Source organism: Streptantibioticus rubrisoli (assembly GCF_024436055.1).
Taxonomy (GTDB): domain Bacteria; phylum Actinomycetota; class Actinomycetes; order Streptomycetales; family Streptomycetaceae; genus Streptantibioticus_A; species Streptantibioticus_A rubrisoli.
The window spans coordinates 1-57,097 of record NZ_JANFNH010000031.1 but is presented as its reverse complement, the minus strand read 5'-3'; the positions used below and the strand labels follow the sequence as shown (position 1 = coordinate 57,097).

Annotated in this window: 46 protein-coding genes and 8 pseudogenes; 27 read left to right on the top strand and 27 right to left on the bottom strand. The window is 68.6% G+C overall.

The features are described from left to right. Window positions 1–394: 394 nt before the first annotated feature. Window positions 395–1,135 (bottom strand): dienelactone hydrolase family protein, encoded by a 741-nt coding sequence (locus tag NON19_RS22705; RefSeq protein WP_255930745.1) that lies wholly within the window; start codon window positions 1,133–1,135, stop codon window positions 395–397. 518 nt (window positions 1,136–1,653) lie between these two features. Then, window positions 1,654–2,115 (bottom strand): DUF2399 domain-containing protein, encoded by a 462-nt coding sequence (locus tag NON19_RS22700; protein WP_255930744.1) that lies wholly within the window; start codon window positions 2,113–2,115, stop codon window positions 1,654–1,656. Between the two features lie 654 nt (window positions 2,116–2,769). Here NON19_RS22700 and NON19_RS22695 point away from each other — a divergent pair. Further along, window positions 2,770–3,993 carry an FAD-dependent oxidoreductase gene (locus tag NON19_RS22695; protein ID WP_255930743.1) on the top strand — a complete coding sequence of 408 codons (1,224 nt, stop codon included), beginning with the start codon at window positions 2,770–2,772 and terminating at the stop codon, window positions 3,991–3,993. Between the two features lie 245 nt (window positions 3,994–4,238). Then, a complete protein-coding gene (locus NON19_RS22690; RefSeq protein ID WP_255930742.1) occupies window positions 4,239–5,462 on the top strand; it encodes an FAD-dependent oxidoreductase in 1,224 nt (407 codons plus the stop codon). A gap of 853 nt (window positions 5,463–6,315) precedes the next feature. Here NON19_RS22690 and NON19_RS22685 read toward each other — a convergent pair. Beyond that, complete coding sequence (locus NON19_RS22685) at window positions 6,316–7,092, bottom strand: SDR family NAD(P)-dependent oxidoreductase (RefSeq protein ID WP_255930741.1); 777 nt, start codon at window positions 7,090–7,092, stop codon at window positions 6,316–6,318. A gap of 242 nt (window positions 7,093–7,334) precedes the next feature. Between NON19_RS22685 and NON19_RS22680 the strand changes: the two genes are divergently transcribed. Next, window positions 7,335–8,030, top strand: coding sequence for a TetR/AcrR family transcriptional regulator (locus tag NON19_RS22680; RefSeq protein WP_255930739.1), 696 nt, complete (start codon window positions 7,335–7,337; stop codon window positions 8,028–8,030). 215 nt (window positions 8,031–8,245) lie between these two features. Further along, window positions 8,246–9,442 (top strand): DUF1266 domain-containing protein, encoded by a 1,197-nt coding sequence (locus tag NON19_RS22675; protein WP_255930738.1) that lies wholly within the window; start codon window positions 8,246–8,248, stop codon window positions 9,440–9,442. 168 nt (window positions 9,443–9,610) lie between these two features. Here NON19_RS22675 and NON19_RS22670 read toward each other — a convergent pair. The 6 genes and pseudogenes from NON19_RS22670 to NON19_RS22650 all read right to left on the bottom strand — a co-directional run bounded on the left by NON19_RS22670 (window position 9,611) and on the right by NON19_RS22650 (window position 20,308). Continuing rightward, a pseudogene (locus NON19_RS22670) lies at window positions 9,611–10,465 on the bottom strand (transposase). Window positions 10,466–10,482: 17 nt separating this feature from the next. Continuing rightward, window positions 10,483–10,866, bottom strand: a complete 384-nt coding sequence (locus NON19_RS22665) for a hypothetical protein (protein WP_255930736.1) — start codon at window positions 10,864–10,866, stop codon at window positions 10,483–10,485. A gap of 63 nt (window positions 10,867–10,929) precedes the next feature. Further along, complete coding sequence (locus tag NON19_RS33770) at window positions 10,930–11,328, bottom strand: DUF6245 family protein (RefSeq protein ID WP_372514238.1); 399 nt, start codon at window positions 11,326–11,328, stop codon at window positions 10,930–10,932. A gap of 754 nt (window positions 11,329–12,082) precedes the next feature. Then, entirely contained in the window at window positions 12,083–14,704 is a 2,622-nt protein-coding gene (locus tag NON19_RS22660) for a hypothetical protein (protein WP_255930735.1), read from the bottom strand. Window positions 14,705–15,948: 1,244 nt separating this feature from the next. Next, a complete protein-coding gene (locus tag NON19_RS22655) occupies window positions 15,949–16,455 on the bottom strand; it encodes an SRPBCC family protein (protein WP_255930733.1) in 507 nt (168 codons plus the stop codon). 289 nt (window positions 16,456–16,744) lie between these two features. Further along, a complete protein-coding gene (locus NON19_RS22650) occupies window positions 16,745–20,308 on the bottom strand; it encodes a hypothetical protein (protein WP_255930731.1) in 3,564 nt (1,187 codons plus the stop codon). A 400-nt stretch (window positions 20,309–20,708) separates the two neighbouring features. On the opposite strand from NON19_RS22650, the gene NON19_RS22645 reads away from it, so the two are divergent. Further along, window positions 20,709–20,945, top strand: a complete 237-nt coding sequence (locus NON19_RS22645) for a hypothetical protein (RefSeq protein WP_255930730.1) — start codon at window positions 20,709–20,711, stop codon at window positions 20,943–20,945. Between the two features lie 26 nt (window positions 20,946–20,971). Then, window positions 20,972–21,415 (top strand): annotated as a pseudogene (locus NON19_RS33765) (transposase); the annotation flags it as partial. Window positions 21,416–21,760: 345 nt separating this feature from the next. Here the strand turns inward: NON19_RS33765 and NON19_RS22635 are convergent. Further along, complete coding sequence (locus tag NON19_RS22635) at window positions 21,761–22,702, bottom strand: NADP-dependent oxidoreductase (protein ID WP_308213715.1); 942 nt, start codon at window positions 22,700–22,702, stop codon at window positions 21,761–21,763. A 124-nt stretch (window positions 22,703–22,826) separates the two neighbouring features. Between NON19_RS22635 and NON19_RS22630 the strand changes: the two genes are divergently transcribed. The 5 genes and pseudogenes from NON19_RS22630 to NON19_RS22610 all read left to right on the top strand — a co-directional run. Further along, window positions 22,827–23,465, top strand: a complete 639-nt coding sequence (locus tag NON19_RS22630; RefSeq protein WP_255930729.1) for a TetR/AcrR family transcriptional regulator — start codon at window positions 22,827–22,829, stop codon at window positions 23,463–23,465. Window positions 23,466–23,925: 460 nt separating this feature from the next. Continuing rightward, entirely contained in the window at window positions 23,926–25,143 is a 1,218-nt protein-coding gene (locus NON19_RS22625; protein WP_255930728.1) for an FUSC family protein, read from the top strand. A 326-nt stretch (window positions 25,144–25,469) separates the two neighbouring features. Continuing rightward, window positions 25,470–27,926, top strand: a complete 2,457-nt coding sequence (locus tag NON19_RS22620; RefSeq protein ID WP_255930727.1) for a molybdopterin oxidoreductase family protein — start codon at window positions 25,470–25,472, stop codon at window positions 27,924–27,926. Beyond that, window positions 27,923–28,420 carry a hypothetical protein gene (locus NON19_RS22615; RefSeq protein WP_255930726.1) on the top strand — a complete coding sequence of 166 codons (498 nt, stop codon included), beginning with the start codon at window positions 27,923–27,925 and terminating at the stop codon, window positions 28,418–28,420. The genes NON19_RS22620 and NON19_RS22615 overlap by 4 nt, the downstream gene beginning before the upstream one ends. A gap of 237 nt (window positions 28,421–28,657) precedes the next feature. Further along, window positions 28,658–28,877, top strand: a pseudogene (locus tag NON19_RS22610) (IS256 family transposase); the annotation flags it as partial. Window positions 28,878–28,983: 106 nt separating this feature from the next. Here NON19_RS22610 and NON19_RS22605 read toward each other — a convergent pair. The 3 genes from NON19_RS22605 to NON19_RS22595 form a co-directional block, all read right to left on the bottom strand. Then, the gene (locus NON19_RS22605; RefSeq protein WP_255930725.1) at window positions 28,984–29,613 is read right to left on the bottom strand and encodes a GNAT family N-acetyltransferase; all 630 of its coding nucleotides are present in this window, start codon (window positions 29,611–29,613) and stop codon (window positions 28,984–28,986) included. Between the two features lie 268 nt (window positions 29,614–29,881). Further along, window positions 29,882–30,490 (bottom strand): alpha/beta hydrolase family protein, encoded by a 609-nt coding sequence (locus NON19_RS22600; protein ID WP_255930724.1) that lies wholly within the window; start codon window positions 30,488–30,490, stop codon window positions 29,882–29,884. A gap of 784 nt (window positions 30,491–31,274) precedes the next feature. Beyond that, window positions 31,275–32,264: a helix-turn-helix transcriptional regulator gene (locus NON19_RS22595; protein ID WP_255930723.1), complete on the bottom strand. Its 990-nt coding sequence runs from the start codon at window positions 32,262–32,264 to the stop codon at window positions 31,275–31,277. Window positions 32,265–32,357: 93 nt separating this feature from the next. Between NON19_RS22595 and NON19_RS22590 the strand changes: the two genes are divergently transcribed. Further along, complete coding sequence (locus NON19_RS22590) at window positions 32,358–32,756, top strand: VOC family protein (RefSeq protein ID WP_255930722.1); 399 nt, start codon at window positions 32,358–32,360, stop codon at window positions 32,754–32,756. 307 nt (window positions 32,757–33,063) lie between these two features. On the opposite strand, the gene NON19_RS22585 is transcribed toward NON19_RS22590, so the two are convergent. Next, entirely contained in the window at window positions 33,064–33,903 is an 840-nt protein-coding gene (locus tag NON19_RS22585; protein WP_255930720.1) for an SDR family oxidoreductase, read from the bottom strand. Between the two features lie 92 nt (window positions 33,904–33,995). Between NON19_RS22585 and NON19_RS22580 the strand changes: the two genes are divergently transcribed. After that, complete coding sequence (locus NON19_RS22580; RefSeq protein WP_255930718.1) at window positions 33,996–34,367, top strand: winged helix-turn-helix transcriptional regulator; 372 nt, start codon at window positions 33,996–33,998, stop codon at window positions 34,365–34,367. Window positions 34,368–34,646: 279 nt separating this feature from the next. On the opposite strand, the gene NON19_RS22575 is transcribed toward NON19_RS22580, so the two are convergent. After that, on the bottom strand, window positions 34,647–34,853 hold the full coding sequence (locus NON19_RS22575) for a hypothetical protein (protein ID WP_255930716.1): 207 nt from the start codon (window positions 34,851–34,853) through the stop codon (window positions 34,647–34,649). 41 nt (window positions 34,854–34,894) lie between these two features. Here NON19_RS22575 and NON19_RS22570 point away from each other — a divergent pair, with 41 nt between their 5' ends. The 3 genes from NON19_RS22570 (at window position 34,895) to NON19_RS22560 (ending at window position 36,915) form a co-directional block, all read left to right on the top strand. Next, a complete protein-coding gene (locus NON19_RS22570; protein ID WP_308213718.1) occupies window positions 34,895–35,347 on the top strand; it encodes an ester cyclase in 453 nt (150 codons plus the stop codon). A gap of 86 nt (window positions 35,348–35,433) precedes the next feature. Continuing rightward, entirely contained in the window at window positions 35,434–35,724 is a 291-nt protein-coding gene (locus tag NON19_RS22565) for a hypothetical protein (RefSeq protein ID WP_255930714.1), read from the top strand. A gap of 54 nt (window positions 35,725–35,778) precedes the next feature. Then, complete coding sequence (locus tag NON19_RS22560; protein ID WP_255930713.1) at window positions 35,779–36,915, top strand: pentapeptide repeat-containing protein; 1,137 nt, start codon at window positions 35,779–35,781, stop codon at window positions 36,913–36,915. 40 nt (window positions 36,916–36,955) lie between these two features. Here NON19_RS22560 and NON19_RS22555 read toward each other — a convergent pair. Both NON19_RS22555 and NON19_RS22550 read right to left on the bottom strand, forming a co-directional pair. Next, window positions 36,956–37,246, bottom strand: a pseudogene (locus NON19_RS22555) (IS630 family transposase); the annotation flags it as partial. Window positions 37,247–37,553: 307 nt separating this feature from the next. Then, window positions 37,554–38,207, bottom strand: coding sequence for an MBL fold metallo-hydrolase (locus NON19_RS22550; protein ID WP_255930711.1), 654 nt, complete (start codon window positions 38,205–38,207; stop codon window positions 37,554–37,556). A gap of 40 nt (window positions 38,208–38,247) precedes the next feature. Here NON19_RS22550 and NON19_RS22545 point away from each other — a divergent pair, with 40 nt between their 5' ends. Together NON19_RS22545 and NON19_RS22540 are read left to right on the top strand one after the other, a co-directional pair. After that, window positions 38,248–38,709, top strand: a complete 462-nt coding sequence (locus tag NON19_RS22545) for a MarR family winged helix-turn-helix transcriptional regulator (RefSeq protein ID WP_255930709.1) — start codon at window positions 38,248–38,250, stop codon at window positions 38,707–38,709. Window positions 38,710–39,117: 408 nt separating this feature from the next. Next, a pseudogene (locus NON19_RS22540) lies at window positions 39,118–39,449 on the top strand (transposase); the annotation flags it as partial. Window positions 39,450–40,613: 1,164 nt separating this feature from the next. On the opposite strand, the gene NON19_RS22535 reads toward NON19_RS22540, so the two are convergent. Further along, window positions 40,614–40,811 (bottom strand): hypothetical protein, encoded by a 198-nt coding sequence (locus NON19_RS22535; protein WP_255930708.1) that lies wholly within the window; start codon window positions 40,809–40,811, stop codon window positions 40,614–40,616. A 976-nt stretch (window positions 40,812–41,787) separates the two neighbouring features. On the opposite strand from NON19_RS22535, the gene NON19_RS22530 reads away from it, so the two are divergent. After that, the gene (locus NON19_RS22530; RefSeq protein WP_255930707.1) at window positions 41,788–42,816 is read left to right on the top strand and encodes a hypothetical protein; all 1,029 of its coding nucleotides are present in this window, start codon (window positions 41,788–41,790) and stop codon (window positions 42,814–42,816) included. 415 nt (window positions 42,817–43,231) lie between these two features. On the opposite strand, the gene NON19_RS22525 is transcribed toward NON19_RS22530, so the two are convergent. Together NON19_RS22525 and NON19_RS22520 are read right to left on the bottom strand one after the other, a co-directional pair. Further along, window positions 43,232–43,399, bottom strand: coding sequence for an MOSC domain-containing protein (locus NON19_RS22525; RefSeq protein ID WP_255930706.1), 168 nt, complete (start codon window positions 43,397–43,399; stop codon window positions 43,232–43,234). A gap of 122 nt (window positions 43,400–43,521) precedes the next feature. Continuing rightward, window positions 43,522–44,001, bottom strand: a complete 480-nt coding sequence (locus tag NON19_RS22520; RefSeq protein ID WP_255930705.1) for a ricin-type beta-trefoil lectin domain protein — start codon at window positions 43,999–44,001, stop codon at window positions 43,522–43,524. A 429-nt stretch (window positions 44,002–44,430) separates the two neighbouring features. Here NON19_RS22520 and NON19_RS22515 point away from each other — a divergent pair. Then, window positions 44,431–44,934: pseudogene (locus NON19_RS22515) on the top strand (DUF6000 family protein); the annotation flags it as partial. A 247-nt stretch (window positions 44,935–45,181) separates the two neighbouring features. Further along, complete coding sequence (locus NON19_RS33760; protein WP_372514236.1) at window positions 45,182–45,310, top strand: hypothetical protein; 129 nt, start codon at window positions 45,182–45,184, stop codon at window positions 45,308–45,310. Window positions 45,311–46,059: 749 nt separating this feature from the next. Here the strand turns inward: NON19_RS33760 and NON19_RS22510 are convergent. Then, window positions 46,060–46,653 carry a TetR/AcrR family transcriptional regulator gene (locus NON19_RS22510; protein WP_255930704.1) on the bottom strand — a complete coding sequence of 198 codons (594 nt, stop codon included), beginning with the start codon at window positions 46,651–46,653 and terminating at the stop codon, window positions 46,060–46,062. 83 nt (window positions 46,654–46,736) lie between these two features. Here NON19_RS22510 and NON19_RS22505 point away from each other — a divergent pair, with 83 nt between their 5' ends. Then, on the top strand, window positions 46,737–47,162 hold the full coding sequence (locus NON19_RS22505; protein ID WP_255930703.1) for a nuclear transport factor 2 family protein: 426 nt from the start codon (window positions 46,737–46,739) through the stop codon (window positions 47,160–47,162). Beyond that, window positions 47,159–47,998: an NmrA family NAD(P)-binding protein gene (locus tag NON19_RS22500; RefSeq protein WP_255930702.1), complete on the top strand. Its 840-nt coding sequence runs from the start codon at window positions 47,159–47,161 to the stop codon at window positions 47,996–47,998. Before NON19_RS22505 ends, NON19_RS22500 begins: the two co-directional genes overlap by 4 nt. A gap of 1,662 nt (window positions 47,999–49,660) precedes the next feature. On the opposite strand, the gene NON19_RS22495 is transcribed toward NON19_RS22500, so the two are convergent. Together NON19_RS22495 and NON19_RS22490 are read right to left on the bottom strand one after the other, a co-directional pair. Further along, window positions 49,661–49,876 carry a tautomerase family protein gene (locus NON19_RS22495; protein WP_152773282.1) on the bottom strand — a complete coding sequence of 72 codons (216 nt, stop codon included), beginning with the start codon at window positions 49,874–49,876 and terminating at the stop codon, window positions 49,661–49,663. Window positions 49,877–50,021: 145 nt separating this feature from the next. Continuing rightward, a pseudogene (locus NON19_RS22490) lies at window positions 50,022–50,468 on the bottom strand (SDR family NAD(P)-dependent oxidoreductase); the annotation flags it as partial. Window positions 50,469–50,652: 184 nt separating this feature from the next. On the opposite strand from NON19_RS22490, the gene NON19_RS22485 reads away from it, so the two are divergent. After that, window positions 50,653–51,507, top strand: coding sequence for an MmyB family transcriptional regulator (locus NON19_RS22485; RefSeq protein WP_255930701.1), 855 nt, complete (start codon window positions 50,653–50,655; stop codon window positions 51,505–51,507). Window positions 51,508–51,670: 163 nt separating this feature from the next. Here NON19_RS22485 and NON19_RS22480 read toward each other — a convergent pair whose 3' ends face one another. Next, window positions 51,671–52,402 carry a TetR family transcriptional regulator gene (locus NON19_RS22480; RefSeq protein WP_255930700.1) on the bottom strand — a complete coding sequence of 244 codons (732 nt, stop codon included), beginning with the start codon at window positions 52,400–52,402 and terminating at the stop codon, window positions 51,671–51,673. Between the two features lie 106 nt (window positions 52,403–52,508). Here NON19_RS22480 and NON19_RS22475 point away from each other — a divergent pair, with 106 nt between their 5' ends. Further along, window positions 52,509–52,988, top strand: coding sequence for an SRPBCC family protein (locus NON19_RS22475; protein ID WP_255930699.1), 480 nt, complete (start codon window positions 52,509–52,511; stop codon window positions 52,986–52,988). Between the two features lie 439 nt (window positions 52,989–53,427). On the opposite strand, the pseudogene NON19_RS22470 reads toward NON19_RS22475, so the two are convergent. Both NON19_RS22470 and NON19_RS22465 read right to left on the bottom strand, forming a co-directional pair. Beyond that, window positions 53,428–53,737 (bottom strand): annotated as a pseudogene (locus NON19_RS22470) (FtsX-like permease family protein); the annotation flags it as partial. Window positions 53,738–53,855: 118 nt separating this feature from the next. Next, a complete protein-coding gene (locus NON19_RS22465; protein WP_255930698.1) occupies window positions 53,856–54,800 on the bottom strand; it encodes a LysR family transcriptional regulator in 945 nt (314 codons plus the stop codon). Between the two features lie 127 nt (window positions 54,801–54,927). Here NON19_RS22465 and NON19_RS22460 point away from each other — a divergent pair, with 127 nt between their 5' ends. Both NON19_RS22460 and NON19_RS22455 read left to right on the top strand, forming a co-directional pair. After that, complete coding sequence (locus tag NON19_RS22460; RefSeq protein ID WP_255930765.1) at window positions 54,928–55,728, top strand: inositol monophosphatase family protein; 801 nt, start codon at window positions 54,928–54,930, stop codon at window positions 55,726–55,728. Between the two features lie 58 nt (window positions 55,729–55,786). Beyond that, a complete protein-coding gene (locus NON19_RS22455; protein WP_255930697.1) occupies window positions 55,787–56,434 on the top strand; it encodes an NADPH-dependent F420 reductase in 648 nt (215 codons plus the stop codon). A 565-nt stretch (window positions 56,435–56,999) separates the two neighbouring features. On the opposite strand, the gene NON19_RS22450 is transcribed toward NON19_RS22455, so the two are convergent. Continuing rightward, window positions 57,000–57,080, bottom strand: coding sequence for a DALR anticodon-binding domain-containing protein (locus tag NON19_RS22450; protein ID WP_255930763.1), 81 nt, complete (start codon window positions 57,078–57,080; stop codon window positions 57,000–57,002). Window positions 57,081–57,097: the final 17 nt, after the last annotated feature.

Sequence of the window (57,097 nt, the reverse complement as noted above, 5' to 3'; positions counted from 1 at the left end):
AGACAGGCATCGGGGTTGAGCAGGACCATCTCGGTGGTACAGGTGAGGGTTGACGCTGTTGCCAAGTCCGGGGGTGGCTCATGGGGTTGCGCACTGTCTGGCTGCGGGGTGGACCGCTGTTGTGGTCCTGACCACATGTGTGCTACGGGGATAGCGTCAGTTTGGGGGTTATCAGCATGGCTTTGTTCGCGAGGACTGACAGCCCTGGGACACGAGATGGGGTAGCACCCGAGGCACTGCAGAATCGAACAGTTCATGGCTTCGGGCAGCGCGGGCCCTGCCGAGTTGGCAGGGCCCGCGGCATGAACATCAAGGCAGCGCCGGGGCCTGCCCTGGATGAGGAGCGGCCTGGCCAACTCGGCTTACCGTCTGCTGGTGGCCTGACATTCCGGCCTCACTTCAGGTGCCGGGCGAGGAACCGGGCCGCGGCGTCCCCTGCGAACTGCGGGACGCCGGTGTGCCCGCCCATGTTGGCGTGCAGGGTCTTCTCCTTGGAGCCGAAGGCGTCGAACAGGGCCAGGGCCGCTTGCCGGTCGTTGGCTTCATCGTCCCACTGCAGCAGGACGTGCAGCGGAATGGTGACCTGCCGGGCCTCCTCGAACAGGGCGCGAGGCACCACAGTCCCGGCGAACAGAACGGCGGCCGAGATACGGGGCTCCACCACCGCCAGCCGGATCCCGATGGAGATCACTCCCCCCGAGTACCCGACCGGGCCTTCGATCTCGGGCAGCGACAGCAGGGCGTCCAGGGCGTCCTGCCATTCCGGGACCGACTTGTCGACCAGCGGGAGAACGAGCCGGTCCACGATCTCCTCGTCGACCGGCTCGCCGGCCTCCCTAGCCCGGCGCAGGTCGGCGCGGGCCTGGTCGGCGGTGGCGGAACGGGGTCGCTCACCGCTTCCGGGGAGTTCGATGGTGGCCGCGGCGAAGCCATCCGCTGCGGCGCGTTGGGCCCGGGCCACCAGCCGGGGGTACATCTTGTGCAGTCCGAGCGGGGGGTGGCCGAGCAGAACCAGCGGGACGGGTGCGGACGCGGATGCTGATTCAGGTGTCCACAAGATGCCGGGGATTTCGCCGAGGGTGAATTCGCGCTCGAGGACGCCGTCGGCGAGACGTGGTTCAGAGGTGAAATGCATGGTCGTGCCTTTCGGGAGTGCACCGGAACGGTGCTCCCGGACGACCTATCGCCCGACCGTGACCCCGGAGGGGAGCACCCATGTCGATACTGCGTTCACGGGTACCACCTCCTCGTTCTCTCGCACGGCCTGACGGAAGGCTAGCAGTGGCAGCGGTGGCCGCCAACGGGTTTTCGCGGAGGCTCCGTGGCCGGATGCCAAGAGTCGGCTGGGCACAGCTACTTGGGGCCTCATCGCGGCTTTCCGGGGCGGGATCCTGCGGCAACGAGGCGCGCTGGCGGGCGCTGTCGCTTTTCATGAACATCGAAGATGCCGCTTTGTCGACACCTCCCGATCTCATGTGCTGGTGCTGTCGGTTCTCGGGAACAAAGCCACCAGCATGCGCGTGTTCGCCTGCTCACGTCTTGGCCTGTGGCGGCCGATTGCTATGCCTTCGTCGCTGGGCTTTCTCACGGCTGTGGGTTCCCTCGGTAATAACGGCATCACGTCCTGGCCGATCTGGCGTAGGTGACATCCACTCACTTGCCTGCCTTCGGTGGGTCCAGCTCCTGGTGCAGTACAGCGTCGTGCGCTTGGAAGACCACGTCCCTGCGCGCCTGCGCGCAAGGCGTCCCACGCGGTGTTCTGTGCTGTTTCAGAAGCCGGTCCGGGCGGGGCTGTTGAGGGTTCAGGTGCGCGTGCCGCACTGTGGGTGCGTTGACCGCAACCAGCTCGGTTCGGTCGGTGCGTGCAACGGACTCAGTGATCCGCAGGCCACTTCCGTCCAGGTCACCGCTGCGTCTCAGGTGAATTTGCTGGTCGACCGCGAGGTGCAGGAGGGTGTGGTCAATGCTGTCGAGCTGCCCGCTGGTGCTCGCCAACGGGCCCGGGCTAGTCGCAGGCCATGGTTGCTTCGAGGATCGAGGGGTTTCGACCACGGTGAGCATCTGGAAAGCGAGCGCGGGCGGGGTGCGGATCCGGTCGAGCAGGGTCAGCGCCACCGGTGTGGCCGCCTCGTGCCGGAATGCGCACGGCAGGCTACTGACTTTATTGTCGGCTGTCGTCAAAATGGGGCTGGCTTCAGCCCGGACATCGCCCGGTCGAGTCGAAGCCGATCGCGTGTCGCGTTCGTTGTCCCAGGCAATGGGGTGATGCAGTCGGCCGGTCGGCCAAGGACGGACGGAGCCATCACGGCTCCTGCGCAGGAGATGAACTGCCGACTGACCGACGGGCGAGTGGTGGGCGTTGTCCCGCCGGAGTCCGGAGAAGGCGCGTGACCGATCGGCCTTTAGGCCGACTGGGACAGCGAGGATCTGGTCCTGGGTGACGGTGCATCAGCCGACATAGGTGAGGCGGCACACTGGCGGGCTCCTGCCTGTTCGCGATGGTCGGAGGCTGGGGTACCGGTTGCGCGGACCCGTGGTGAACGCCGTGGACGAGGCCGGGCACCGTGCGTGGCCGGCGTAGTAGTTCGCCCGATCCCACGTCGGCATGGGCTTGCACAACGCAGCGGCAGGGCGTTACGTTGCGGGCGACGTACGAAAGCCACTGCCCGGTAGGTAGTCCGGGTGACGCCTCGGTGTTCGTGCAAGAGCCTGGTCAGGCCACCCGTACGTCCTTTGTCGAACTTCGAACAAGGGACGGCCGTGTTGGACATGTCTGAACTGAAGGTTCTCATCGCCGGTGCCGGGCTCGGCGGCCTCACTCTCGCCCAGTCGCTGCGCAACCACAAAATCGACGTCGCCGTCTTCGAACGCGACGCCAGCCCGTGGGACCGGCCTCAGGGCTACCGCCTGCACCTGGACGCCGACGCCCTGGGCGCCGCCCGGGAAGTCCTACCGGCGGACCTCCACGCGGTGTTCGACGCGACAGCGCAGTACACCGAGGCCTTCACCACGATCCTGGGGACCGACCTGTCCGTCATCAAACGCCTCCCGGCGCGGGGCGAACACGGTGAAGAGGTCTGGGCCGCCCACGACGGTCCAGCCCCGCACGCCAACGTCGACCGTGCGACTTTGCGTCAGATCATGCTCGCAGGCCTCGAAGACGCGATGCGTTTCGGAAAGACCCTCAGTCATTACCAGAGCTCCGCCGACGGGGTGACCGCGTACTTCACCGACGGTTCGCGGGCGCACGGCCACGTACTGGTCGGTGCCGACGGCATCCGCTCGGCCGTTCGCCGCCAGCGGGCCCCGCACGCCGGCACGGCGGACGCCGGAGTCACCGCGCTCTACGGCCGCCTGCCGATGGCGGCAGCTGAGCCCGTCGTGCCCGCCGAGACCCTGAAGGACATCTTCACCATCGCCTCGGACGAGCGGAAGGTCTTTCTCGGGCTCGGCTCCGTCCGCTTCCCGACCCCTCCCGCCGAGGCCGCGGCACGCTTCGCTCCCGGGATCCCGATGCGCGACCAGGACGACTACGTCGTGTGCATCGTGGGTGGTCGCCATGAGTTCTTCCCCCACACCGACGGCGCGATGCGCGCCTGCTCAGGCGAGGAACTTCGCCGGATCGCCGCCGAGACGCTCCGCGACTGGCCGACCGGTGCCGCCGAGCTCGTCCTCAGCGCGGATCCGACCTCCTTCTTCCCCGTCGAGATGTACACCAGCGTGCCGACGGCGCTTGACGCACCCACCAACGTCACGCTCCTCGGAGACGCCGTCCACGCGATGACGCCCACTTTGGGCCGCGGAGCCAACGTCGCGATGCGTGACGGAACACTGCTCGGCCGTGCCCTGAAGAAGGTCGCCGACGGGCAACTCGCCCTGGCCGACGCCCTGGCCGCCTATGAGCGCGACATGCTCGCCTACGGCTTCCGCGTCGTACGACAAGCAGCCAGGGTCGGCCAGGAGCGCATGGCCCAAAATCCCCTGCCCGAATAGCCCGTAGCGAAGCCCGGCCGCACCGCACCCTTCCGCAGAGGCGCACCGGCCCTTGCCCCACCGGGGGCCGTAGGGGCCGGTGCGCCGTACTTCACCGCGGACCGTGTGCGGCCAGGGAGCAACCCGTGGCCTTCCATCGCAATCCGTGGCCTTCCGTCGAAGGCCGACTCCCGCATCAGGGGCCGGGCCTGGTGCCCGGGTTCTCAACCAACCCGCGAAGCAACGTCCTTCAAGGAGGGTTCCCCGTGTCTGACTTCCGTGTCGCCATCGCTGGCGGCGGGCTCGCCGGCATGACGCTCGCCCGCCATCTTCACCACCACGGCCTGGACGTCGTCGTCCACGAACGCGACGCCGATCTCCTCACCCGCAATCCGGGATACCGGCTGCACATCAACTCCACCGGAACCACCGCCCTGAAAAGCGTGCTGGACCCGCGGCTGTGGGAGCTGTTCGTCGCGACCGCGGGTATGCCCCGGCAGCAGATACGCCACTTCGACGAGCAGCTCAACCCGAGCCTGATCCGCGACACCAGCGGCTCCGCCGGGGACGGCAAGGCCACCGGAGACGTTCCAGAACACCTGGTGGCTGACCGTTCGACGATGCGCAAGATCCTCTACACCGGCCTGGAGAAAAGGATGCGCTTCGGCGCCCGGGTCATCGGCTACCGCCACAACCCGGGCGCACGTGTCACCGTGTGCCTGTCGAACGGGGAGAACGACGAAGCCGACGTGCTGGTCGGTGCAAACGGCATCAACTCCGCCGTTCGCGCCCAACTCCTCCCCCACGCCAGCGTCATCGACCGGGGCGTACGCCACATCGCCGCGAGGATCCCGCTCACCGCTGCCACCAAACGCGAGATCCCGGACGAGCTGTACTCGCTGTTCACGTTGGTCTCCGACTCCCAACACGACATGATCAACTTCGGCCCGCTCGAACGCAGCAACCCGCGCTCGCCGTTGGTCGCCGAACGCGACGAAGCGTTCCGTTGCGAAGTCGGCAACGACTTCGCGCTGAGCATCTTCAGCTCCCTCACCACCCGCCTGCCCGCCGACGCGGAGTTGTCCAAGGCGCACCCCGAGGCGCTCAGGCGGTACGTTCTGAAGCGCATCGCCTCCTGGCATCCCGGCGTTGTCGAACTGGTCCGGATGTGGACCCTGGACACGGTGCAACCGCTGGCATTGCGCAGAAGTGTCCCCACCTCGCCCTGGGCGCCCACGAACATCACCGTCATCGGCGACGCCATCCACGCCATGAGCCCGGCCCTGGGCATCGGCGCCAACACCGCCCTGCGCGACGCCCAAGTCCTCGGTGCCGAACTAGTCGCGGCCGCGATGGGCGGCAAGCCGCTACTGACCGCCGTCAGCGACTACGAACACACCATGCGCGGTTACGCCTTCGACGCCGTCCGGGCCTCCGCGGCCATGGGCGAGCGCATCATCGGCCACGCTCCACTACCCGCAAGAACCTGAGCTCATCGCGGCACGGGTGTTAGCGCTATGACGGCCGGACTGCTCGGCTCCCCCGGCGTGAAGCGGATCCTGCAGCATCACCCCAAGGCCGGGGACAACCTGCCGCAGATCGCAGACAAGGAGTTCGGGGACATCACGAAGTACCCGAGACCTTCCAACTCGACAAGGGGCCAACCACAGCCAGGCGGTGGGCATTCCACCGACCCCGACCTGATCATCCCCGACCAGCAGCTCAAGCCCCCGCCCCACCGTCCGCTGATCAACAGCCGGGAAACGACGGCGGCAACCCTCACGCGGATCCTGCAGCAGCGTCACCGCAAGGCCGGGGAGACGATCGCTATCGACCCCCGCCCGACCCGCCTGGAGCAGGCCCCGCAGGCCTCCGCTGAACCGCTCAGCGTCACCCGGCTCGACCTCGCCTTGCGCACGCTCGCCCACCAACGGGCCGCTTCCGGCATCGAGTTGCCGACCGCGCGGGGCGCGCAGGTCACCGACCGCACCGCGCACCCGCTCGTCAACGACCCGGGCACTTCTCCCATAACGCCGTTCACCACCGGGCCGCGCGACGGCTGCTGGGCTCTGGACGCCGCAGCGCCCCTGCTGGATGCCCATGCAGCGCGGGAGGCGCCCCCCTACCCCGGGCTGCTCACCCTCGGTGCGGCTGACGCCGGGCATCTGCTACTGGCCAACCTGTTGCACTCCCGTTCCCTGCTCCTGGACGGGGACGACGAAGACGGCTCCGCGACCGCACGGGCCACGGCATTAGAGCCCGGGGGGCGCCGGGGACCGCGCGGCCAGCCGCAACAGTGCCGCGGACGAGCGGCGGCCCCTCACCGCGCTTCCAGCGGAGCGTCTAGAAGTAGCCGCCGTCGATCTGCAGGGTGCGGCCGGTCATGTACGCGGCGTCGTCGGAGGCGAGGAAGGCGTACCCGGCGGCGATCTCCGCAGGTTCGGCCAGTCGGCCGAGAGCTCCGTGGGCCTTCAGCCAGTCGGTCAGCGAGACCTTGTCGGCCAGTTGGGGGTGCTGGTACCTGTCGGCGACGTCGGCGGCCATGTCGGTGGCGGTGCCACCGGGCGCGATGGCGTTGATGGCGATGCCGCGCTGGCCGAGTTCGGCGGAGAGGTTGAGGACCATCGATTCCACCGCGGCCTTGGACGCGGCGTACAGGGTGTGCCCGAAGACCGCGCGGGAGGCGCTGACCGAGGAGGTCACAACGATCCTGCCTCCTTCGCCCATACGCGATGCGGCGTGCTGGACGGCGAACAGCTGGCCGCGGGTGTTGACGGTGAAGACGCGGTCGAAGTCGGCCGGGGCGATGTTCTCCAAGACATCGAAGTGCTCGATGCCCGCGCAGGAGGCGAGAACGTCAAGCTGTCCGAACTCTGCCACCGCCTGCTCGACCAGCGCCTTGGTCTGGTCGGGGTCGGCCACGTCGGCCCGCATCGCGAACGCCCGCGCGCCGTCGGCCCGCAGCGCGGCGACCAGCTTGTCGGCGGCCTCTTGATTGCCCCGGTAGCCGATGGCCACGGCCGCGCCTTCGCTGGCCAGCCGGGCGGCGACCGCCGCTCCGATTCCCCGGCTGCCACCGGTGACCACCGCGGCCTTGCCCGCGAACCGCGTGTCTGCCATTGCTGTCATCTCTTCTCGCCTCTTCGTCGCATCGAAAGCACAAGGGGAGCCGCCTGCTGGAGCGGTTCCCCACAAGGGGGGACCAGCCCATGTGGCGCGAGCACCACCTCGCCGGGAACCTCCCGTTCCGCCGCAAGGGGCCGGTCCTTCGACACTACCACTAAGCGCAGGAAATACTTCGCTTAATGCTGCCGTAGTCTCAGCAGGAGCACCCGCACGCGCAGACAGGGAAAGTGATCGAGGTGACCGCCAGCACCCCTCCCGGCAAGACCACGCGCCCCCGGTTGCGCGCTGACGCCGCACGCAACCGCGCCCAGGTCCTGGCCGCCGCCCGCACCGCCTTCCGCGAACTGGGCACCGCCGCACCGCTGGACGAGATCGCCCGCCGAGCCGGCGTGAACATCGCCACCCTCTACCGGCGATTCCCCGACCGCGACGCGCTGATCACCCAAGTCGTCCTGGACGGCTTCACCGTGGTCCTCGACGCCGCCCGCACCGCGGCACAAACCGCGCGAACCGACCCGCTGGGCGCCCTGGAGACGTTCATACTGGACCTGGTGGCCAACCGGGAGATGCTGGTGCTGCCCCTCATCGGCGGCCCCGTCACCAACGCCCCCCAGGCCCGTGACCTGCAACGGCAGATCGCAGCCGCCCTCGAAGAGGTCCTGTCCGCCGCGCGCGAGCACCACGCGGTACGTCCAGACGTCACCGCGGTGGACCTGATCACCACCACCGCGCTCGTGTGCCGCCCCCTGCCCCACCTCCCACAGCAGCAAGCCGACGCACTGGTCACCCGCCACGTCGGCATCTTCCTCGACGGCCTGCGCCCCAACACCACCCGCCAACTGCCCACAGCCCCCGCGCACGAGGAGTTCGCCGCCCACCTCACCCCGGACCCGCCAACGGACACACCCCACACCACACCAACGAACCACTGACCACCGCACCAGCGCCGAGTCCCGCCATCCGCCATCCGCCATCCGCCATCCGCTTTCCGCTTTCCGCTTTCCGCTTTCCGCCGGGACAGCAACGAACGGCGTCCGGGCGCAACAGCCACCGCACACAACCCCGGCGACCGAAGCGAACCACCTGGCCACCGCCCCACCTGCCCACGCCGGTTGGGCGGTTGGGCGGCTCAGTAGAGTCGCCTCCCATGGAAACCGCAGACCTGACACGCACGTTCGGGGGGATGTGGCAGCCGCCCACCGAGGCCGAACGACTGCTGTACGCGGCCAAGTGCCGCGGCGACTGTGAAGGCTTCCTGCGGCTGCTGGCGGACTTCGCCATGTTCGTCGACGTCCTGAAAGTGCACGCGGACGCCGACCTGGACAGCATCACCTTCGTCCCCCACTGGGACCCGGCCGGTCGGCTCTGCCTCGCACTGCGCACCCGCGGCGAGTTGCCGCCGCGCCGCCCGGACCACGTCGTCTCCCCTACCAACCTGCGGCTGCTCGCCGACAGTTGGCTCGACGACGACGCGTGGCTGGTGGTGAACCCGGCGACGCCGGGCGAGATGTACTTCCCCGCCCGGCAGGCGGACCGCAGGAAGTGGCGGCGGATCGCCAAGAGCGCGCCGCGGCCGGGCTACGGCGACGACGAGCTGCTGACCCGGTACAGCGGCCCGCTGCACGGCCCGCTGGCCCACGCGCTGGCCTGCGGCGCCCACCTCGCGGTCCACGAGCAGGTCCTGTGGAACGACCTGGGGGACGTCTACGACAGCTACCCCACCGACACCGAACGGTTGCGCGACTGGTGGCACGTGACCCACCACGGCCAGTGGTCGCGTCGGCTGGACCACCTGCTCAAGGCCGTCACCACCGCTCCCGAGCCGAAGTTCGTCCTCAGGATCCGCGCCGAACTGGCCCAGGCCCACGGCACGCCGCCGCCCGTCGAGGTATGGCACCGCACGGCCGAGGCAGCGCTGCGGCACACCGGCACCCCCGAACCACAGACCGCGGCAGTGCTGTCCCTCATCGGCCGGATCCTGCGCTACGAGGCACGGCTCCAGGCAGACGGAATCCTGCCACCGTACGGCTTCGTGCGGTCGGTCAACGGCTACGACTCCGGGCAGGCCGTGGCCCTCGCACGGTGGGGGCTGGGGGCGCGCTTCTGCGAGCCCACCGAGGCCCAGCAGGCGGTGCTGCGGGCCGGTCGAGCGTGCCGGGAGACCTACGGCTCATGGCAGGAGTTCGCCGCGGGGTACGCGCTCGGCGCGGTACTGCGCGGCGGTGAACAGGAATTCGAGCACAGATACCGCTCGGTACTCGGCCCGCACCGGACCCTCACCCACGACCCAGGGAGCCCCTGGCGGCACATCCCCTGGCCCAGCGAGCCGACCCCAGGCTCGTGAACACCACGACACAGCGGTGCGTCGCGACCATGGAAGGTGCAAGCAAGGGGGCCGGCTGCCCCGACCGCCACCGGCACCGTCGGGTTCGCGACGAGCGCGGCCCGGGCGAGACCCGGCATCTGGTTCACCGCCGCTCCGCACACCGTCCGCCTCGGGGCCCCGCGCACCTCACCGGGGGCGGAAACGGCGAACGACTCCGCCTACCACAAGTGCAGCGTGCAGGAACGCTCGGGCCACGGCCCGCGGGTGACGGTATGCGAGGGTGAGGTTGTGCAGACGGGCGATCCCAAGCATGGCCTGGTGATGCACACCTTGGCCCTTGAGACGACAGTCGCGCAGGATCCTCCAGGTCTTCATGCGGGCGAAAGCGTGCTCGACGCGGGCACGGACCTTGCGGTGGGAGGCGTTGTGCTCCTCTTTCCCAGCCTGCAGTTCGACCCGGCCGAGTTCGCGGCGGTGCGGGATGACCAGGCCAGTGCCGCGGTAGCCGCCATCCGCAATGACCGTGGTCGTGCCGACGGCCTCCTTTGCGCCCAACAACTCTCAAGCCTTGCAGTCGTTGCGGTTGCCGCGCACTGGTCGGCCTACCGCGACAACCAGCCGCGCGTCGGCGTCGATGACCACCTGGTGGTTGGCGGAGTACCGGTAGCTCTTCGATTGCGCGGCGATGCTGTGGTCGCGGGTCGGCACGAGAGTGCCGTCCACGATCAGCACCGCGTCCCTGCGGAACCGCTTGTGCGGCTTCAGCGCCAGCGACGGCCCCAGATGATCGACGATACGCTCGACCGCAGACTTCGACGCGCCGAAAAGCAGCGGGAGCTGTCGCAGGGTCAGGTTGGTGCGCCAGTACGTGGCAACCAGCAGGACCCGGTCCTCCAGTGGCAGGCTCCAGGGCCGGCCCTTGCGCACAGGGTCCGCACCTTCACGCCGCAGCGCGTTGATCAGCTTGCTGAACTGCCGCGGGTTCAGCCCGGTGAAGGGAGCTATCCGGGACGACTCGGACGCCGTGAGAACACCAGCCATCCCGAGATCATGTCACCTCAACGCAGCGAGTCTTCAAGAGCGTCGAGGCGTCGTGCGAAGGCGTCGGGTGCCGCCGCGACAGTGCTCTTGCTGATGAGATTCCCACCCTCGTGCTGCTCCTGCGCAACGTTGACCACCGTGTACGAAACCCTCGCACCCCTAGGAGCAGCACTCACCCGATATTCTCCCCGGTACCACCAGTCACCCTGCATGACAGCTGTGAGGCAGTGCGGGTAGACAGCGAACTTCGTGTGTCCGTCGGCGGGCGCAAGCTGGGGAACCAGAAGGTCGAAGACTTCGGCGGGATCGGCGTCCAACTCCCGCTCAAGTTCCAGCAACACCGTGTGCAGTTCCGGCCTAGCCAGCGGGGCGCCTTCTGCGCCAGCTATCTGATCCGTCATGCGGGCACCATAGCCACGCCGATCCCCCGATGCCCAGTCTCACCCGCAGTTGCGGGACAACGCTTAGGCCGTGCCCGGACGCCGTGACGCGGGCGGGAGCGAGGCAAAGGAGCCGGCCCGGCCGCGGGCGGACAATGCCCGGCCGCTGAAGGCGGGAAAGAACGGCAGCAAAGCGCGAGATCCTGCGCTTCGTCCAAGAGGTGAAGCGAGCCCCCGCCGCTGGGACTTCATCGCCGAAAACCGCGCCAAGTTCGGCATCCAGCGGATCTGCCGCGTGCTCGCAATCCCCCGTGAGGAGCAGCGACGGCAATCGTTCTGCGCCCTCAGCCGCAGCCGGATACCAGCCCGCAACACCCGCCAGCCAATGAACTCCACTCGCTTCCCCGACTCCTCACCCAGCCCAGCCCCAGCGGCAGCGAACTGCTCCCACGCCACGCGACAGGCTTCCTCATCCAGAACCACCCATCAGCCACCACCGCCCCGGCCTGCAACAACACCGAGCAGCACGCACCTCGCCAAGCCGAGCCACTTCCTCGGCGAACTCCTCGGAAGTGCTCCCTGCGAAGTACATCCCCAGTGCGGCCATCGCCGCGGCGACCTGCTCCGACCGTGACCGGCCCATCGCCCCGGCCTATCCGCTTACTCTTCCCCGCAGGCTATCCGCGCCGCCCACCCCACCTCCTGCAAGCCGGAAACCCTCTCCCCGCACGAGGTTCCCTCCACCACCAACCCCGGCCCACGACAACTGCGACGAGGCCAAAAGCCCCTACCGGCTCACTTGTTTCCTGGTTCGCTGCTCGTTAACACCCCCAAGACCGGTCGGCTCGAACAGGACACCCACGGGTCACCCATCGGAACCGGATCCCGAGTTGACGATGCCAGTGAACCAGACCAGCCCCAGGCAAGTCGGCGTAGACAATTCCGCAGCGGTGGTGCGTGCCGGACGTTGCTTCCATCCTCTGCACGGCCAAGACGTTCACACCCTGAAAGGCCACGGAAGAGGCCCCCACAAGCAGTTGACGCTGCCATATACGAGGACACAACTAAAGGACCACTTACACGAGTTGATGACGCCCCGGGCCCAACCGGTGAGTAGGTCGGGCGCGCCGGCTCCTGGGCCGGAGAGCCCGCTAGGGCGTGTCCGGCGGATCTTCGTGGGCTCGTGGGTGGATACGCCGCTCAGTGAAGTGATGCGGGGCGGGCAGGGTATCTGCGGTCAGTCGTCGTACTGCCCCAGCCGGATATTGCCGACGATGTACCTGTAATAGGGGCTGGCCGGATCCATTCGCTGGCCAGTCGGCGGCTCCTCGTTGCGCTTGCGTCTGCCCACGAACCAGTCTTGAACGATCTGTGCCTGCGCCTCAAGCCCGAAATCATCGAACGATGGGCCTGCGGGGCCGTAGTCGTATGCGGCTGAGTCCTGGAATCTTGCGGTCAAGAACTTACTCAGCAGATCCGGAGAGGAAGCGTTATGCGTGAGCTGCCATGCGTGGCACAGCTCGTGAATCAACGTCTCCCCTGGTACATCAGTGTCAGCTGTGATCCCATTCTTCAAGCCGGAGATGGCTCCCATGTTCATGACGATCTTCCGCTCGAAGTTCTCGAACGTGAAGGGCCTGTTGCCTTTGCCGATCGTGTTCGTGACCAGGATGTTCTCTCGTGGCGGCAGTGTTGTTTTTCCCTCGGAATCAGCGTACACCTGATTCGCGAAGTCGTAATCTGCCTGCTCTATTTCATGCGAGGCATCTCCGATTTCCCCGATCGCGGCTGCGGCAAGGGCCAAGAGCATGTTGGACGGGCCCAACACCCACAGGATTCCCTCGGCGATACGGGCCCCGTGCACGAACGACCCCGACTGCAGTAGGTCGCCAGCCTCGATGCCGATGAAGATGACAACACCGAGCACCTGTCCTACGGGCGTCGTGCCGAGGAAGAATCCCCCGATATCAACGAGGGCGGTTTCGAGGAATTCTCCGATTCCGCTGGAGTACTGAGTATTCGGAGTCGCGGTGGCCGTTGCGTAGTCGTCGAAGTGCCAGGCGATGAGATTGGGGCCGGTGGACGGAACCTTGGGTACCACACGGTTCGGGTCCGGATCCTGCGGCGGAGTGGTGTTGTCCCATTGGTCGGAGGCCGCAGGCTCCCGTGCGCCGAGGTGGCCGTGGTGAGCAACGGCAAGAACCGGGGTCTCGGTGTTCTGTGGCTTGATAACCGCGCTGAAACCCCAGTCGTAGTTGTCGACGCCGCTGTTATGCGCGTAGCCGCTCCAGCGCGTGGTGCCGTCACTGGAGATGGTGAACTGCGCCGCCCCTCCCAATGCCGCCAGCCCACCGCTGCTGATGTTCCAGCTGAACGTGCGACTGCGGACCGCCACATTGATCTGGACCTGGAACGTGCCGGTCTGTTGGCCGTTGAACGCCTGCCATGCGAACGTGACCGTGAACTGCCCACCGGGTGCGGTGTCGCTCACGTGCAGAACGAGTGTTTCAGTGGTGCTGCCCGAAGGATCCAGGTTCTTGGTGCGTTCTATCCGCTGTGGGAGATGCGAGAGGTCGGTGACGGAAAAATTGTTCAGCTCGAAGTGGCGAGTGCTGAGGCTGAAGACCTGCGAGATTCCTAGTGGCGGTTTGGCGGTTTCCGGAGGTGGTTTGGCCGAGAACGTGATGTCGGTGTTCTCCGTCGTCTCGTTGAGTGACACGCGCACCGGAACGCTGACGTCGCTGCCGGCTGCCGCAGCATAGATCAAGGGCCCAGTCAGGGAGACCGTCATCTCCGCCACCGAGACCTCGATGTCCGGACTCCCGGCCTGGAGCGCCGTTCCCGACTGTAGGGTGAAGTCGACAACCTTACCGACCGGTGTCTGAGGGCCGGTGTGGATCGCCAAGGCGCCGGCAACTGTCGATCCTGCGGGAATGAGCAGGGGCAAGGTGTCCGTCGTGACACCCGTCCCGAAACCGGAGACGGTGAGTTGTTCGGTTTGGGGGGACACTGAGCTGACCTGCAAGCCAAGCGCTCCCGAATTGTTCTGCTGGATCGTAAGAGGGCTGGAATCCACAGTCAAGGTAAGCGGGTTGACACGCACCGACACCGGCACCGCAATGGGAGCTAGCCATCCATCGCCTTTGATATTCAGCATGCCAGTGACGGGAGGCCAAACGGTGAGCCCTGTCGCTTCGATCACGTATGTGATGGTGTCACCGGGCGATACACTGACCGGCTGCGTGCCGTCGACTTTTGCCTCTCCGTACTCGGTGTAAGTCGCCAGAGGAAGCGGGTTGGGGGGATGGCCGGGAGGAAGCCACGCGGGGGGCCAGTCTTCTCGATGCAGTGGCTCCGTTACCGTCGTCGCAGCCTCGTAATACCGGACCGCCCGTAGTTGATTGCCGGCCTGGGACAGGGTTGCGGTCAGCTGTGTCGGCGCAGTAAATCCGCTGACAGTCACGACGGCTGATCCCGTGCCGTCACCCTTCGGTGCCAGAACATCGATGGGATCGGGAGCGACGGTCGCCGTCGTCGGCACGTCGAAGGGGGTGCCGTAGGAGGCGCTGCCGCTGCTGTCGTGAGCTTGGCGATCCGCGGGGCAGGTGCCTTGGTCGGGATTGAGGGCGTAGAACAGTCCCTGGCACTTCTGACACCAGCGCCAGCCGCTTTGCGCATGCGGCGCGTTGCCGTCATCGTACGGCATGGCATAAGGGGCACTGCCGCTGCTGTCGTGAGCTTGGCGATCTGCGGGGCAGGTGCCTTGGTCGGGATTGAGGGCGTAGAACAGTCCCTGGCACTTCTGACACCAGCGCCAGCCGCTTTGCGCATGCGGCGCGTTGCCGTCATCGTACGGCATGGCATAAGGGGCGCTGCCAGTGCTGTCGTGTGTCTGGTTGTCGACGGGGCAGGCGCCTCGGGTGGGGCCCGCAGCGTAGAACAAACCCTGACACTTTCTGCACCAACGCCAACCCGTCTGCGTGTTCATCACGTCCTCTTTCTGGCTCAACAGTTGAAGGGACAATGAGTGAGCTATGGAATGCCAGGTATGAGGCCATGTGCGGGGCCAGTTGGGATGGCGGGGCCCCGGCAAAGTCGCAGTCCGCCTGCTTTGTCCTGCTACTGGTGACCGCTTCCCAGCGCGGGTATCTCCAGCTCAGCAGCTTCAGTTGGGATGGGGGCAGCGAGAACGAAACGGAAATCTCGCTACCTTGCCGGGACCCTGGTTGGGATGGCGTACCGGCACTCCCGTTGACATTTCCAGGATGACCCCTGGCCGACAGCGATGCCACCGCAGGGCGAGGGCCTTGCAAGCAGAGCCGATGCCTCCCCCGTGCGTCCACCTTGGCCTACTGCGGCGTTAGCGGCGTGCCGAAGAGAGAGGCTAGCGGAGCCACAGCCGGATTGAGGCGAGAGCGACCGTGCCCGGATGCCACTCAACTGCGAATCGTCGCTCACACCGCGGCAGACGTGGGGCCGGTGCCGCGCAGGGCGGGCTACCACCGGCAGAACAAGAGGCCTTCCAGCCCTGCCAGGCTGAGCCGCGCAGGGGTGCGCGCAGAAGCGGTCGAGGTGGGGCCGAAGACCACGCTGGTGCGGCCCCCGGCCACGGCAACCAGCAGACTACGGCGTCACACCGGATCCTCACCCTCCCCACCGATTGACTCCAGCACCACCGTAGTGGCGCCCAGCGTCGGACGGTGAGGCCGCGTCCGCCCCTGGTGCTGCCTCAACCGAGGCGGGCGGACACGAACGTCGACAACGCCAACCGCCAGGTGCTGTTGAGCTTCCTGGGCTCGCGCCAGCGGTCGGCCGGAGCCGTCGTACTCGGTGTCACGCGAAACTCCCCTCCCGTCGGTGCGGACCCTCATCGGACCCACGCCGACACACCAAGAGTCGCACACAGCCGAAGGCCCCCGGCGTTCGGGACCACGGCGAACGCGCCGACCCCGGCTACCCACACCGCCACGGCCTGGCCGGGGCCACAGGCCCCCGACTGTCCGCGACGGTCGCGTTCTCCTTGAGCACCACCTCGCTGGCCTGCCACGCTCCGCCGCGCCTGCTGCACGACGTCGCGCCCGCGCTGGTTCAACCGACTGGGGCTCAGGATTCTGCGAGTTTCTTGACACCCTCGAGCGTCGACCGGATGCCCTGTTCCAGCATGCCCATCCGAACAGTCACGATCTGCTCCTCGTGTTCAGGCTGGGCTTCGATCGCACGGCTCAGGTACGAGGCGCCCGACCCGATGGTGACCGACTGGCGCAGCCGGGTGCCGCCGTCCTCCGGCTCCATCTGGAACCGCCAACTGGCGACAGGACGGCTGAAATCGCCCTGAGGTGCCCGCACTTCCCAGCCGAACGCCAACTCCGGTTGGTACTCACAGATCCGCGAGACGGTCTCCCAACTACCCAGGTTCTCATTCCGGTTGCGTCCGACGAAGGTCGCGCCGAGGGCCGGTCCGGCGGCCCCGTCCAACCACTCGACCTCGTACAACTCCCCGCCGAACCTGGTCGGCACGGTGATGTCACTCACCAGCGCCCACACCCGCTCCGGCGGCGCGGCCACATGCACATCCACCTCGACCCTCGGACTGTCCGCCAACCGCACCATCGTCACCCTCCCCGCAGCACTGCTCTACCGTCGGGTCACCGTACCGGTCCTGGACACCCCACCACTACCCGCTGGTAACTACCGGCTGCTGACGCACGCGGTTCGACGGCCTCGCAGGCCTTTCGCAGCCGACGATCACGCGAACGCCGCGAACACCGCGAACACCGCGAACCGCAGAACAACTGTGAACCGCCAGGCGTGCCTGCGCCCGAATCAGCCATAACGGCGCACATCCCCGCAGCGGCAGGCCCACATCACCGTGGCCTGCCCGGGCCCGCGCCGTCGACGGTCAGCACAGCAACGTGACCACCGGGGACATCGGATCCCACTGCGGATCGCGGCCCGTCAGCCGGTCGGTCACCCGTGTCCATGCCTCCTGGTCGGATCCGAGCCGTGAACGCACGAGATCGGCGAGTTCCGCCAGTGCGGCGACCGCGGCTGCCGGAGCGTCGGTGCGGCGAGCGGCGCTGTGGAGGTAGGCGAGCATCAGTGCGGCCGGGGCCGCCAGGTGCAGCAGGTCCGATCCGGCCAGGATGCCGGACGTCAGCAGGCCGTCGATCTGGGTGCCGGGTGCACAGTGGTACATGCCAGCCAGGCCGTGGCGGGCCCGCGCCCGGGTGAGTTCCGCGCCCTCGGCCAGACCGTGCGGCCCCGGCTCTCGCACCAACGCCGCGTACCGCAGGCGGAGTTCGGCGGGCGCGTCCGGCAGGTTGACCAGGTGTTCCCAGTGCGGCAGCGGCTCCTGCCGGTGCGCTGCCTCCAAAGCCCGCCAGTTGGCACCGAACGGCATCGCCGCCACCGCGCTCGTGGCCTGCCAGTGGCTTCGCGCCCGACGCAGTTTCTTGACCAGCTTGGCAGGGGCCAGTTCGCGGTCAAGGCGGGCACGCAGCACAGCGGCCGGATCGGCGCAGGCCAGTGCCTTGACGCACAGCTTGCTCGCAGCCTGGCCGAGCAAATCGCGTCCGACGAGCGCGGTAAGCCGAGTTGCTCCGCCGTGCTCGACCAGTCGCAAACAGCCGAGAACCTGGTGGACGAAGCCCAGTTCACCACCCCACCGGACGAGGATCTCCTCGATCAGGTCCGGTTCCGCCGAGCACAGCCAGTGCAGGCCTCCTGGCGGCCTTGCGGACGGATCGGCCCGCAGCTCCGCCAGTACCCGCGCCGCGACCGGGTCGGCCTCCGCCCCCGGACGGCGGGACCTGGCCACGATCCGGCGGTGGATCCCCGGATCGCGGACGTGCCGCAGCAGGGCCAGGCCGACGTCAGGATCATCGACGTCGGCCAGTCGCCCGACCAAGCCGTCCTCGAGCCACCGCGACTGGGCGACGAGTATCCGCAGCGCGTGCGGATCCCGGCCCGCGAGCAGCCGGTCGAAGACCACGCGCGGCGTGTGGTCGTGGCGCAGCAGGTACGCGGCAAGCAACCAGGAGCCGTCGGGGCCGAGTCGGGGCAGGACCGCGTCGACGACTTCCGCGTCGGCCAGGCACAGCAGGGTGCCCATCGGCCAGACCCACAAGTGGTCACCGTGCTCCAGCAGTTTGAGTGCCTCGTCAGGGGTGCGCGGGCGGGGCGTGAGCGCGGCCCATCCCCGTTCCTGCGGGGGGTGTCCGGTGGCACTGACGTTCGCGGATGACGCGGACCGAGCCAGGGCCAGCAGTTCGACCCAGCTGGGCCCACCGGGGTTGGGGTCGCTGACCCGTCCGGCGGCATGCGTCCAAGCCGTGCGGGCCAAGTGCAGCCAGGCGTCGGGGTCGGTGCCGAGTTCGGCGCGCAGCAGGCGGGCGAGCGCGGCCCGCCACGCACCGGCGAAAGCGAAGCCGCGCCAGTCGTGCGGAAGGCGCAACATGTAGCGGGCGGGGAGCAGGCTGAGCAGTTCGTCGGCGGGCAGGATGCCCTGAACGTAGGCGCGGTCGGTGAGCAGGGCGCTGGAGCCCCAGGTCTGCGGGAGATGCGCCCGCACCTGCTCGAGCGTGGGCGCGGTGTACCAGGACCCGGCGTTCGGCGGTTCTATCCCGTGGGTGGTGCAGGCCCGGACGAGCCACTCGGGGGTGGCCAGGCCGGGGGCATCCCACCTGTTGTGGTGAGCGAGGAAGGACAGGACGTCGGGGTCGGTGGGAAGCGGGGCGTCGGCGCAGAGGGATCGAAGGAGGTCGAGGGCGGCAAGGGCGGCCCGCTCATGGCGGGAGCGCGGAGTCCGGGGCGACGCGGCTTCGTGGGCACCAACTCCGGTGCGCGCGGCGGTGTGTCCTTCGTCGGACGCCTCGGTTCCGTCGCATTCGGCCGGGGTGGCCTCGCCGGCCTTGCTGATCAACTCGCCCAGGCTTCCCTGGTGTCCGGCCAGAAGGGCGTCGAGCGCGGCCCAGGCCTCGGGGCGGTCACCGAGATGGGCATCGGTCAGCGAGCGCAGTTCGGCCGCGACCGTGCCGGTGAGCAGGCCCCGCTCATGGAGCACGGCGAGCGCGGTCACCGCGTGAGACGCCGGTCGGGCGGTGCGCACCAGCTCGACCGGATCGAACAACGCTGCCCTGACCATGCCCTCCGCCCACCAGGCGCCGTCGGCGTCGAGCACCTCCTCGGCCAGGCGCCGCTCAGGCGGGGTCGCGTTCCCGGCGCGTCGATCGCCCACCCGCCAGCGATCGTTGAGAACGCTCAGCCTGAACGCCAGGCGCTGGGCGTCGCTCGCATCCTCGTGGCGGGCCAACTCCTCGCTCGCCATGGGCATGAACGGGCTCTTCGCGTGGGCCTCGGCGAGGGCCTGCAGGTCGTGGACATACGGTTCGGACAGCAGGTCGCGCAGGCTGCTGGTGCCCCGTGTGGTGGCCAGGAGGCTCGGCAGCCGCGCGGGGTCCTCATACGGTTCGCACCGCTCGCGTAGCTGGCGCAGCGCGGCACCGGAGTCTTCCTTGGCCAGCGCCTGGTTGACCGCGGCGAGAACCGGCCCGCTCAGGTGCCGTGCGACGGCCGGATCACCGATGAAGCCACGCACCACCTCCGGCCCGCAGCGCTCCCAGACCCGCAGCAGCGCGTACTGCTGGGCCACCCGCCGAACACCGACGCCAAGCGCACGCGCCACGAACTGCGGATCACCCGAGCCGAGCAGCGGCGTGAGCCAGGTACGCGGCAAGTCGACGCTCGGGTCGGTCAGTTCGGCGCGCAACGTCTCGTCCATCGGCACCGTGTCGAGCCGGTGCGCAAGGGTACGGCGCAAGGACTGGGTGGCGCGTGGACTGCGGTAGACGGCAGCGCCGACCTGGGCGTCCCCGACCGCGAGGAGCCGCGCCAGCACCCGCGTGTCGAGCCGGGGATGACGGGCCAAAGCGGCTCTGCTGCGGGAGTCGCCGTGCTCCGTGACGGCGGCGGTCAGGCCGGGCCCGGGCAGCGCCCCGCCAGCGAGCAGGGCCTCCACCGTACGGTCGGGCAACGCGGCCAGACCGGCGACCGTGTGCCCGGGCTGGGCCTGCTCCATCAGCAGGGCAAGCGTGGCGTACACGCTACGGGGCGCCGGTGAGCGAAGCTCACCGGAAGCAGCCGGCCGAGCCAGCGGCGGCATCTCGGCGAGCAGCGCGGGCAACGTGCCCCGATAGGTGGCGAGCGCGTCGTGCACACCGCGCCACCGCTCGGCCCGATCACCCAGATGATGCGCCACCAGCTCACGCAGCCGACGCGCCGCCTGCGCATCGACTCCACCCGCCGCAGCGACTCCCGCCGCGACCGTACGCGCAGGGCGGGCCTGCATGAGCACCCCCAGCACGTCGCCCACCATGCCTTGGGCTTGGCCTGCATCCCTTCCCTGCGGACAGGCCAAGATGGTGCGCACCACGTGGGCAGCCGAGCTGTTCTGTGATCCCCTCATACCCGCCATGCTAAGAACCAGGTCTGACAGCCCCTCGCTGAACAGCCAGGCCGCTCCGCACCGTTCTGGATCTGAGAGGCTCGACCTCCCTTCCTTTGAACGCGTCGGGTGGGAAAGCGGCGAACGTCAACGCCCGTGCGCCGCCGAGCGCCAGTCGGTCAGGGCATGGCGACGGCCCCCGCGCCGTCCGGCGGAAGTGCTCTCGTTGCCGTCGCCCTCGGCAACGGCTGCCGACCGCCGAGGCCCTGTGCGACAACTGACGACGGAACGTACGGCGTCACCACCCCCCAACGGGCCAGCCACCCAGTTCCCCGACTCAAAACCCCCCACTCAAGACGGCAGTCGCCAGAACTAGTTGCCGCCGCCGATACAGTCCCAGATCTGCACCTCTGGACCCGGCGTGGTGGACCAGTTGGTGTCGCTGGCCGACTGCCGATCAGCTGCGCGGATTCGTTACCGCGAGGTGGCCGTACAAGCACTGCACGGCATGATCGCAGGCCAGCATGACCGGGTCATCACCGCGCGCGCTGCGGAGGAATGGCTTGAGCGCCTGGTGCTCGAGCCGAGGTCGGGTGCCAGCCTGCACTGCGAAGTGATCGACCACGAAGGCTACTTGAGGCGCAGCCCAGGAAGCTGAGCCGGGCGGCACGGTGTTGCGTCACCGCACTGACCGCGATCCGCGCGGCTTCGACCGAAGTCCGCAGCCACATCTTGAAGTTAGCGGCAGGCCGGGCTCCGGACGCCGACGGGCGGGTGACCGTCACCTGGACGGAGTGCTGGCCGTAGCGCACTCAGAAGGGCAGGACGCCGCCCCGACCCGGAAGAAGACCCAAGGCCACCACCCGCTGATGGCGTTCGTCGACCGCGGACCGGGCGGAACCGACGAGCCCGTCGCGGCCCTGCTGAGCCGGGCAACGCAGGCTCGAACACACCCGCCGACCACATCAGTGCTGCCCGCCTCGCCCTGGCCCCAGTTGCCGAAGAAGTAGCGGCGCGGGCGGCAGACCCTCATCCGCTGCGATTCCGCAGGCGGCACCCACGAGTTCGTCCCTTGGCTCGCCCAGCGCGGGCGCTGGTTGTCCTAACCCGGTCGGCATGGTGATCACTTCGCCACGAACACCCCCGACCGGCCGATCGCCGAGCTTCCGGCGCAAGCGTCAGCGCGAACTCACGCCGAGGAGTCCATGGCCCCATCGCCGAGAGCGATGCCGACGGGGGAGAACGAACTGGCCGTTGACGGTGCCGAGCCTGTTTGCGTCCGCCCGAGCTGACCGCCTGCCTCGATCAACGACCGCTGCGCCCGCTCACCCCATCCAAGCCGCTGCCCGCCACCCACCCGCAGTCGGCTAAGCCGCGGGGGTCGGCTGAGGCCCCGCAGGGGCGTCAGCCGGAGACGTCGACGCCCCTCGATGCCGCCTCGCCCTGTAGCCCGGTGAGGCAGCGGCCCGTGGGTCAGGGCGTGAGGATGACCTTGGCGCGGGCGCGGCGGGCCTCGATGTCGGCGTGGGCCCGGGCGGCCTCGGCGAGCGGGTAGATGCTCCCGATGGGGACGTCGAGCTTGCCGACGGCGATGAGGTCAGCCAGTTGCGGCAGCGCCTGCCAGAACCGGTCGGCCGGGTCGGCGCCGGTGAAACGTACGCCGTGCTGCGCGGCGGCCATGTCGGCGATGGTGATCACCCGCGCCGCGTCGCCGACCAGGGCGATCGAGTCCGGCAGTACGCCCGCGCCGGAGGCGTCGAAGACGTGGTCCACCCCCTGCGGGGCGGCGGCCCGGACCCTCTGCGCCCAGCCCTCGCCGTAAGGGACCGCGGTGGCGCCGAGGACGGTGAGGCGCTCGATGTCGCGGTCGCCGGCGGTGCCGACAACGGTGATGCCCCGGGAGACGGCGAGTTGGACGGCGATCGTTCCCACGCTGCCGCCAGCGCCGTGCACCAGCAGGGTTTCACCCTTCTTGGCACCGAGGTGGTGCAGGCCGCGGTAGGCGGTCTCCCCCACGGTGATCACGGCGGCGGCGGTGTCGAAGGAAACCTCCTTCGGCTTGGCAACCGGCTGGTCCAGCAGGGCGTACTCGCTGTAGCCGCCGACGGAGGCAGCGCCGAAGACCTCGTCCCCGACCGAGGCGGTGGCGGCCTCGCCGACCTTGTCGACGACGCCAGCCACGTCCCAGCCCGGCACCACGGGGAACTCGACCGGGAAGATGCCGTCCATCATCCCCGAGCGGATCTTCAGGTCGATCGGGTTCACGGCGGCCGCCCGGACCTTGATGCGGACCTGGCCCGGCCCCGGCTCGGGGGTGTCGACCTCGGCCGGGGTGAGCACGTCCGGGCCGCCGTAGCGGGAGTAGGTGATCGCGGTGGACATCGAGAACTCCAGAAAGGGGAAGACGGAAGGCACACGCTGAATCATTCAGGATGTGTGATTACCTCTCCGGTGTATCACACAGGCCGTGTGAAACGTGAAGGCGAAGCAGAGTAACCCTCATCACACTCTGTGTATGATTCCTGGATAGGATGGGCCCATGCCGTCCAAGCCGCCCGTCCACCGGCGTCAGCCGGATCCGAGCAACCCCCGCGTTCAGCGCACCCGCGCCCGCATCCTGGCGGTGGCCCGCGAGCTGCTGCCCGAAGTCGGGCTGACCGGGTTGACCACCGCTCTCCTGGCCGAACGCGCCGGAGTCACCCGGCAGACCCTGTACCGGCACTGGCCCAACCGCGCGGCGCTGCTCACCGACCTCACTCTGGAGGGTCCCGACGTCGGCTACCCCGAACCCGGCACCGACGTACGCGCCGTCGCCACCGCCTGGCTGGTCAGCCTGCGCGCCGGCATCACCGTCCCGGCCACCCGCACCGCCGCACTGGCCATCGCCGCCGAAGCCGACCACGACCCCGACAGCGCCCAGGCCATGGCCCGGCTCATCGAGGACCGCCTGGCCGCCTTGAACAAGCTGCTGGAGCCCTCCGGCCTACAGATCACCGGCGAACAGTACAGCCTGCTGTACGGCCCGCTCCTCGTCCGCCTCTTCTTCGACCGCGCCGAGGCCAGCGACGAGTTCATCGACACCATCGTCAACCAGTGGCTCCCCACCGTCGGACACCCGGGCAAGCACCAGCGGTACGCGAACTCGCAGACCGACCGACCGGCGTCCACGCGGGACTGACCACCCTCCGCACGTCTCCGGAACGGACCGGGCCACCTGCCGACGCTGTCCGCACCGCCGTCGCCGCTGAGGGCCTTGTCCGCGACCACGCGGTCACGCTTCTGACGACGCACCGGCGTCCGCTTCGTACGGTCGCCGACTTCGTACGGGTCGCCGCCGACGCTCCGCTACCTCGGCGATCATGAAGCTGTCTTGCATCTCGCGCGCCGCGGTCCGGCGGTCCGGCGGTCCGCCAAGACCGTACGTGCGCGCCGTGCGGGTGTGCTCCGCGATCCGTCGTCCCGGCCCGCCGCATCACCGGACGTACAAGTCGCCATGGATACATGTCGCCTCCACGAGTTGGCCAAGGCCGTACAGCGACAGGGCCATTCAGGCACCACACGACACGGGTTGCCCAAGGCGCAGCGGTCATCCGCGCGACCGGCGAATCAGTGCGGGCGGCGATGAGCAGGCGCGGGGCATGCGCATGCGGGAGGTGTTGAGCGACGAAGCCACGGCGGTGGCCCGGGCTTCGGTACGGGCCTGGAGCGGTCCTGGACGGCAGCGGGACCTGGCCGTCCAGTCATTCAAGGCGGCGGGCGCCGCGGTGGTCGCGTGGCTGATCGCGGGGACCTGGCTGCGGGACCCTGCGGCGTTGATGGCTCCATGGGTCGCGGTGGTCTTGGTGCAGACGACGGTGTACCGGTCGGTGCGCAATGGGATCCAGCAGTTGGTCGCGATCGCGGTGGGCACGCTGCTGGCCGCCGGGGCGCACACGGCCACCGGTAGCGTGACCGTCTCGATGGCGCTGGTACTGCCGTTGATGATGCTGCTGAGCAACTGGCCGCACTTCGGTGACCAGGGCATCTACGGTCCGACGACGGCACTGTTCACGCTGGCCTCGCCGCCGGTGTCGGCGCTGACCGTCATGCACCGGCTGCTGGAGGCGGGGCTAGGTGCGGTCGTCGGCATCGGTGTCAACGCGCTCGTCCTGCCGCCTGTTCACCTGAGGGACGTGCGTCGGCACATTCGCGGGCTCGGGGAGGGCTCAGCCGACGTCCTCGACTCCGTGGCCGAGGGGCTCACCGGCGGGCAGTGGGACGCCGAGGCCGCGGCTGGCTGGGAGCGTCGCGCCGACGCGCTCCACGACCGCCTCACCGCGCTGCGCCACGCCCGGCAGTGGGCGAACGAGAGCTCGCGGATGAATCCGCGCGTACGGCGTTTCGGTCGGCCCCACGCCCCGGCCCCGCCCGCCGCGGAGGACAACCGCTGGGCGGCGGTCGTCGAGGCGGTCACCGCGATCACCCGTACGCTCGCCCGCACGTCGAGCTCGGAGCGGCTGCAGGGCTATCCGGACGCGGCCACGCTCTGCGGCTACGCCCGGTTGCTCGCGGGGCTCGCCGCGCTGTCGCGGGCGCGCGCCGCGCTGCTGGCAGCGGCCGGGGACGGTGAGGCGGGCGGCGGGGAAGCCGACGTGTTCGGCGAGGCCCTGGAGTCCTGCCGACGCGAGCTGGCCCGGCTCCAGCAGGAGTTGCCGCGGCAGGCGAGCGGCGGCCCGCCGCAGATCGCCGGATTCGGGACGCTGCTGGTCCACGCCGCAGACATCCTGGTGGACCTCACGCCCTGGGAGGAGGCGGTCAGCGACCGGTACGGACGCGCTGGTCCAGGCGGTACGCCGCACGCTCGTCAGGGGCGGTGAGCCGGTCGTGCGCCGAGGACGAGCACTCGGCCCCGGGACGTCGTGCCGCCGACCGGCCGTCCTGCGGCGTCGCCAGCGCCGCGGGGCGGGCCGGGCGCGAAGCCGCGAAGTACCGGCAGTGGCCCGTCGCACCCGTTATGTCGCTCAGGGGTCAGGGGCCAGGAGAAGGACGTCCCGGGCGTGTCTCACGGTCGGCGTAGCGCGCACTGGCGGGCTCGGTTTGCCTCGCCCGGACGGCGGGGTACCCGTGACCCGCTGGAAGGCGCCAGTCGCGGTGGGACCACGACGGGATCGAAGCCTCCGCGGCCGTGGAAGGGACGGGTGCTATGGCCGACCGGATCGCTGATGTGTGGGGTGAGCGCACGCCGTTCGCTGCCGGGGAACGGTGGCCGCAGCGTGTCGATCAGTTCCTCACCGTCCCTGCGGAGCGTGTCGAGCGGTGGGTGCCGTCGGCCTGCGTGTTGTGTTCCAACGGCTGCGGGATGGACGTCGCGGTGGCCGACGGGCGCATCGTGGGGGTGCGGGGCCGCGCCGCGGACCGCGTCAACCACGGTCGGCTGGGTCCCAAGGGCCTTTTCGGCTGGCAGGCGAACAACTCCCGCGAGCGGCTCACCCAGCCCCTGGTACGCGTCGGCGCGGAACTGCGGCCGACGGACTGGGAGACCGCCATGGAGGTGATCGTCGCCCGGTCGAAGGAAGTGCTGGCCGAGCACGGACCGCTGGCGACGGCGTTCTACACCAGCGGCCAGCTGTTCGCCGAGGAGTACTACGCCCAGACGCTGATCGCCCGCGGCGGCATCGGTACCCCTCACCTGGACGGCAACACCCGGCTGTGCACGGCGACGGCCGAGTGGGCGCTGGTCGAGAGCTTCGGCAGCGACGGCAACCCCGGCTCGTACACCGACATCGACCTGTGCGACACACTCTTCCTCGTCGGGCACAACGCGGCCGAGACCCAGACGGTCCTGTGGTCGCGCATGCTGGACCGGCTACGCGGCCCGGACCGCCCCCGGGTGGTCGTCATCGACCCCCGTCAGACCCCGACGGCCCGCGAGGCCGACGTGCACCTGGCCATCCGGCCCGGCACCAACGTGGCCGTCCTCAACGCCATCCTTGGCGAGCTGATCACCCACGACTGGATCGACCGCGCCTTCGTGGACGCCCACACAACCGGCTTCCCGGAGTTGGCACAGGTGGTGGCGGACTACCCGCCGCAGCGGGCGGCTGAGGTCTGCGCGGTCCCCGCCGAGGCGATCCGGGAGGCCGCCCGCATCATCGGCACCGGCAGTCGCCTGGTCTCCACCGTGCTGCAGGGCGTCTACCAGTCCCACCAGGCGACCGCGGCCGCCGTGCAGGTCAACAACGTCAACCTGCTGCGCGGCATGATCGGCCGCCCCGGGTGCACGGTGTTCCAGATGAACGGTCAGCCCACTGCCGAGAACACCCGCGAGACCGGTGCCAACGGCGCCCTGCCGGGTTTCCGCAACTGGCAGAACGACGTCCACGTCCGCGAACTGGCCGACGCCTGGAACATCGATGCGTCGCGGATCCCGCACTGGGCGCCGCCCACTCACGCGATGGAAATCTTCCGGCACTGCGAGGACGGTTCGATCCGCTTTCTGTGGGTGACCGGCACCAACCCGGCCGTGTCCCTGCCCGAGTTGCACCGCATCCGTGCCATCTACGGGCAGGACCGGCTCTTCCTGGTGGTCAGCGACGCCTTTCCCACCGAGACCACCGCACTGGCCGACGTGGTCCTGCCCGCTGCCATGTGGGGTGAGAAAACCGGCTGTTACACCAACGCCGACCGCACCGTGCACCTGTCCGAGCAAGCCGTCGATCCGCCCGGCCAGGCCAGGAGCGACTTCGAGATCCTGCTGGAGTACGCCCGTCGCATGGAGTTCACGGACAACGACGGTCAGCCGCTGGTGAATTGGACGTGCCCCGAGGAGGCCTGGCGGGACTTCACCGAGCTCACCCGCGGCCGTCCCTGCGACCAGAGCGCCCTGACCTACGACAAGCTGCGCGACAGCAGCGGCGTGCAATGGCCCTGCACCGAGCAGGCCCCCGGCGGAACCGAGCGGCTCTACACCAACCACGACTTCTTCACCGCCCCCGACATCTGCGAGGACTACGGGCACGACCTGGTGACCGGTGCGCAGAACGAAGCAGACGAGTACCGGGCGCACGATCCGGACGGGCGGGCGGTCATCAAAGCGGCCCACTATCTGCCGCCGCACGAGCCGGTGGATGACGAGTACCCGCTACGGCTCACCACCGGCCGCAAGGTGTACCACTGGCACACCCGCACCAAGACAGCCCGAGCACCGCAACTACAGGCCGCCGCCCCGGACGCATGGGCGGAACTCCACCCCGATGACGCCGCCCAACTAGGCATCGCCGACGGTGACTTGGTACGGGTCCGCTCCCGCCGCGGCGCAATCGAGGTCCCCGCCGTCCTGCGGGGACACAGGCCCGGGGTGGTGTTCGTCCCGTTCCACTACGGCTACTTCGACCAGGCCGACCCCGACCGGCACAACCGAGCGGCCAACGAACTCACCCGCACAGAGTGGGACCCGGTCTCCAAGCAGCCGATCTACAAGGTGACCGCCGTGCGCGTACAGAAGATCGCCGACGCGGCAGTCGGCGGCCGACCCGTCGTGATCACCGAGCCGGGCCTGTCAGCCACCCGCGACGACGGCACGGCAGGCGGCACGGCGAGGGGCACGGCAGGCGGCACGGCGAGGGGCACGGCAGGCGGCACGGCGAGGGGCGCGTCATGAACAAGATCGGCAAGCTGCTGGAGGAACTCCACGACGCCGAGACCGGCCTGGCCGACGAATACCGCGGGGTCGCCGAGCGGCAGTCCACCGACCACGGCACCCACTACCCCTGTCACACCCTGGCCGCCCAGTGCGACCAGCACGCCGAGCGGATCCGCGCCTGGGCCCAACGCTTCGGCAAGGACATCTCGGCCCCCAAACGGTCCGACGCTCTCGCCTCGGCCGCAGGGTCGCTGCGGCACAAGGCCTCGGAGACCTTCGCTCGCCGCCCCGAATCCGGACTGCTGCTCCTGCGCGACCTGCGGCAGCTCTACCTGAAAGCCGAAGCGGTCAACATTCACTGGATCATGCTCGCCCAGGTAGCCCAGGCAGTGCGCGACCAGGAGTTGCTGGAGGACGTCTCCGGGCTCCACCAGCAGACACTGACCCAGATCAAGTGGCTCAAGACACGCGTCAAGGACGCCTCGCCGCAGATCCTCGTGGTTACCGACTGACGAGGTCGGCCGGGCGTCAGCCTGCGCCGATCGGGTCGGCTTGCGTGCGCTGGACGAGGACGAGCGCGGCGCGGTTCAGGTCGGTGAGAGAGCGAGCAGATCCGGGGGCGCAGCAGCAGCGCCGCCACCCGCAGGTCTCCGTCGTCGGGGTCGGTGAGCCTGCGGAAGTCGCAGGGCAGTCCGGCCAGGTGCTCGCACCCGGTGACCGCCGAGACCGCGTCGGGCGCCAGCGCGGGCAACCCGGTCGAGTCGACCTTCGCCACGGTCCGGCTCCGCACCAAGGTCACCAAGGACGCCGACGCCCGCGCCGCCGGGCTCGCGATGTGCTCAAGCTTGTCGAGTCGGTCCAGGCCCGGTGGCGGGCCGTCAACGGCCCCACCACGTCCCGCTCGTGCACGCCGGAGCCCGCTTCGAACGCGGCCAGCTCGTCGAGCGTCCCGAGGCGGTGGCCACGTGAATCGCCCACCGCGGGGCATGCGAGTGGGTGGTCTGCTGGGCGGCTACTGTTGCGCGTCGCCGGCCGGATTGCGAAGGGTCGGCGGGCGCTCCTACGAGTGGCTGTGTCAGGTCAGGAGCCCTGCCGGCTCCGGCACTGGGCGCAGGTCCAGCATCATGTCAAGTGACAGAGAGCCGTCCGCCTCGGTGAAGCGGCCAACCGGTTGGAAGCCGTTCTTCTCGTAGTAGCGGATGGCACGAGGATTGTCGGCGCGGACGCCGCCCCACAGGATGATCCTCGTCCTGCCGAGCAGCCGTGTTACCTCCGTGATAAGCGGGGAGACGAGCGTCCCGACGCCCCGGCCCTGGTAATCGTCAGCCAGAGTGGGGCCGAAGCGGCAGTCAGTCGTCTCGGCGAGGTGGATGCCCGCGTCCCGGTAGCGCGCGATGTCCTCGGGAGTCAGATCGAGGCTGAATTCGAGCAGGCCGACGATCCTGCTGGATGGTGCTTCCTCGAGCACCAGCCTGAGCTTGTCGTAGCGTGCGATCGCGTCACACAGCTCCCGGGCGGTCGCCAGGTCGTACCCGTCGAAGGTGCTGAACCTCCGCGATTCGGGGGACAGAGCCGCGAGGAACCCGGCCAAGTGCCCTGTGTCGGCGTGCGTCAGGGGCCGGAAGATGACATCCGGACCGCCATGAGTCTTCAGACGGCGCGTCAGATACAGGGGATTCTCAGCAATCTCCGTCAGCGTAAGCACCCCAACAGCCTCTCTCCGTACCAGCTCCGGTGAGACGAACCTACTGGCTGCTGTGGATCAGTGAGGATTTCTCAGCGAAATGATCTCTGATGTAGGGCTGACTGCAGACGAACGTGCAGCCCCTGGTAGGACCCGACTTGGCTCATACAGTGCGCAGTTGGCCGCTGGCCTGCTCGTTGCGCTGACCACCTGACGCTCGGTGTTTGGGGACCCCGGTAGGCCGGGTGGCTGACTGTGATGGGTGCGAAAGACTGCCTCACCCGGCGTATCAGGGCGCGGTGGCGAACTCCATGGTCGTTTGTGCGAGGTCGGTGAGGAACCGGCCACGGTCGAAGGCGTCATCGTCGGCCGTGCCGGGCGGGGGCGTATGCATGAAGCTGAAGTGACCGGCTTTCGGCACGACGCGAAGGTCGACTTCGGCCGGTGCGCTCTTCAAGTGGATGGCCTGCTCGACGGGCGTGATGGTGTCCAGTTCTCCCGCATAGACGAGCAGCGGCAGCGTCACCGCGTCCAAGGCGCCCGGAGCGGCGAACCAACCGGCTGCGGGCGCGTACAAGACGAGACGGCTGACACGTGGCTCTCGTGGCACATCCAGTGGCTTGCCGTCCCGCCCCCAGGGCGTCGCACCGGCGAGGCAGAGGGCAGCCCATCCACCGATGGAGTGGCCGACCACCACAACCGCTGCGCCTGGAGAAGCCCATCGGTCGAGCGCCTCGACCAGCCCGACCGGACGCGTGAGCAGCTCAGCCGTGGTCGCCTCCCGCGCGACAAGGCGCTCGAAGTGGGGCGCGATGACCTGGCAATCGTGGGCTGCTAGATACTCCAGGAGGGGTCGGTAACGCTCCGGATCGCCACCTGCTCCGGCGGCGAAGAGCACAACTCGCTCATGGCTTGTGGGGCCGAGTCTCAACGCCTGCATCTCGCTCCTTCACTACGACAACCAGAGGCTTCACATTGGTCACCTATGCTGCCACGCTCGACGTCCCGCTCCACGTCGGAAAGTTCCTGGCCCGGCTCCTGGCCACCCACCGGCGCCGCCTGGGCACCCCGAAGGGCTCGAGAGCGCTCAGCCCGTTCCGCGCCAGATGACTGCGGAACGGAACGCGGCGCCAAAAATCCGCTGACGCGTCGAGACGGTCCAGCATGCGCTGGAGGACGCGGCTCATCACGCCCTGTTCGTTGTGGAAGACTGCGCCCCGCGATCAACGTGCTGCCATCGGTTACCTGGCAATGGACGACCGTCCCCAGCGGCAGACGGTGAACCAGCTGTGACGCCACCTCCGTTGAAGCGAACGGTGCGCGGCGTTCGCGACGGCGCGTCTTGGCCAGCCGGTGGCGGCGACCGCGCCGCGCACCGCATGGCTGACACCAATGCCAGCCGAAACGCACTCGGCGATCTCCAGGAGCATCCTTGGCAGTTCCTCGCTCGTAGCGTGGCGCTAAGACGCCCTCGCCCCACATACGCACGCCACAGCGTGACTCTTAACAGGAATCGGCAGTCCCCCCCCCTTAACGCACCTGATCGGGAGAGGAGTTATGAACAGGTTCCGGTAACCACCGCTTCCGCAACGAGAGATCGGTCAAACGATCCCCGGTCCACAGGCGGCGGACATGTGGGTTCGCCGCCTGCTGTGCCGTCTCATGACACTGGTTCCTCGCTGTCAGGCTTGGCGGGCGTAGGACGTGAGGCGATCGGCGAGCGCGATGACGAGGTCGCGGAGTTCATCGGGGCGCTCGATGACGAACGGCCGGTCGAGTGCGGCGAGTACCGGGGGCAACCAGTCGAGCCGTTCCGCCCGTAGCTCGACGCGCAGCCAGCGCTCGGCCGCCGGGTCCTGGGCGGGCGCAGGCTGGTGCTCTTCCAGGCTCGCGACGCTGGCGGGGAGGTGCGCGCGAATCTGCTCAACTGTCCCGTGGATCCGCAAGGTCACCTCATGCCGGTACTCGGCCGTGGCGAATCCTGACAACACGCGCTGTGCTGGAGCGGGACCCGGGGGCGCTTCGAATGAGCCGGGCAGGGTCCGCGCGTCTGCGATGCGATCGAGCCGGAAGGTTCGGTCCTCGCCGAGCTGGGCGTCCTTGCCCGTGACGTACCACCGGCCCGCATGGGCGACGATCCCGTACGCCTGCAGTGTGCGTTCGCTGCGCCGTCCGTCGCGGTCGGTGTAGCGGATCGAGACGGGTCGGCGGTGACGCACCGCATCGGCGATGGTGAGCAGGACCCCAGCGTCCGGGTGGTCCAACTCGCCGGGCTGATCCGTGAAGGCGAGGGCTTCCAGGAGTGTGTCGAGCCGGCGGGCGATGTGCTTGGGCAGTACCCGCCTGATCTTCGCCGACGCCGTCTCACTTGCCGTGCGCTCCGTCGTCGTCAGCCCTGCCCGGCGGCCCGTAACCAGGCCGAGCAGCACGGCCAGCGCCTCGTCGTCGCTGAGCATGAGCGGAGGCAAGCGGTACCCGGGAGCCAGCCGGTACCCGCCGTAGCGGCCGCGCACCGACTCCACGGGCACGTCCAGGTCGATCAGCTGGTCCACATACCGCCGCACAGTGCGCCCTTCGACGCCGAGACGGTCGGCGAGTTCCGCCACCGTCCGGGTGCCGCCGGACTGCAGCAGCTCCAGGAGCGTCAGCACGCGGCCGGTGGGTCGAGGCATGTCCGCAGCCTAGCGCGGGATACAGGACCGATTCTGTCCACTATTTCTCCTAGCCTGCGACGTGCACCCTCCAGCACAGCCAAGGAGATTCCCATGGACTTCGTCTCGATCCGCATCATCACCAGCGACGTCGCACGCCTCGTCGACTTCTACGAGCGAGCCACAGGGGCGCGGGCGACGTGGGCCACCGAGGACTTCGCCGAACTCAAGACCGCGGGCGCAACCCTCGCGATCGCCAGCGCCCGCACCGTCCCGCTGTTCGCCCCGGGCTCTGCCCGCCCGGCAGACAACCACAGCGTGATCACCGAGTTCCTCGTCGACGACGTGGACCGCGTTCACCAGAACCTGACCGGCTTCGTCACCGACTTCGTCAACAAGCCCACCACGATGCCCTGGGGCAACCGGTCGCTGCTGTTCCGAGACCCCGACGGCAACCTCGTCAACTTCTTCACCCCCGTCACTCCGGAGGCCATCGAAAAGTTCGCACGCTGACGCCACGCGCACAGCCGCTCCCGCGGGAGCCTTAAGCCCCCAGGGCACATCGGAACGCACCCGTGCTGCGACCGGCTCGGGACGGCTCACGTGTCTCCCTTCACGACGTGCGGGCGAGTGCCAAGCTACGGCGGTGGCCCCCGACAGGCGCCCGGGGCCACCGACGGTGGTGCGGGTGTCAGGCGATCACCTAGAACGAACACGCCATCTCTGCTGGCGAGTTGCGCCGACAGTGGCTGGCCCCCCTTAGACGGTTCAGCAGTGAATCGCCGAGCACGAAGAGCAGTTCCGGCGGCACTGAGCAGTCTCAGCGGAACGCGGCGAGATTGCGGGCGGCCCAGTCGGCGAAGGAGCGCGGGGCGCGGCCGAGGACCCGCTGGACGTCCGGGCTGATGCGCAACTCTGCCGGGCTCGGGGAACCGAGGATGTCCAGAGTGTCGTCGGCGAGTTCCGCCGGCATGCTCCGGGTCATGGCGGCCTTGGCCTCGTCGCGGGTGAGTTCGTGAAACCTCACCGGCGAACCCAGCGCAGCGGCGATGGCCTCCGTCTGCTGGCGCGGAGTGATCACCTCCGGGCCAGTCAGCTCGTACACGCCGCCAATGTGCCGGTCATCCAGCAAGCAGGCCGCCGCGACCGCGGCGATGTCCGCCGGGTCGATGATCGGCACCCCCACGTCGCCGAAGGGCGCGGCGACGACCTGTTGCGCGCGGACGGACTCGGCCCACCACAGGGCGTTGGAGGCGAAGCCGCCCGGCCGCAGGATGACCCACTCCAGGCCGGACTCCCGAAGCATGTCCTCCAACGCACGCATCGCGATCCGCGTTGGGCCGAAGGGCCTGGTCACCACGCCCAGCGTGGAGAGCAGGACGACCCGGCGGACCCCGCTGACCGCAGCCTCGCTGACGATGTCGGCAGGGTTGGCTCCAGTGGCGTGCAGGCCGCCCGACAGCAGCAGGAACAACGCCTTCGCCCCGGCCAGCGCGGGCTTGAGGCTGGCCGGTTTAGCCAGGTCGGCCGCCACGTGGCGGACGCCTTTCGGCACCGCCGCCGTGTGCCGTGACACCGCCGTCACCTGCTGACCCGCCTCGACCAACGCCTGCGTCAACGGTCGGCCGATATTCCCGGTAGCCCCGGTCACCGCAATCACGATCAGCTCCTTGTCAGATGTCCTCTGGGGACTTCACGCTAGGAGCGTGGACTAACTTTCGGTAAGGACATACCTTTAGGTAAGCTCATGGCATGGCGGGAGGCGTGCAGCACAGACAGGCCGAGGCGGGGCAGCGGTATGACGTGTTTCACACCGACTGCCCCGCGCGCGATGTGGTCGACCATGTGACCAGCAGGTGGGGCATCTGGGTGCTGATCTCCTTGCGGAGCAACGACCTTCGGTTCTACGAGCTGCGCGAGAGCATCCAGGGCATCAGCGAGAAGATGCTCGCCCAGACCTTGCGCGCACTGGTCCACGACGGCCTGGTCTGGCGGGAGGTCGAGCCGACGACGCCGCCCCAGGTCACCTATGGGCTGACCGAGTTCGGCCGGGACGTCGGCGAGCCGCTGACGGAGCTGTTCGACCGGATCACACGGCGGCTGTCGCCGCGCAGCGCGGGATAGAGCGGCAGCAACTGGTGCACATCCGCGACGCGATGGACGACCTGCTGAGCCAGATCTTCGGCCTGACCCAATAGCGCCCTCTGGCCGCTATGAATGAGACCGAAGAACCGATCCGCCGCTTACAGCGCCGATCCGTTCTTCGGGGACGGTAGCAAGGGACTCGCGAAACTTGGGCCGCAGGGGGCGGGGACGGCCAGGTTCTCGACGGCCAGGTTCTCTTGGGTCTTCTGGCTCAGAAACTCGACCGTCAGTCGTGCGTGCAAACCGTGACGCGTGGGCTTACGTTCGGGCGCGAACTTCCGCTCCGTGGGCGTCGCTCATCTTGTGGCGGGTTTCCGGTGCCTGGGGTGCGTGCCAGGGCTGGATGAGGTACTCCTCGACCGGGTCGTCGTCGACGTCGAGGCCGATGACTTCGGCGCCCTGGTCGGGGCCGCTAGCGCGGACGCGCAGGCGATAGCAGCCGGGACCCGCGGCGGAGACATGCATCTCCTCCGGTTCGTCTTCGATAGCACCGCCCAGGCGTCCTACTGCCCTGCCCGTCCCCACCGAGCCATCGCCCTCGGCACTATCCACCCTTCACAAGGAACACCCATAACCAGTACCGAAGACCTAGCCCGACGCTTCTATCAAGCATTCGACACCGTCGATCCCGCGCTGCACGACGAGGTCCTGGTCCCCTGCCGAACTCCCCAGCCGCCCGTCCCCGGCAACCCAGGCAGCGCCGACGGCCAAAAGCAGTTCATCCGCATGCTCCACGAAGGTATTCGAGGGCCTGCGCTACCAGGTCGAGGAAGTCGTCGTCGCAGGAGACTCGCCGCCGTACGGGGCCGCTTGACGGGCCGCCAGGTCGCGAGTTCCTGGGCGTGGCCCCCACCGGCCGTCGGATCGAGATGGTGACCGTGGAGTTCCACCGCGTTGAGGACGGCCGCATCACCGCCACCTGGCACCTGGAGGACTTCTTCGGCGCACACCTGCGATGACCGCGCCGCAAGCCCCATAGCACCAGCCCCGCCCACCAGAGGGCCCATCCGTCGCCAGCGTCTACCGGGCCCTCGCCGAGCACGCCGTGCTGGAGATCGTGATGGCCGTCTGCCGGAGCTTCGCTGTTCGCCGCGAACCGGTGGGCAAGCCGATCACGGCCGCCCTCATTCTGGCCGACGGCCCGGGCGGGGGCGCGTCCGGTCCGCAGATGATGTGGTCAAGTAGCCGGATCCAACGCAGCACGGAGGCTCGGGGAGGCCGCGCACCGCGCGGCAGCGGCAGCATGTACGGCGCCGTATCGCCGAAAGCCGCAGCACGGGAGGCGGTGGGCGGACTCGCCGAGTTCGAGTGCTATCCCTCGCCAGATGGCGGCTAGTGCTGTGACCGCGTGGGTTGACCGGGTTCAGCTCTGCCCTAAGATCCAATATCTATGGGGGCATCCGTTCGTGGCCGCTCGCGTCCGACTCGCACCGTTGCCGTCGCGACGGCCGCACTGGGCCTGTTCGCCGTGCTGGGCGTTGTGCTCCTGATTCTTCCGGGGCTGATGGTCGACCACGATCTCGCTGGTGGCCACATCGCCGCCGCGGAGCGGTTGAACGCGGTGAACAACGTGCGCGGCACGTTGCTGCAAGCCATGGGCGGCGCGGTCGTGCTGTTCGGTGCCTACGCGACATGGCGCCAGGTGCGCGTCAGCCAGGACGGTTTGAACGCGACCCGGGAGGGACAGGTCACCGATCGCTTCAGCCGGGCCGTGGACCAACTCGGCAGCGACAAGCTGGACGTACGGATCGGGGGCATCTACGCGCTGTGGCGGATCGCCGACCATTCCGTCCGCGATCATGAGGCGGTCGTCTCCATCATGGCGGCGTATCTTCGTACGCACCTGCCCTGGCCGCCGCGGGAGCCGGGCTCCCCGGCGACGGACGTGTCGATCAATTCGGTGCGGCCGTTGGAGACCCGCGCCGCGGATGCTCAGACGGCGCTGACGTGTCTCGGGGTCCTGCGCCAGGAACCACGCCCGGACTGGCTGAACGTCAGCATGACCGACCTGCGAAGAGCTGACTGCGACGGGCTGTGGCTGCAAGGAGTCAACCTCGACGGCGCGTGCCTGGAGGCGGCAAGTGTCTACCAGGTCAACTTGAGCAAGGCGTCACTGATAGCCGCCAACCTGCGTCATGCCGAACTCGGAACCTCGATCCTCCGCCAGGTCCGCTGCATCGAAGCGGACCTGCGCGGCGCGCGCCTGGTCAAGGCCGATGTGCGGGAGGCGGACTTCTCGCGTGCGGACCTGCGGGAGGCGAACCTGCGCAAGGCACGCGCTCATGACGCCGTGTTCGCCGGTGCGGACCTGCGGTTGGCCGACCTTCGAGGCTGCGACCTCAGCGGCGCAGACTTGAGGCAGGCGAATCTGGAGGGGGCACTGGCGAGCGACCTCACGGTCTGGCCGACCGGGTTCGACCTTCGGTCGGCCGGAGTCGTCGTCACCGCAGACCCTGGCGCCGAACCGGACAATCTGCTGCCGGCCGCCGCGATCACAAGGCAGGCCCCGCCTCTGCAGTCTGCCTGACGCCCGGCCCTGTATTTTCGTCGAATTGAGATTTGAGCGGTCAGGCCACCGAGCAGAGACGCTGTCCGCTCCAGCGGACACCCTTCTCGCTGCGGATACGCGCGCGTTCTCGGCGTTGTGCGGCGAGAACGTCGGCGTGGCGAGCGTTGGCGTTGCGCCAGCGCAGGTAACGATGCAGCGCCTGAGTCTGCGCTGGGTGGCTGCGATGGTTCGAGTTCGCCAGGGTGAACTGCCGCAGCGGCCTGAAGTGCGCCTCGATCGGGCTGGCTCAGGGGGCCTAGGTCGGGGTGAAGCACAGTTTGACTTTTTTCTTGTTCGCCCAGGGTCGGATGTCTGACCGTGCCACCACAACTCCAGCGGTCGGAACGGACGTCACCGCCATCCAATCGCTCGAACCAGCAACCCGGTGAACTTGCGCGGTCACAGCACTAGTTGGAACAGACGTTCGCTGTCGTGGCGGTAGCCAGAACCGCTGAAGGGTCTTGCCCGCGCCCTCCCACCCACGGCGAGGACTTTACGAGCCCGACAGGGGAAGGCGAAGCCGCGCCGCATGCAGGCGCGCCCTCTCCCCTGCTGCCTCCCGGGCCGAGGTATCTCCCTCCGCCTCGGCCCGGTCGCTGTCAGATCCGTGGAACCGCCTAGCTCGAGGCGCCCCCGGCTCCGGACAGGCCCACTGTGTCGCCTGCGGACCAGGTGCGGACGGCCGGGCCGTGCGGTCCGCCGACCAAGCCGGTCAGGATCTGAGTGTGGGCACTCAGCGCCGGGGGGCTCAGCACCGCGTCGTGAACGAGGAAGACCTCGCCGGGTCCGACCTCCCTGACGTAGTCGACGACCTCGGCCAGTTTCACCCACGGCGCACCGGCCGGCGCGAAGAGCGTGCGCACCTCCTCCTCCGGGACGGTGAGCGCGTCGCCCGGGTGGAAGACTCCGTCGACCAGGAAGCCGACGTTGTCGAACTCGGCGAAGTCGCGGTGGATGGTGGCGTGCTTTTCCCCGTACACGTGGAATTCCAGTGGGCCGACGTCGAACGCGTCACCGTGCCGGACGGTATGGACGCGCCCGCCGAGGTCAGCGAGGTGGCGGGCGACCGCCGGGTTGGTCCAAATGTCGATGTCGCCGCCAGCCTCCCGCAGCCGGTCGGGGACGAAGTGGTCTACGTGCTCATGTGTGACGAGCACCGCGTCGGCTCCCTCCAGTGCGTCCGGATCGCTGAAACAGCCGGGGTCGATGACGACGGTGCAGCCCTGGTGCTGCAGCCGTACGCAGGAGTGCCCCAGTGAGGTGATCTGCATGACTGGTCTCCCCTCCATTTATACAGCCAGACTGTACAGCATGGCTGTATGTCTGTTCTGCGGGTACGGTGATGCCGTGAACGAGCAGGAGATCGCGAGCGACCTGCGAGCCGTCGTCGGAAACCTGGTGCGGCGCGCACGGGCCACCGATGCCATGCCGCAGGCGCAGGCCGCGGTGCTGGGCTTCCTCGACCGCGAAGGGCCCATGACCACCAGCGAGCTGGCGGCCCGGCAGCAGATCCGCCACCAGTCGGCTGCGCGGGTCGTCAGCCAACTCGTGGAACGAGGCCTCGTCCGCCAAAAGCCCCACCCGGACGACAGGCGCAAAGTCCTCGTCATGCTGACCGATCCGGGCCTGCAGGCACTCCAGGCACGTCGCGGCCGCCGAGCCGACTGGCTCGCCGAAGCCATCAGGGCAGAGCTGTCCCCCGCCGAACAGCAACAGCTCGCGCAGTCCGTCGCCCTCCTCAACCGGCTGGCCCGGCACAGCGATCGCAGCTGACCGTCCCCTGTCTCCAGCCGGAGCACCTCAAAGGGGTAGTACGCGCCGAAAGAACAACGGAGCAGCCCATGGCCTGCGGTGATGCCGGGCTACGTGGGTCCCTTGCTTGGAGGCGTTCTGGCCTCTAGCTTCTTGCCGTCCGAAGCGACGCGCCCCATCTTGACCATGTCGAGCTACTGCGCGAGATGCAAGGACCGTCCCGCAAGGGGAGACCATCAGATCCGTGCACTCTGGAGAACTGGTCGCCCGTCTCATCGGTGTCTGTTCTGTCAACTCAACGCCCGCGCTTCCGACTGGTATGCGTGATCGGATGGGCTGTTCCAGGTCGGGCCGGTCGAGCCGAAGCGGCAGCAGGCACGCCCTGCGGCGTTGAGTAGGCGGTTCAGGGCGTTCTACCCGCACTAGGTCCTGCTGCCGCCGCCGTCGCTGGATGGCTGGCTGCCCGAGGACCACCTGGCCCGGTTTGTCGCGGAGCTGGTCGACCAGACCCTTGACCTCGCGCCGATCCTGGCCGACTACCGGGGGAAGCGCGGCTACCCGCCCTACGACCCCAGGTTGATGGTGCGCCTGCTGATCTACGGCTACACCACTGGCGTGCGTTCCTCCCGGGCGATCGAGCGCAGGTGCGTCGACGACGTCGCGTTCGGGTTCCTGGCCACCGACCAGGCCCCCGACTTCCGCTCGATCACCGCTTCCGCCGCTGCCATCCCGACGCGCTCGTCGGCCTGTTCCCGCAGTCCCACGCTTGCGCTTGACCTGCGCCAGGGCGTACTTGTGCTCAGCCTCGTCCTGAGAGGGTAGACCGGTCGAAGTCGGCGGTGTACTGCTCGGACCGCTGCCGGGCGCGGGCCTGCCGCCAGCGGCAGGCGTCATGGAACCCTGTTGCGGAAACGCCGTAGCGCAAACCCTCCCGCACCTCACCAACACTGCGGTTCCCGCGGGGGTGGGGGCGGGCGTACCCGTCCCAGTCGAACAGCACGGTCGGTACGTGGTTGGCCCCTGTCAGGCGCTGTACAGGCCGGTGAGAGCGACGCTGATCGTGGCCAGGGAGTTCGCTGAGACACCGATGGCGGTCAGCAGTACGCCGGTGGCCAGGATGACCGTGAAGACGATCAAGTCCATGCGACGACGGGAGGAAGAGCGCGTCGGAAGGTCCTTCACGCGATTGCGGCGAATGGATGGAGACCATAGTGAGCGGATGATCCGATTGTCCGTCGGGGCTGTCGCGCGTCTATGCAGGCCAGGCAGCAGGTGATCGGGGACAGGCCGCGCAGACGGGGACAGGGTCACGGGGAGGGGGCCGGGATGCCGGAGGACAGAGCGGGTCGGCGGCGGCCGGGAGCGCGGTCAGCGCCGCTGGATGGACAGACACCGGAAGCGAAGAGCTGACCGCGTGGTTGCGGGAGCTGACGGCCCCTTGACCCTGCGCGAGCTGGAGGCCCGGTTCCGGTTCGGGCGGAACCAGTGGCAAGGACGCGAGCTGTTGGACGCCGCAGAGCAGGCATCGATCGCCCGCCACGTGGCCGCCGCCCCGGCTCCGTCCGCCGCACCCGAAGTAGCTCAGCTCCACCTGCGGCTCGATGAGTCCTGTACGGGCCAGGTGCAAGCCCAGCAGACGCTGGTGGAAGTGCAGCTCCGCCTCGATGCAGGCCCGTCAAGGCCAGGTACAGGCCCAGCAGACGCTCTTGGGCCTCACCCAGCTCATCCACGTCTTCCTCAGCATGATCGCCGACCTGCAGCAGCGGTGCACTCACCTGGAAAGGGAACGTGACCACGCACGCTCCGAACTGCGCGAAGCGGACGTCACAGCGATCCAGCGGCAGCTGAGCGACCACAAGCGACAACTGACCGAAGACGAGGCCCGCCTGGAGTGCGCCCGGCGAGAGCGGGAGGAAGCCGAAGAACTACGCATCGTCGCCCAGCAGAAGGCCGAAGAACACCGCCAGGCCTGGGAGGCGCTCCTCCGCCAACAAGATCACCCCGACCCTCGGCAGCCCGGCACGCACCCGACCGGCACTGGATCGGCCGGGTCGGCGCCGCTCACGCAACTGTGGGAGTACGACCGCGTTCTGGAAGAGGCAGACGCCCAACTCGACGCGCACCGCGGCCGGATGACCGCCGTACGCGAGCAGATCGGAATCGCGCCCCCTGCTACGCCCGAGGGGCCGCAGACTATCGCCGACGAGGTTGTCCGCACTCCGTCCGCGGACACCGCGACCACCGCGGACAAGCCCGTAACCAGCACAAACGACTCTGCCGATAGCGCCGGACGGACCAGCCCCGCCGCCGGGCGCTGCCGAGGCCGCCGGGAGCGTCGGCGGGATGGTTCTTGGCCGCCTCCTTGGCGGCCCGCAGCGCGACCCGGGACAGGTCGACACCGCAGAGGTACGGCGCACGCGCTACACGCTCCGTCTGTAGGGGCACGCTGCGTCATCCGGCGGAGGGCCCACCTGTCCGTCAGGGCCTTGTTGGCGTTGGCCACCGCTCACGGCTGCCAGGACCCCCGGGCGAGCGGGTGAGGATCAAGACGGCATGCTCGGTGACTCTCAAGACCGCCCACGGGACGGTTGGTGTCGTGGGCGGCACTGCCAGCGCAGGCCCGGAACGGACGCGTCTGGGGTTCGCGCCAGCGTGACCTGCCCCTCGTGACGGACGTTGAAGGATGCGACGTCTTCGCACGCGCTGGTGGCGCCATCGCGGAGCCGCTCCGCTTCTTCCGCGTCGTACTCCCGTGCCGCTGCGCTCGGACAGTTGGCGAAGTCCTTCTGCGGCTCTTGGGAAATCAGCGAAACTTACCGGCGAGTTCAGAGCAACCAATGTGGGGACAGCTTCCGTCCCTGTGGTTAACAGAGGGCTCACAGGCCCTCGCAGCCGCCGGACTTCACACACACGAAGTCCGGGCCATTCTTCGAAGAACTCCAGGCGGCAATGCAGCGCTGGGCCTTGGACACCCTCTGCCGCACTGCCGTCATTCGCACATCCCTGTCAGGGATTTTGCCACCGATTCCGGTGGCCACACCACATCCGCGAGTACCTGCGTCGGCTATGCCGGTCGGCGCCTCACTGAAGGGTATTGCCATGTCTGCACCACTCACACATGTCACGGGAAGCCGACGCGGGGCCGGTTGGGTAGCCGGGACAGCTGCCTGTGCGGTTCTCACCGCCATCTCGCTGGTCGGCTCCCAGGCCCCCGCCTTCGCCGATGCCGGCCAGAACGCCAGCGTCGACCCTTCCACGTATGGGAACAACCAAGACGTCGTCAACGCAATGGCCAAGTTTGCGCCGGTCAACGCCTCGGAGAGCGTGATGGGCTACCCCACCGGGCTGGACCGGGACAACAACGGCAACGTCAAGCCCGCCGCCCTGGCCGACGTCAAGTCCACGTACGACCCTGGCCAGGCGGTCCAAGACGCACAGAACGCGGCACGGCAGTACGAGGCGGACACCAAGAACCCCAAGGCACTGCGGGACAGCGCTGGTCATCTGGTCGACGGATGGCCGGGTGGCAAGAAGCCCAACAACGATGTCCGCCAGAACACGAACGACGACGTGCTTTCCTGGAGCGGCGGCCAAAAGGCCGAGCAGTACTGCGGCATGGCCAACAAGGATCCGAAGAGTCCGTCTTACGGACAGACCGCGCCGTGCGTCTTCGTCGGCAAGCTCGACGAGAACGGCAAGTACCCCGTGAAGGGATCCAGCGATGGTGTGGCGGGAGAAGCGAAGCTCACCTACAAGGTCTCGGCTTCCGTCACCAATGAGAAGAGCGTGACGGAAGGGTGGTCCGCAGGCGGCAAGATCACACCCAAGATCGGCGACGGGAAGAGCGAGATCCAGGGAGAGGCCAGCTTCAGCTACAGCTACGCAACCACCTCAACCAACAGGGTCCAAAACACGCTCGAGACATCCGTCGAAATCAACATCCCCAAGGGGCAGAAGGGTTACCTGGAAGGCCGGGCCAACGGCGCGTACTACGTCGGCTACATCGTGCTCCGCGACATCGACAGCGGCAACCAGGAGCACTTGGTGGCTATTCCCGCACGCGTCTATGTCCAGTCGGCGAAGACCACCAGCCCCCTCACGTGGTTCAAGCGGCTCACACCCGCGTAAGACACCTCGGCGCGGGCGCTGGCATAGCCCGCCAAGCCACCACTGAGGCGGCTATGCCGGCGCCCGCGGCTGCACGTCACAGCCGAGCGCGCCCGCACGTAAACACACGTGGCGCCCTCTGCATGGCTGCTGACGGTCAGGTTGCCGTGGACCAGTTGCGCAGGGCCCCCCTGACGCCTGCGGCGAATGCCCCACCTTTGCGAGTGCGGCTTGTGCTGGCGCTCCTACCGCCAGGCCGAAAGGCCGGACGGCTGGGTCCGTGGCCCTTCACACGTGGCCGACAGACGGGTGGCGCGGCCGGGCGACGACGACTTCGGTCATGCCCCGGACCGGTGTAGCATCCAATTCACCAGCAAATTCAGGCAAGTTCGTCCAGGGACCGGACGTCGATATCGAGGTCGCCGACCAGGGGCCCTTAGGTATCACGAATCGCCCGTAATGTGACCGAGTCGCCAATGCGTACCGTCCCGGGTTCCAGGACGTCCAGGTAGACGCCGAGGCAAAAGATGTTCATGGCTAAGGTGCTGTCCGGGTCGGCGTAGATGTTGACGAAGTCGACGGCTCCGTCGCCGGTGACGTCCATCGGCAGCAGCGTGCCGCCCCGGTCGATTCCGGTCGTGTCCAGGCTGGCTGCCTGCCCGAGTCCGGCAGGCGCGTACCTCGATGAGACGGCGGGCGAGGTTTAGTTCGACGCGCTGCCGAGGGCTACGCGGGCAGGTGCCATATTCCGCCGGGGGTTGGAATACAGCGCCAGATGTACAGCTGGATGCCGTAGCCGTTGCTGGACAGGCAGAGCCCGGACTGGGGGTTCATCAGCATGTTGCCCGCGCGTACCGCCCAGTGTTGGGCTCCGGTGCCGTTGCAGTCGTAGAGCTGCACCGCGGTGTTCGGTCTGGTGCCGCCGCCGTAGACGTCCATGCACTTGCCGAGGGCTCGTAGGGTGCCGTCCGTGCCGACCGTCCACTGCTGGGCCGCGGTGCCGTTGCAGCGGTACTGCTGGATCGGGGTGCCGTTGGCGGTGTTGGCACCGGCGACGTCCACGCACCACCCCCCGACGCCGGTGATGCGGCCGGTAACCGACGGCGCGGCCGGAGCGTTGTGGATGGTTCGGCCCGAGGGCACCTGTGCGGCCTGGGCCGCCGCCGGGGCGGTCAGGAGCACGGTCGAGGCCAGCAGCGAGGTCATGAGAGCAGCAGGGCGGTGTTTCACAGGAGTGAGCCTTTCCGTTGTTCCGTCAACAGCCCGTGGGTCACTGGGCTTTTCTGTGTCGACTCACGATCGGTGTTGGTCGCCCCGATGGGTAGCCGGAAACCGGCCGGGTGTCCCGGGGGCGCACCGGCTGAATGACCGGGCACCCGGCTTGGGAGTGGCGGTGCTTGAACTCAGCCGCGGGGCCAAAACTGGAGGCGTGCTCCTTGACTTCGAAGGCGTCGGTACGAGTTCACCCGGCTTCACCCTCCAAGCACAGGCCCATCCCCTGGACGACCCATTCACGCGCGGACTGCGTGAGGTCTACGACGACCTCGACCACCAGCGGCAAGCCGCCCTCACAACCCTCGCCAGCCTCGACGCGGCAGAGGCCCCTGAGCTGGAACGAATCACAGCAGAAGGAACCAAGCCAGTGGACGGGAGATCGGGCGGGCCTCGGCCGAGGCCACACCACAAGAGCTGAGCGTCCTGCTGGAAGGCGGGGGGCGTGAACGCAAGACAGCGGCCTGGTTGATCGCCGTGTCCCGCAGGACGGAGTTCCGCAGCCGAATCGGTGAACTGCTGCTCGCGAGCGAAGGGCCATACGCTGGGGCGGCATACTGCGCCAGCCTCGCCACCTTCGCCACCGAGGCCGACGTCAAGCTGCTCGACTCCTACCTGGAGCGGTACCTGCGAAGGTCCGACCTGTTCTACGACCAGGCCTTCGCGTTGGGCGCGCTGCTGCCCCTCGACCGGGCGTTAGGCAGCGAGCACCCGGCACGGTTCCTCGCGCCGGACGGCCTGTGGCAGCAGTGGCTTGCTGGTCCGCCTGTCAAGTCGCCAGATTTGCCAGCCTATTGCCATCTCGTGGATAGCATGTGCGCCTTCGCTCGGAGTGCCGCCGTGGCAGGGACTGGCAAGTCCAAGTAGCGCTGTGCCCGGACTGGCGGGCCGGGCGGAGTAGCCGCAATCGGCCGGGTGCCGATCGGGTGGAGTGGTGTCGGGAGGACTGGGGCGCGTCGGGTGGCGGCCGCGCGCCCGACTGGGACACGTCTACTCGGGGGCTGGCTGAGACTCAGCCTGGTCCTTCGGGGGCTGTGCGTGGAGGTCGATGCGGACCTCGCGGCAGCCGCCCATGCCCGCCTGGACGCCGCAGACCCGGGCATGAAGATGGGTCGTGGGTGATGGTGCCACGGGCTCGCAGGCAGCTCGCTACGACCGTTTCATCGCCACCTACGCGGTCGCCACCGTGCCATGGGCGTGGATTACTCAGATCCGGCTAAGCGGTCGACTGGTCTTCCGCTAGGGCCGGTTGGCCCGATACCGGCTGGATGCAGAGGCTGGTGTAGTTCAAGCCAGCCCGCGGCACCGCCCACGGCCGGGACGGAGTGAGGTCCGCGGCAGCAGTCCCGCCGACCGCAAGCGGCCGTTCAACCGCGACCTTCAGCCGTTGCACATTCATCCGCGCCTGAAGGCGTTGCGCGTCGAGCTATTCGCCTTGCTTTCGAGAGTCCTGTTTTGTCACTGAAGGAGCCTTTGGATAGAGAGGATTGTGGTCGCAGCTAGGTAGTGCTGGGGTCCGCTTTCTGCGGGTGTAACACCTGATGGCGGGACGGATTCGGGTGCTCGGGGCGGGTGCTTGCCGGTGCCGTTGCGAGCAGGGCAGCCGTGATGCGGAGGAGGGAGCTGTGCTGCGTCGGTTGGCGCGGGTGCGGAAGGCACCGCTGGATGCGGCGTTGGCGCTCAGATGCTCGAGTTGAGTTGGGAGGGCTGGTGGATTCCGGCGATCGCGGTCGAGTTGAGCTGAAGCGAGAAGACGGCGCGATAGCGGTTGCACCTTCAACCGCTCAGGCCTGGACGGTCTGGAAGATCTGGGCGGGATAGGGCCGCAAACCACGGATCACCGAGGCCTAGCGGTCAAGAATCATCCGTCTGGTCAAGCGGACGCCGTCGGAGCGGCTGACCGTGTGAGCAGATGCGGAGTTGGTCGCCGCGGACGAGACGGGCTGCGCCGGAGTGGACGCTCGGCAGCATCCTCGATCCGTCCTCGGCGGCCTATGCCTGTAGTGGGCCCAAGCCCAGAACTCTGGTGGCGAAGTTCGCCAATTGCGCCCGCATCCTTTCGCGCGGCACACGCTCTCCTCCGGTCAGGTGCTCGACGAGGTCGGCTCGGGTGGCGGCGAGCAGGGCGTGGGCGGTGAAGTCGGTGTCGGTCAGGCCGGGGATCTGCTCCAGCATGGCTTGGAGGAGGCCGTGCCACTGCTCGTAATGCTCCGCCTGATAAGGGCTGCCGCTTCCGCTTTCCTCCAAGGCCAGCGCGAGGCGCCGGTTGTCGAGTTTGAAGCATAGGACGGCGTCGAGCAGGGCGGGCACGCGATCCTGCGGTGGGGTCGCGGGTCCCAGTGGCGGTGGGCCCGCTTCGACGGCCTGCCTGATCGGTTCGAGCCGTGCCTCGTACAGCGCGCGGAGCAGCCCGGCGCGATCACCGAAGGCCCGGAAGAGCGTGCCCTTACCGACGCCAGCCGCTGAAGCGACGTCAGCCATGGTGACCTCCGCGGGACTTTCACAGCGAGCGAAGAGGGCGTCGGCGGCCGCGAGCACGGCTTCCCGGTTACGGGCCGCGTCCTTGCGGGACTTGCGCTCAGTCATGCTCTCCTCCAGTTGCGAACCGGACCCTTGGTCCGTATCGTCAAACCGGACCCAGGGTCCGATTCTAAAGCTGGAGGATACTCATGTCCGCACCGACTTCTGCGGTGGATCTGTTCCGCCACAGCCTGCGACTGCTCCTGGACAAGAACATTGCCGCGTGGGTCGCCCTGTGGGCTGAGGACGGCCTCATGGAGTTCCCCTTCGCCCCCGAGGGCTGGCCCCAGCGCCTGGAGGGCAAGGAAGCCGTCGCCGCCTATATGCACCACTACCCGGACCACATCGATCTGCACGATTTCCCCGCCCTGACAATCCATCAGACCACCGATCCGGAGACCATCGTTGTCGAGATGCGGGGCGTTGGCCGCCTGGTGGAGACCGACGCTCCCTTCGACATGACCTACATCGCCGTCGTGACCGTACGAGACGGGCATATCACCTCCTACCGCGACTACTGGAACCCCCTCGCCGTCCTCGAGCCCGGCACCGACTTCACCGGGAGCAGCCGATGACTGCCACAGGCACCACTTTGGTCATCGGCGCCACTGGCACCACGGGCAGCCGCACCGCCGCGCAGCTGACGGCCGCTGGCCACCACGTGAAAGCCGCCAGCCGTCAGGCCAACCCGGTCGCCGGCGCCGAGCCGGTCCCCTTCGACTGGTACGACCCCGCCACCCACGCCGCCGCCCTCGACGGAGTCGACCGCGTCTACCTCATCCCACCCCTGGGCGACTTCGATCCCGCGGCGGTCATGCTGCCGTTCCTCCGTCAGGCCCGCACCGCAGGCGTGCAGCGCGCGGTGCTGCTGAGCTCCTCGGCCATCCCCGAGGGCGGCCCGGCGGTGGGAGCGGTGCACCAGCTTCTTCCCGGTCTCTTCGACCAGTGGGCGGTACTGCGACCCTCGTGGTTCATGCAGAACTTCACCGGTACGCACGCACACGCCGTGAGCATCCGTGCAGACGGCATCATCTGGACCGCCACCGGGAGCGGCCGGGTCGGCTTCGTCGACGCCGAGGACATCGCGGCCGTGGCCGTCCGCGCTCTGACCGACGAGCAAGCCCCCAACACCGATCTCGTCCTCACCGGACCCGAGGCGCTCAGTCACGACGACATCGCCACGATCATCACCGAGGTCACCAGTCGGCCCGTGGTCCACCGCCGTTTGTCCTACGAGCAGATGCGCGATCGCCTCACGGCGGAGATCCCGGCGGAGTTCGCCGCGATGCTGGCCGACATGGACCGTGCCATCGCCGGAGGGGCGGAGGACCGCGTCACCGACACCGTCCACCGTCTCACCGGTCGACCCCCGCGGACCTTCCGCGCCGTGGTGGAAAGGGAGATGCGTTGAAGCAACTGGTCGTCCCGGACGATCAGCAGTTCTGGTTCGAGACCTCGCGCAACCCCGGCCTGGCCGTCTACGGCAGCTCGGACGTCGGCGAAGTCGGCGCGAGGGCCTCACCAGTCACCTCCGGCCACTACGACGGCTGGCACGACGCCTGGCACGACGCCTGGCTGTCCACCGCCGGTCACCTAGAGGCCGACGCCCGCGCAAGCCATCCCGTCAGCGCACAGGACAGGACTCACTGCGTGCTTCCACCTCCTACCGGGCGGCCGAGTTCTTCCTGCACGGCGAGCCCGACGACCCGCGCGTCGCCACGCCAACGAGCGTGGTGTCCCTGCTTTCGTGATGCCATCGCCCACATCCCCCGGGATCACGCCGGTGGAAATCCCGTACGAAGACACCGTGTTGCACGGCTACTTCTACCGGGCGGCGGGCGATGGCTCGAAGCTGACGCTGGTGATGCGCAGCCGGATTCGACGACGCCGCCGAAGAGTTGCACTTCTTCGGCGCCGTCGGCGGACAGGAACGCGGCTACCCCGTCCTGACCTTCGACGACCCCGGCCAGCCCGGGGCCATCCACCGGGGCGGGCTGACCTTCCGGCCGTACTGGGAGAACGTGGTCGGCCGCGTGGCCGGACTTACTCACCCGGCAGCCGGGCGTCGACCCGGCCCGCATCGCACTGCTCGGCGTCAGTCTTGACGGCTACCTGGCGCCTCGCGCGGCGAGCCTATGAGCGGCGACCGGCAGCTGTCATCGTCCTCGACGGTGTCTTCGACGCCGCCTGCGCCCTGACCGCACGCCTACCGCTGCCGCACAACGAGGTGATCCGGCGCGCGGCAGCCGAGGATGACGGGGAACTGGACCAAATCATCGCAGACGCCCGTGCGCAGAGCCCGGCCCCGCGTTGGGCCTGCGAGCATGGCCGCTACGTCACGGGAACCTCGACCGACCGGGCGTTCCCGGCCGAGTACGCCCGTTACAACTCAGGCGACGGAAGCGCGGAGAAGATCACTTCTCCCCGTCCTGGTGTGCGAGGCGGCCGCCGCCGTGTTCAACTCCTGCGCCCAGCAGTCGGATCCGCGCAAGCCGTACCGGCGCCTGAAAGCACCGGAGACAGCCCTTGGCCGCGGGTCATAGGTGGTGACTCCTGGCCGAACCGCTTTCGGCCCTGCGGGCCTGTGGCCAGCCGGGCTCGCCGTCGTCCGTCTCGCCGTCGTCCGTCTCGTCGTCGCAGTGCGGGTCGCGGAGCGGCCGCGGTCCCGGAGCCGACGGCCGGGTGAAGGCGTCGCGGCCAGGAAGTTGATGTGGTCGTACTGGAGCGGAGGCAGAGAGCGCCGAGAAATCAGCTCATCGGTGAGCAGGCCAGGTGTTCAAGCACGCGGTTGAGGGCCACAGTTGCGTTCCAGGGTGAGGCTGGCGGTAGCTCCGCCTGGTTGGAGCAGGCCCAGATCACCGGCCAGCAACCACTGTGCAGCCTGACTCGCCGCCTCCGTCAGGACATGGACGCCCTCACCGGGCCGCCACCCGGTCGGCCCGATCGTGGTCGACGGCGGTACCGCCATCGACCACGATGGTGTCAAGGCCGAACGCCGAGGAACATCAGCCTTGGTTTGGGCTGGGGCGGCCCCGGCGACCGCTTGACCCCAGCCGTGGATCACCCCAAGACGTCAGTCTTCGGTGGGCTGTTGGAGCATGGCCAGGGTCAGCACGTTGCCGCCGATGCCCCAACCGCCGTCCACGACCTCCTCGACCAGGACCATGGTGTTGGCCCGGGCGCGTTCGCCGTAGATCTCGACGTACAGCTCGGTGGTACGGGTGACGATCGTCTCCTTCTGCTTCTCGTCGAGGCTTCCGGCAGGGACCTTGAAGTTCGCGAACGGCATCGTGGTTCTCTTTCGGTATGTGGTTACGGGAAGCTGCCTGCGGTCAGCAGGTCGTCCAGCCCGACGCGGCGAAGAACTCGGCGCGGACGCCAGCAGCGAGCGCGAAGAGGACTTCACCGCTGCCGGGGCTGGGGTCTGTGGGGGGGGCTCCACCGTTGCGGATCTTGCGCGCGGCCTGCTGGGTGACGACGAAGGTCCCGCGGATGTTGGTGCGGTGGAGCGCGTCCAGCTCCGCCAGGTCCAGTTCGGCGATGGGCGCCCACAAAGCCCGCCCGGCGGCATGGACGACGACGTCGACGCCCCCGAACTCTGCCTCCGCGGTGGCGAACAGCGCGGAGATCTGTTGCTCGTCGGCGACGTCGGTCTGGACGGCGATCGCCCTGCCGCCGGCGGCGATGGCCTCCTCGACGACCGCCTCGGCCCGTCCGCGGTGGCCCGCGTAGCCGATCAGGACGGCGAATCGGTCGGCCGCGAGCCGACTCACCGTCTCCCGGCCGATCCCGCGTGAGCCGCCCGTGACGTTGGCGACGCGAGGTCGGTCCGCGCGGGGTTCGGACGTGGCGTAGCGGTCCGCGGTTTCCTGGGCAGACATGAACACTCCTGCTAGAGGTGCCAAGGCGATGCCACGGCGGATGGATCGTGGCCAGGGGGCGCCGGTGCGGTGCCCCGCTCGTGGCTCCAGAGTGATTCGGTGTGCCCGCACCAGCTAGGGCTGTCCCCACCCAGGGGTTGCCATCCCCTGGCTTGCGTCCACCGGTGCGCGCGACGATAGGGACGTGAACCATTCCGCACTTGCCGCGTTCCTAAAGTCCCGACGCGACCGCATCCGCCCGTCGGACGTCGGCCTGCCCACCGGCCCGCGGCGCCGGGTGCCCGGTCTGCGGCGCGAGGAGGTCGCCCACCTGGCCGGGCTGTCCGCGGACTACTACACCGAGTTGGAACGCGGGCGTGGCGCCCAGCCCTCGGCCCAGGTCTTGGCCGCGCTGGCCCGGGCGCTGCGGCTGAATGGCGACGAACGCGACCACTTGTTCCACCTCGCCGACCGGCCCCTCCCTGCGGCGGCACACGGCCCCACCTCACATGTCCAGCCCGGTCTGCTCGGCCTGCTGGACCAGCTCACCGCCACCCCTGCCCAAGTCATCACCGACCTGCACGAAACCCTCGTCCAAAATCCGCTGGCCGCCGCACTCATCGGCCGCCCCCCGGCGCTGCACGGTCCTGAGGCAAGCTTCGTCTACCGCTGGTTCACCGACCCCAAGGCCCGGAGCCTGTATCCGCCCGAGGACCACCCCCACCACTCCCGGGTCTTCGTTGCCGACCTCCAGGCAGTCGCCGCCCGGCGCGGCAGCGACAGGCAGGTGAGCCAGATGGTGGCCATGCTGCGCGGACACAGCCGGGAGTTCGCCACCCTCTGGGACACCCACGACGTCGCCCTGCGGCGAGCCGACCACAAACGCATCGTCCATCCCGCCCTGGGCGTCATCGAGTTGGACTGCCACAGCCTGTTCAGCGAGGACGGACGCCAGCGCCTGCTGTGGTTCAGTGCCCCACCCGGCACCGAGGGCGCGGCTCAGCTGAGGCTGCTCTCCGTCATCGGCACGCAAGACATGACATCCTCGACGCTCGCGTGAGGGGCACGGGAAGACGACTGGCCTGCCGCCGGCTTCGCCTCTCTCGAGGATTCCCAGAGATGGCCGTGTTCGCTCCCACCCTCGCGGGTGGGGAGGTGGCTGAGCGTGTCAACGAGTCGGCGGGCATTGAGTCGGTCAACGAGTCGGCAGGCATTGCTCTTGCTCAAAGTGCCTTGCGGGCATGGGTATCCGGCGGTTCCCCCAGGGCCTTGAACGAGGCCAGACCAGCCTCGATGAGCTTGGCTGCACGGCGGACGTCGGCGGTCACCGCCTTGTGCACCTGCTGAGGCGTGCGAACGCTCTCCAGATGCTTTCCCAGGCTCCGGAACTGGATGGGCCACAGCCCGAGCAGAGCCGTTGCCGCGATCTGCGGCTCTGGATCATCCGGGCTCATCCCGGTGCGCTGCGCCAGCGCCTCGGCTGCGACGCCGATGAGACGGTCGGTCATGTCGCGGTGATAGGCGCGCAGCGACGGCGTGGACCGGATCAGCTCGCGGAAGCGCCTGATCATGGCGGCGGCCTGGACCGGGTCCTCCTGTGCGCCGATCCACGACGTCATGCCGTGCAACTCGTCGGACAGGATCCGCAGCACCGCGTCGACCGGACAGCGGCCAGGCACGGCCAAACCGGTGCGCAGGGCGGTCATCGTGGTCTCATCGAGGTCCAGGATGAGCGATTCCTTGCTGGGAAAGTAGTTGAAAACCGTCTTCTCCGAGACTCCGCACGCCTGAGCGATCTCCGCTACGCGAACGCCGTCGAAGCCGCGCTCCAGGAACATCTCGGTCGCTGTGTCCGACAGGCGTTGCCGCATCAGACGCTTCTTCCGCTCCCGCAATCCCTCGGCCGCCGGTTCCCCCGCCCGCCTGCGCCATCCCGTCCAGTCCACCGTGCTCACGCGTGACAGCGTAGTCCAGCCACCAGATCATTACTGCTACTGTATATTTTTAGTTGCTGTAATTTTCTCCGGTGAGACGTCCGCGCCCGACTGCCTTGGGAGCCCCATGAGCGCCATCCACATCGTCCACGACTATCCGCACTCCGCCACGAAGGTCTGGCGCGCCGTCACCGACCCAGCGCTCATTCCCCTGTGGACGGCGACCGGCGCGGGGGCACGACCGGAAGGATTCGCCACCACTGTCGGCACCGAGTTCCAGTTCATCGCGAAGCCGAAGCCGGGCTGGAGCGGCATCGTCGACTGCGTCGTGCTGGAAGTGGACGAGCCGCGACTGCTGCGCTACTCGTGGACCGACCACGGCGGCGGCGACACCACCGAGGTCGCCTACCGGATCGAGCCTCACGCCGCAGGAACGCGCTTCACCTACGACCATACGGGCTTCACAGGAACCGGCGGGTTCTTCATGGCCCAGATCCTGGGCCACGTCCGGCGCAAGATGCTGCGCGTCGGCTTGCCCGCGGTACTCAACGACCTCGATGAGGCCGGCAGGCTCCACCCCGACAGCAGTCTCAAGCACAAGCTCTGACGACTGCCGACCACAGGGCACCCAGGGGATGCTCCGAGACGCGCCGCGTCATAGCCCGCGCCAGTCGCCACACAGTATTGACCGACAACGTCCGCTCACCCGGATCAGCCTCGAAGCCCAGTCCGAGTACAACTGCTAACCCGGCAGCCGACTCCGCGAACGCCCCGCGGTGAGCGTGCTGTTCCCATGCGTGGCGGGCCACCGCCAACCCGGGTGGCCCGCCAGCCTCTCCCCCACGACTAACGCTCCCACCACCTGGAGGGGAACGGCCAACACGGGCCGAAAACACCCGGCGTACTTGGACCGCCAGCGTCAATACCCCTTCGTCGTTGCATCCACCGCCGCCTCCATCTGGCCTGGCCGCGCTGTGGCCGACCACCGGCCCTGACTGCCGCATCGGGGCCGCCGCCCCGCACGCCGCCCTCTACGGGACCACGACCTACTCCGCCTTGATGGCATTGAGCAGGTCGAGCCGTGCGGCGCGACGGGCGGGGACAGGGGGCGCGAGCACCCCACCAGGCCGGACAGCTCCACGAAGAGGGCCAGGCCTCCCCAGGGGAGGACGAGTTGCGGGAGACCGCCGAAAACGGAGATGGCCAGCGACTCCAGGCGCACCATGCGCTTGGCACCGTGCCGGTCCAGCCCGATGGCCCGCAGCATGCCGATTTCCGGTGCTCAGTCGACCACGGACATGGCCAGAGCGCGTTGATGATGCCGAGGACAGTCACGATCACGGCCATGGCGAACAGCCGTCGAGCATGCCCCGGCTGGTGAAAACGCGAGGCTAACCGGTGCTTTCTGCCAGGGGTAGGGATGTCCAGCTCAGGGCGATCACGGCTTGTCTTGTGCACTGTCTGGGGTTGGCAGTCAGTGCTCTGTACGCAAGGTGACGGTCTGTAGGGAGCCGGTCGGTGGTGCGAACAGTGCCTGCACGGTTTCGGTGGCCAGGTCGCGCAGCCAGGTATGGGCGCGGTCGCCGTCGTAGCGCTGGTGCCACAGCAAGTAGAGCGGGACGTCGGGCATCGGCAGTGGCAACGGCAGTGTGGTCAGGCGGAGTTGGTCCCGAGCCGCACGGGTGACCACCTCGGGAACGGTGACCACCAAGTCGGCGTCGAGGACGAGTTGCAGCGCGGTGGCGGTGGTGGGTACTGCGGCGACGACGCGGCGTTCGTGGCCGCGCGCGGTCAGGGCGTCGTCGACCGGGTCGCGCAGGCGCCCGCGCCGCGAAATGGTGAGGTGTTCAGCGGCCGCGTAGCGCTCGACGCTCAGCGGGCCTTCGGCGAGCGGGTGGCCAGGGCGGACGGCGACGACGAGCCGGTCGCGGCCGACGAGGCGGTGGCGGATGTCGGGGAGCGTAGGCCGACTGGAGCTGGATTCGAGGTCGACCTCACCCCGGCGCAACTCGGCGGTGTCCGTGCTGGGTTCGGCGAGCAGGCACAACTGGACGCCAGGGGCCTGGCGATGGACCGCGGCGATCAAGGCAGTTCCGCAAGCGGCGGTCAGAGCATCGTGCCAACGCACGGTGAACTCCCGCTCCAGCACCGCCAGATCGAGTTCCTGTTGTGCGGACAGCAGTTGGTGGGCCTGCTGCACCAGAGCATGGACTGAGGCGCGCATGGCCAGCGCGCGGGCGGTGGGAACCATGCTGCGGCCGGTGCGGACCAGGATCTGGTCACCGGTGACCTTGCGGATGCGGCCCAGGGAGCGGCTCATCGCCGGTGCGGTGACGTGCAGGCGGGCCGCGGCACCGGCGACACTGCCCTCTTCCAGCAACGCGTCTAGGGCCGTGAGCAGGTTCAAATCCAGTTGCATGAGAGTAACTCTACGAGTGAAAAGCATGCACTTGTTGTTATCTCTCAGGCTGCCTACCGTCGACGTGCGGGCGCGGCAAGCCGCCCCGCATTGACCGAACCCCAGGGAGCCGACCGTGAGCACAGCCATGCCCTTCGACACCGACCCAACGCTGATCTCCGACGTGACCGCCGCGGTGAAGACCGCGGGCCTCACGCTGCGCGACCGCTACACCCCGCACGCCCGAGGCGTAAGCCTGAGCGAGGTCATCGACGAGATCCACGCCAACGACGACGCCGTGCTGGACGTGCTGCGGGAACCACTGCTGCGGGCAAGGCGAGGATCGCAGTGGGCCGAGGACGAGCTGGCTGGCGGCGCGCTCCCACCCGGGGAATGGTGGGTCGTCGACCCCGCCGAGGGCAACATCAACCACGTCCACGCCATGCCGGACTGGGCTGTCACCGCCACCCTGGTCCGCGACAACCAGCCGGTCCTAACCGTCGTCCACCTGCCGCTGACCGGCGACACCTACACCGCCGTCGCCGACCGCGGCGCCCACCTCAACGACCGACCACTGAGGGTATCCGCCAAGACCGACTTGGGCGCCGCACTCGTCGGCACCGGCCAGGCCAAGCCCGGCGAGGACGAGCGCACCTTCCGACGGATCGGCGAGTCGGTCACCGCCATGCTCACGGGCGGCCTCGTCGTACGCGTGTCCGTTCCCGCCACGTTGCAACTCATCCATGTCGCCGCCGGACGCATGGACGCCTTCTGGCAGTTCTCCGACGTCCGTTCCGGCCTGGTCGCCGGTGCCCTGCTGGTCCGCGAGGCCGGAGGCACCGTCACCGACCTGGCGGGCAGGCCCTGGAGCACGGGCAGCCGCGACTTCCTGGCCGCCGCCCCCGGCATCCATGCCGCCGCCCTCAGCGTCCTCTCGCCGATCGCCTGACCGCGAAGCACTCCGCGTTCCCGCTCGCCCCACCAACACTCGCAAGGAGCATCACCTCATGACCAGCATCGGCATCCTGGGTACCGGCCGCGTCGGCGCAAATCTCGCCCGCAAGCTCGCCGCCACCGGACACCACGTCGTACTCGGCCGCCGCAACCCGAAGGAGCGGACCGCAGCTCCAGCCGAAAACGCAGATCCCCGCATCTCCTTCACCGACCAGCGCACCACCGCCCGCACCACAGACATCGTGATCAACGCGACGCCCGGCGACAGCGCCCTGGACCGCCTCACTGACCTACGCACCGAACTCGCCGGAAAAATCCTCATCGACGTCTCCAACGCCACCCGCGACACCGACGACGGCCTGCCCGGCGACCTGTGCTACCCCGGCAGCAGCCTCGCCGAACAACTCCAAGCCGCCCTCCCCGACACCCGTGTGGTCAAAACCCTCAACACCATGCTCTTCACAGTCATGACCCACCCCGAAACCCTCGCCACCCCACCGACCGTCTACCTCTCGGGCAACGACGAGCACGCGAAGAAAACCGTCACCGACCTCCTCGGCGACCTCGGTTGGCAACCCGCATGGATCGAAGACCTGGGCGACATCACCACAGCCCGCGCCACCGAGGCCATGATCCTGGTCGTTCCCCACCTGCTGCGCCGACACGGCTTCAAGCCCTTCGCCGTCTCCCTCGCCCGCTAACCCCACCAGAGCCAGCACCACGAAGCGGAAGCCAACCGCGAACCGCCATAGGGAAGCCGCCCACGACTCGCAACGCCCACCGAAACCGGGCAGGTGCCCGGCAGTCCCAGCCTGACCTCGGCCACCAGCAGGCACGCAACGATGCCTGGCGCAGCGGGAACTTGCCGACGCGGGTGGAAGCCCAAGTGCTCTGCCGTTACTTGGGGCTGTGGCGGGCGGTCCGTCCGCAGATGGTCCCGCCTGGTGCGTACCAGCCCGCCTTCTTCCGGACCGCCGGGCTCGGGTCCTGGACGCGTGATGCCTCCAAGGCGGTGATGGCGCGAGAGTCGCCGAGGGAAGCGCGCAGCGTCTCCTCGGGGCGTCACGTCACTGATTCCTGCCGTGGGATGATCTTGATCACGGCTGGCGTGATCACGGCGTCGGAAACGCTCTGGATCGCGCCGAGCTGCGCAGGCGGTTTCGTGAAGGACCCAGAGCATCAGCTAGATCGCAGCCCCCTCCTCCCCCGGGATGAAACACCGGGGGGAGTACCGCCTCTTAGCGGGGAGTGGGCAGCGGTCCGTACTCACATTCGCTCCGGTGCCGAGACTCCGAGCAGCCGCAGCCCATTGCGCAGCACCAGCGTGCTGGCTTCCGTCAACCACAGCCGGGCACAGGTGAGGT

Excerpts from the sequence above, each read along its gene's own strand:
- NON19_RS22620 (WP_255930727.1), top strand. The coding sequence starts at position 25,470 with ATGGCCGACCGGATCGCTGATGTGTGGGGTGAGCGCACGCCGTTCGCT.
- NON19_RS22625 (WP_255930728.1), top strand. The coding sequence starts at position 23,926 with ATGCGCATGCGGGAGGTGTTGAGCGACGAAGCCACGGCGGTGGCCCGG.
- NON19_RS22595 (WP_255930723.1), bottom strand. The coding sequence starts at position 32,264 with ATGCCTCGACCCACCGGCCGCGTGCTGACGCTCCTGGAGCTGCTGCAG.
- NON19_RS22455 (WP_255930697.1), top strand. The coding sequence starts at position 55,787 with ATGACCAGCATCGGCATCCTGGGTACCGGCCGCGTCGGCGCAAATCTC.
- NON19_RS22660 (WP_255930735.1), bottom strand. The coding sequence starts at position 14,704 with ATGCCGTACGATGACGGCAACGCGCCGCATGCGCAAAGCGGCTGGCGC.
- NON19_RS22550 (WP_255930711.1), bottom strand. The coding sequence starts at position 38,207 with ATGCAGATCACCTCACTGGGGCACTCCTGCGTACGGCTGCAGCACCAG.
- NON19_RS22655 (WP_255930733.1), bottom strand. The coding sequence starts at position 16,455 with ATGGTGCGGTTGGCGGACAGTCCGAGGGTCGAGGTGGATGTGCATGTG.
- NON19_RS22505 (WP_255930703.1), top strand. The coding sequence starts at position 46,737 with ATGTCCGCACCGACTTCTGCGGTGGATCTGTTCCGCCACAGCCTGCGA.
- NON19_RS22520 (WP_255930705.1), bottom strand. The coding sequence starts at position 44,001 with ATGACCTCGCTGCTGGCCTCGACCGTGCTCCTGACCGCCCCGGCGGCG.
- NON19_RS22650 (WP_255930731.1), bottom strand. The coding sequence starts at position 20,308 with ATGAGGGGATCACAGAACAGCTCGGCTGCCCACGTGGTGCGCACCATC.
- NON19_RS22695 (WP_255930743.1), top strand. The coding sequence starts at position 2,770 with ATGTCTGAACTGAAGGTTCTCATCGCCGGTGCCGGGCTCGGCGGCCTC.
- NON19_RS22685 (WP_255930741.1), bottom strand. The coding sequence starts at position 7,092 with ATGGCAGACACGCGGTTCGCGGGCAAGGCCGCGGTGGTCACCGGTGGC.
- NON19_RS22500 (WP_255930702.1), top strand. The coding sequence starts at position 47,159 with ATGACTGCCACAGGCACCACTTTGGTCATCGGCGCCACTGGCACCACG.
- NON19_RS22575 (WP_255930716.1), bottom strand. The coding sequence starts at position 34,853 with ATGCATGTCTCCGCCGCGGGTCCCGGCTGCTATCGCCTGCGCGTCCGC.
- NON19_RS22630 (WP_255930729.1), top strand. The coding sequence starts at position 22,827 with ATGCCGTCCAAGCCGCCCGTCCACCGGCGTCAGCCGGATCCGAGCAAC.
- NON19_RS22465 (WP_255930698.1), bottom strand. The coding sequence starts at position 54,800 with ATGCAACTGGATTTGAACCTGCTCACGGCCCTAGACGCGTTGCTGGAA.
- NON19_RS22705 (WP_255930745.1), bottom strand. The coding sequence starts at position 1,135 with ATGCATTTCACCTCTGAACCACGTCTCGCCGACGGCGTCCTCGAGCGC.
- NON19_RS22510 (WP_255930704.1), bottom strand. The coding sequence starts at position 46,653 with ATGACTGAGCGCAAGTCCCGCAAGGACGCGGCCCGTAACCGGGAAGCC.
- NON19_RS22545 (WP_255930709.1), top strand. The coding sequence starts at position 38,248 with ATGGCTGTATGTCTGTTCTGCGGGTACGGTGATGCCGTGAACGAGCAG.
- NON19_RS22675 (WP_255930738.1), top strand. The coding sequence starts at position 8,246 with ATGGAAACCGCAGACCTGACACGCACGTTCGGGGGGATGTGGCAGCCG.
- NON19_RS22475 (WP_255930699.1), top strand. The coding sequence starts at position 52,509 with ATGAGCGCCATCCACATCGTCCACGACTATCCGCACTCCGCCACGAAG.
- NON19_RS22460 (WP_255930765.1), top strand. The coding sequence starts at position 54,928 with ATGCCCTTCGACACCGACCCAACGCTGATCTCCGACGTGACCGCCGCG.
- NON19_RS22525 (WP_255930706.1), bottom strand. The coding sequence starts at position 43,399 with ATGGACGTCACCGGCGACGGAGCCGTCGACTTCGTCAACATCTACGCC.
- NON19_RS22590 (WP_255930722.1), top strand. The coding sequence starts at position 32,358 with ATGGACTTCGTCTCGATCCGCATCATCACCAGCGACGTCGCACGCCTC.
- NON19_RS22615 (WP_255930726.1), top strand. The coding sequence starts at position 27,923 with ATGAACAAGATCGGCAAGCTGCTGGAGGAACTCCACGACGCCGAGACC.
- NON19_RS22560 (WP_255930713.1), top strand. The coding sequence starts at position 35,779 with ATGGGGGCATCCGTTCGTGGCCGCTCGCGTCCGACTCGCACCGTTGCC.
- NON19_RS22580 (WP_255930718.1), top strand. The coding sequence starts at position 33,996 with ATGGCGGGAGGCGTGCAGCACAGACAGGCCGAGGCGGGGCAGCGGTAT.
- NON19_RS22665 (WP_255930736.1), bottom strand. The coding sequence starts at position 10,866 with ATGACGGATCAGATAGCTGGCGCAGAAGGCGCCCCGCTGGCTAGGCCG.
- NON19_RS22495 (WP_152773282.1), bottom strand. The coding sequence starts at position 49,876 with ATGCCGTTCGCGAACTTCAAGGTCCCTGCCGGAAGCCTCGACGAGAAG.
- NON19_RS22530 (WP_255930707.1), top strand. The coding sequence starts at position 41,788 with ATGTCTGCACCACTCACACATGTCACGGGAAGCCGACGCGGGGCCGGT.